At 72.2% G+C, this 54,772-nt stretch carries 54 protein-coding genes and 1 pseudogene (2 of these 55 only partly in view); 20 read left to right on the top strand and 35 right to left on the bottom strand.

Features of this window, described 5'->3' with window-relative positions:
* The 4 genes and pseudogenes from ACGFU6_RS05165 to ACGFU6_RS05180 form a co-directional block, all read left to right on the top strand.
* A protein-coding gene (locus ACGFU6_RS05165; protein WP_393608139.1) for an STAS domain-containing protein crosses the window boundary here: on the top strand, window positions 1–95 show its end. 325 nt of this gene lie to the left of the window's left edge; the window shows 95 of its 420 coding nt (coding positions 326–420); the start codon falls outside the window, past its left edge; it ends in the stop codon at window positions 93–95.
* 52 nt (window positions 96–147) lie between these two features.
* Window positions 148–624, top strand: a complete 477-nt coding sequence (locus ACGFU6_RS05170; protein ID WP_393608140.1) for a MarR family winged helix-turn-helix transcriptional regulator — start codon at window positions 148–150, stop codon at window positions 622–624.
* Between the two features lie 422 nt (window positions 625–1,046).
* Window positions 1,047–1,400: a PRC-barrel domain-containing protein gene (locus tag ACGFU6_RS05175; protein WP_393608141.1), complete on the top strand. Its 354-nt coding sequence runs from the start codon at window positions 1,047–1,049 to the stop codon at window positions 1,398–1,400.
* A gap of 287 nt (window positions 1,401–1,687) precedes the next feature.
* A pseudogene (locus ACGFU6_RS05180) lies at window positions 1,688–1,867 on the top strand (DUF5133 domain-containing protein); the annotation flags it as partial.
* Window positions 1,868–1,893: 26 nt separating this feature from the next.
* Here the strand turns inward: ACGFU6_RS05180 and ACGFU6_RS05185 are convergent.
* From ACGFU6_RS05185 to ACGFU6_RS05260, 16 genes are all read right to left on the bottom strand, one after another.
* Window positions 1,894–3,753 carry a hypothetical protein gene (locus ACGFU6_RS05185; RefSeq protein ID WP_393608142.1) on the bottom strand — a complete coding sequence of 620 codons (1,860 nt, stop codon included), beginning with the start codon at window positions 3,751–3,753 and terminating at the stop codon, window positions 1,894–1,896.
* The gene (locus ACGFU6_RS05190) at window positions 3,750–7,634 is read right to left on the bottom strand and encodes a DUF5682 family protein (RefSeq protein ID WP_393608143.1); all 3,885 of its coding nucleotides are present in this window, start codon (window positions 7,632–7,634) and stop codon (window positions 3,750–3,752) included. Before ACGFU6_RS05190 ends, ACGFU6_RS05185 begins: the two co-directional genes overlap by 4 nt.
* Before the next feature lie 3 nt (window positions 7,635–7,637).
* The gene (locus ACGFU6_RS05195; RefSeq protein ID WP_393608144.1) at window positions 7,638–8,885 is read right to left on the bottom strand and encodes an AAA family ATPase; all 1,248 of its coding nucleotides are present in this window, start codon (window positions 8,883–8,885) and stop codon (window positions 7,638–7,640) included.
* Complete coding sequence (locus ACGFU6_RS05200) at window positions 8,882–14,074, bottom strand: hypothetical protein (RefSeq protein ID WP_393608145.1); 5,193 nt, start codon at window positions 14,072–14,074, stop codon at window positions 8,882–8,884. The genes ACGFU6_RS05195 and ACGFU6_RS05200 overlap by 4 nt, the downstream gene beginning before the upstream one ends.
* Window positions 14,071–14,931, bottom strand: a complete 861-nt coding sequence (locus ACGFU6_RS05205; protein WP_393608146.1) for a DUF4132 domain-containing protein — start codon at window positions 14,929–14,931, stop codon at window positions 14,071–14,073. The genes ACGFU6_RS05200 and ACGFU6_RS05205 overlap by 4 nt, the downstream gene beginning before the upstream one ends.
* A gap of 196 nt (window positions 14,932–15,127) precedes the next feature.
* On the bottom strand, window positions 15,128–15,628 hold the full coding sequence (locus tag ACGFU6_RS05210) for a DUF6308 family protein (RefSeq protein ID WP_393608147.1): 501 nt from the start codon (window positions 15,626–15,628) through the stop codon (window positions 15,128–15,130).
* Window positions 15,629–15,635: 7 nt separating this feature from the next.
* Window positions 15,636–15,836 carry a hypothetical protein gene (locus ACGFU6_RS05215; protein ID WP_393608148.1) on the bottom strand — a complete coding sequence of 67 codons (201 nt, stop codon included), beginning with the start codon at window positions 15,834–15,836 and terminating at the stop codon, window positions 15,636–15,638.
* Window positions 15,837–16,318: 482 nt separating this feature from the next.
* Window positions 16,319–16,966: a bifunctional 4-hydroxy-2-oxoglutarate aldolase/2-dehydro-3-deoxy-phosphogluconate aldolase gene (locus ACGFU6_RS05220; protein WP_393608149.1), complete on the bottom strand. Its 648-nt coding sequence runs from the start codon at window positions 16,964–16,966 to the stop codon at window positions 16,319–16,321.
* Window positions 16,967–17,034: 68 nt separating this feature from the next.
* Entirely contained in the window at window positions 17,035–17,403 is a 369-nt protein-coding gene (locus ACGFU6_RS05225; RefSeq protein ID WP_393608384.1) for an HPr family phosphocarrier protein, read from the bottom strand.
* A 293-nt stretch (window positions 17,404–17,696) separates the two neighbouring features.
* Entirely contained in the window at window positions 17,697–18,797 is a 1,101-nt protein-coding gene (locus tag ACGFU6_RS05230; RefSeq protein ID WP_393608150.1) for a DgaE family pyridoxal phosphate-dependent ammonia lyase, read from the bottom strand.
* Window positions 18,798–18,863: 66 nt separating this feature from the next.
* Window positions 18,864–19,577 carry a DUF4310 family protein gene (locus ACGFU6_RS05235; protein ID WP_393608151.1) on the bottom strand — a complete coding sequence of 238 codons (714 nt, stop codon included), beginning with the start codon at window positions 19,575–19,577 and terminating at the stop codon, window positions 18,864–18,866.
* 13 nt (window positions 19,578–19,590) lie between these two features.
* Window positions 19,591–20,379 carry a DUF4311 domain-containing protein gene (locus tag ACGFU6_RS05240; protein WP_123531445.1) on the bottom strand — a complete coding sequence of 263 codons (789 nt, stop codon included), beginning with the start codon at window positions 20,377–20,379 and terminating at the stop codon, window positions 19,591–19,593.
* A gap of 192 nt (window positions 20,380–20,571) precedes the next feature.
* The gene (locus ACGFU6_RS05245; protein ID WP_393608152.1) at window positions 20,572–20,907 is read right to left on the bottom strand and encodes a DUF4312 family protein; all 336 of its coding nucleotides are present in this window, start codon (window positions 20,905–20,907) and stop codon (window positions 20,572–20,574) included.
* Window positions 20,907–21,287 (bottom strand): SFCGS family glycine-rich protein, encoded by a 381-nt coding sequence (locus ACGFU6_RS05250; RefSeq protein WP_393608153.1) that lies wholly within the window; start codon window positions 21,285–21,287, stop codon window positions 20,907–20,909. The genes ACGFU6_RS05245 and ACGFU6_RS05250 overlap by 1 nt, the downstream gene beginning before the upstream one ends.
* A gap of 72 nt (window positions 21,288–21,359) precedes the next feature.
* A complete protein-coding gene (locus ACGFU6_RS05255; RefSeq protein ID WP_393608154.1) occupies window positions 21,360–21,770 on the bottom strand; it encodes a hypothetical protein in 411 nt (136 codons plus the stop codon).
* Window positions 21,767–22,978 (bottom strand): amidohydrolase/deacetylase family metallohydrolase, encoded by a 1,212-nt coding sequence (locus tag ACGFU6_RS05260; protein WP_393608155.1) that lies wholly within the window; start codon window positions 22,976–22,978, stop codon window positions 21,767–21,769. Before ACGFU6_RS05260 ends, ACGFU6_RS05255 begins: the two co-directional genes overlap by 4 nt.
* Before the next feature lie 135 nt (window positions 22,979–23,113).
* On the opposite strand from ACGFU6_RS05260, the gene ACGFU6_RS05265 reads away from it, so the two are divergent.
* A complete protein-coding gene (locus tag ACGFU6_RS05265) occupies window positions 23,114–23,890 on the top strand; it encodes an IclR family transcriptional regulator (protein ID WP_393608156.1) in 777 nt (258 codons plus the stop codon).
* A 129-nt stretch (window positions 23,891–24,019) separates the two neighbouring features.
* Here ACGFU6_RS05265 and ACGFU6_RS05270 read toward each other — a convergent pair whose 3' ends face one another.
* Window positions 24,020–24,853 (bottom strand): PIG-L family deacetylase, encoded by an 834-nt coding sequence (locus ACGFU6_RS05270; RefSeq protein WP_393608157.1) that lies wholly within the window; start codon window positions 24,851–24,853, stop codon window positions 24,020–24,022.
* 389 nt (window positions 24,854–25,242) lie between these two features.
* Here ACGFU6_RS05270 and ACGFU6_RS05275 point away from each other — a divergent pair, with 389 nt between their 5' ends.
* A complete protein-coding gene (locus ACGFU6_RS05275; RefSeq protein ID WP_123531458.1) occupies window positions 25,243–25,512 on the top strand; it encodes a GlsB/YeaQ/YmgE family stress response membrane protein in 270 nt (89 codons plus the stop codon).
* 58 nt (window positions 25,513–25,570) lie between these two features.
* On the opposite strand, the gene ACGFU6_RS05280 is transcribed toward ACGFU6_RS05275, so the two are convergent.
* The gene (locus tag ACGFU6_RS05280) at window positions 25,571–25,828 is read right to left on the bottom strand and encodes a hypothetical protein (protein WP_393608158.1); all 258 of its coding nucleotides are present in this window, start codon (window positions 25,826–25,828) and stop codon (window positions 25,571–25,573) included.
* 62 nt (window positions 25,829–25,890) lie between these two features.
* Between ACGFU6_RS05280 and ACGFU6_RS05285 the strand changes: the two genes are divergently transcribed.
* Window positions 25,891–26,427 (top strand): DinB family protein, encoded by a 537-nt coding sequence (locus ACGFU6_RS05285; protein ID WP_393608159.1) that lies wholly within the window; start codon window positions 25,891–25,893, stop codon window positions 26,425–26,427.
* A gap of 42 nt (window positions 26,428–26,469) precedes the next feature.
* Here ACGFU6_RS05285 and ACGFU6_RS05290 read toward each other — a convergent pair whose 3' ends face one another.
* A complete protein-coding gene (locus tag ACGFU6_RS05290; RefSeq protein WP_393608160.1) occupies window positions 26,470–26,901 on the bottom strand; it encodes a MarR family winged helix-turn-helix transcriptional regulator in 432 nt (143 codons plus the stop codon).
* A 95-nt stretch (window positions 26,902–26,996) separates the two neighbouring features.
* On the opposite strand from ACGFU6_RS05290, the gene ACGFU6_RS05295 reads away from it, so the two are divergent.
* Window positions 26,997–27,794 carry an alpha/beta fold hydrolase gene (locus tag ACGFU6_RS05295; RefSeq protein WP_393608161.1) on the top strand — a complete coding sequence of 266 codons (798 nt, stop codon included), beginning with the start codon at window positions 26,997–26,999 and terminating at the stop codon, window positions 27,792–27,794.
* A gap of 48 nt (window positions 27,795–27,842) precedes the next feature.
* Here ACGFU6_RS05295 and ACGFU6_RS05300 read toward each other — a convergent pair whose 3' ends face one another.
* Window positions 27,843–29,057 carry a beta-ketoacyl-[acyl-carrier-protein] synthase family protein gene (locus ACGFU6_RS05300; protein WP_393608162.1) on the bottom strand — a complete coding sequence of 405 codons (1,215 nt, stop codon included), beginning with the start codon at window positions 29,055–29,057 and terminating at the stop codon, window positions 27,843–27,845.
* A gap of 510 nt (window positions 29,058–29,567) precedes the next feature.
* Here ACGFU6_RS05300 and ACGFU6_RS05305 point away from each other — a divergent pair.
* From ACGFU6_RS05305 to ACGFU6_RS05315, 3 genes are all read left to right on the top strand, one after another.
* The gene (locus tag ACGFU6_RS05305; RefSeq protein ID WP_393608163.1) at window positions 29,568–30,980 is read left to right on the top strand and encodes a family 2B encapsulin nanocompartment shell protein; all 1,413 of its coding nucleotides are present in this window, start codon (window positions 29,568–29,570) and stop codon (window positions 30,978–30,980) included.
* A 116-nt stretch (window positions 30,981–31,096) separates the two neighbouring features.
* Window positions 31,097–32,422 (top strand): family 2 encapsulin nanocompartment cargo protein terpene cyclase, encoded by a 1,326-nt coding sequence (locus ACGFU6_RS05310; protein ID WP_393608164.1) that lies wholly within the window; start codon window positions 31,097–31,099, stop codon window positions 32,420–32,422.
* Between the two features lie 16 nt (window positions 32,423–32,438).
* Window positions 32,439–33,356 (top strand): geranyl diphosphate 2-C-methyltransferase, encoded by a 918-nt coding sequence (locus ACGFU6_RS05315; protein ID WP_393608386.1) that lies wholly within the window; start codon window positions 32,439–32,441, stop codon window positions 33,354–33,356.
* Window positions 33,357–33,638: 282 nt separating this feature from the next.
* Here ACGFU6_RS05315 and ACGFU6_RS05320 read toward each other — a convergent pair whose 3' ends face one another.
* From ACGFU6_RS05320 to ACGFU6_RS05340, 5 genes are all read right to left on the bottom strand, one after another.
* The gene (locus ACGFU6_RS05320) at window positions 33,639–34,235 is read right to left on the bottom strand and encodes a hypothetical protein (RefSeq protein ID WP_393608165.1); all 597 of its coding nucleotides are present in this window, start codon (window positions 34,233–34,235) and stop codon (window positions 33,639–33,641) included.
* A gap of 14 nt (window positions 34,236–34,249) precedes the next feature.
* Complete coding sequence (locus tag ACGFU6_RS05325; RefSeq protein ID WP_123527511.1) at window positions 34,250–35,413, bottom strand: ROK family glucokinase; 1,164 nt, start codon at window positions 35,411–35,413, stop codon at window positions 34,250–34,252.
* A 124-nt stretch (window positions 35,414–35,537) separates the two neighbouring features.
* Window positions 35,538–36,401 (bottom strand): ATP-binding cassette domain-containing protein, encoded by an 864-nt coding sequence (locus ACGFU6_RS05330; RefSeq protein WP_393608166.1) that lies wholly within the window; start codon window positions 36,399–36,401, stop codon window positions 35,538–35,540.
* The gene (locus ACGFU6_RS05335) at window positions 36,398–37,450 is read right to left on the bottom strand and encodes an ABC transporter permease (protein WP_393608167.1); all 1,053 of its coding nucleotides are present in this window, start codon (window positions 37,448–37,450) and stop codon (window positions 36,398–36,400) included. Before ACGFU6_RS05335 ends, ACGFU6_RS05330 begins: the two co-directional genes overlap by 4 nt.
* Window positions 37,447–38,430 (bottom strand): sugar ABC transporter substrate-binding protein, encoded by a 984-nt coding sequence (locus tag ACGFU6_RS05340; protein WP_393608168.1) that lies wholly within the window; start codon window positions 38,428–38,430, stop codon window positions 37,447–37,449. Before ACGFU6_RS05340 ends, ACGFU6_RS05335 begins: the two co-directional genes overlap by 4 nt.
* 453 nt (window positions 38,431–38,883) lie before the next feature.
* Between ACGFU6_RS05340 and ACGFU6_RS05345 the strand changes: the two genes are divergently transcribed.
* Window positions 38,884–39,888, top strand: a complete 1,005-nt coding sequence (locus ACGFU6_RS05345; RefSeq protein ID WP_393608169.1) for a Gfo/Idh/MocA family oxidoreductase — start codon at window positions 38,884–38,886, stop codon at window positions 39,886–39,888.
* 25 nt (window positions 39,889–39,913) lie between these two features.
* Here ACGFU6_RS05345 and ACGFU6_RS05350 read toward each other — a convergent pair whose 3' ends face one another.
* From ACGFU6_RS05350 to ACGFU6_RS05370, 5 genes are all read right to left on the bottom strand, one after another.
* The gene (locus ACGFU6_RS05350; RefSeq protein WP_393608170.1) at window positions 39,914–41,110 is read right to left on the bottom strand and encodes a cytochrome P450; all 1,197 of its coding nucleotides are present in this window, start codon (window positions 41,108–41,110) and stop codon (window positions 39,914–39,916) included.
* A gap of 11 nt (window positions 41,111–41,121) precedes the next feature.
* Window positions 41,122–41,541, bottom strand: coding sequence for a PaaI family thioesterase (locus tag ACGFU6_RS05355; protein WP_393608171.1), 420 nt, complete (start codon window positions 41,539–41,541; stop codon window positions 41,122–41,124).
* Between the two features lie 62 nt (window positions 41,542–41,603).
* Window positions 41,604–42,782: a cytochrome P450 gene (locus ACGFU6_RS05360; RefSeq protein ID WP_393608172.1), complete on the bottom strand. Its 1,179-nt coding sequence runs from the start codon at window positions 42,780–42,782 to the stop codon at window positions 41,604–41,606.
* 85 nt (window positions 42,783–42,867) lie between these two features.
* Window positions 42,868–43,587, bottom strand: coding sequence for a response regulator (locus ACGFU6_RS05365; RefSeq protein WP_393608173.1), 720 nt, complete (start codon window positions 43,585–43,587; stop codon window positions 42,868–42,870).
* On the bottom strand, window positions 43,584–44,801 hold the full coding sequence (locus tag ACGFU6_RS05370) for a sensor histidine kinase (protein ID WP_393608174.1): 1,218 nt from the start codon (window positions 44,799–44,801) through the stop codon (window positions 43,584–43,586). The genes ACGFU6_RS05365 and ACGFU6_RS05370 overlap by 4 nt, the downstream gene beginning before the upstream one ends.
* A gap of 146 nt (window positions 44,802–44,947) precedes the next feature.
* Here ACGFU6_RS05370 and ACGFU6_RS05375 point away from each other — a divergent pair, with 146 nt between their 5' ends.
* Window positions 44,948–45,151, top strand: coding sequence for a hypothetical protein (locus ACGFU6_RS05375; RefSeq protein ID WP_123527502.1), 204 nt, complete (start codon window positions 44,948–44,950; stop codon window positions 45,149–45,151).
* Here ACGFU6_RS05375 and ACGFU6_RS05380 read toward each other — a convergent pair.
* A complete protein-coding gene (locus ACGFU6_RS05380) occupies window positions 45,141–46,064 on the bottom strand; it encodes a DMT family transporter (protein ID WP_393608175.1) in 924 nt (307 codons plus the stop codon). The genes ACGFU6_RS05375 and ACGFU6_RS05380 overlap by 11 nt on opposite strands.
* Before the next feature lie 151 nt (window positions 46,065–46,215).
* Between ACGFU6_RS05380 and ACGFU6_RS05385 the strand changes: the two genes are divergently transcribed.
* From ACGFU6_RS05385 to ACGFU6_RS05395, 3 genes are all read left to right on the top strand, one after another.
* Window positions 46,216–46,860, top strand: a complete 645-nt coding sequence (locus tag ACGFU6_RS05385; RefSeq protein WP_393608176.1) for a TetR/AcrR family transcriptional regulator — start codon at window positions 46,216–46,218, stop codon at window positions 46,858–46,860.
* Window positions 46,861–47,007: 147 nt separating this feature from the next.
* Complete coding sequence (locus ACGFU6_RS05390) at window positions 47,008–47,442, top strand: hypothetical protein (protein ID WP_393608177.1); 435 nt, start codon at window positions 47,008–47,010, stop codon at window positions 47,440–47,442.
* Between the two features lie 51 nt (window positions 47,443–47,493).
* A complete protein-coding gene (locus tag ACGFU6_RS05395) occupies window positions 47,494–48,111 on the top strand; it encodes a TIGR03086 family metal-binding protein (RefSeq protein ID WP_393608178.1) in 618 nt (205 codons plus the stop codon).
* Between the two features lie 71 nt (window positions 48,112–48,182).
* Here ACGFU6_RS05395 and ACGFU6_RS05400 read toward each other — a convergent pair whose 3' ends face one another.
* Window positions 48,183–48,806 (bottom strand): dihydrofolate reductase family protein, encoded by a 624-nt coding sequence (locus ACGFU6_RS05400; protein WP_393608179.1) that lies wholly within the window; start codon window positions 48,804–48,806, stop codon window positions 48,183–48,185.
* Window positions 48,807–49,028: 222 nt separating this feature from the next.
* Here ACGFU6_RS05400 and ACGFU6_RS05405 point away from each other — a divergent pair, with 222 nt between their 5' ends.
* From ACGFU6_RS05405 to ACGFU6_RS05415, 3 genes are all read left to right on the top strand, one after another.
* Window positions 49,029–49,793 (top strand): 3-oxoacyl-ACP reductase family protein, encoded by a 765-nt coding sequence (locus tag ACGFU6_RS05405; protein WP_393608180.1) that lies wholly within the window; start codon window positions 49,029–49,031, stop codon window positions 49,791–49,793.
* A gap of 70 nt (window positions 49,794–49,863) precedes the next feature.
* Entirely contained in the window at window positions 49,864–50,103 is a 240-nt protein-coding gene (locus tag ACGFU6_RS05410) for a hypothetical protein (protein WP_393608181.1), read from the top strand.
* Between the two features lie 73 nt (window positions 50,104–50,176).
* Entirely contained in the window at window positions 50,177–51,007 is an 831-nt protein-coding gene (locus ACGFU6_RS05415; protein ID WP_393608182.1) for an aldo/keto reductase, read from the top strand.
* A gap of 76 nt (window positions 51,008–51,083) precedes the next feature.
* On the opposite strand, the gene ACGFU6_RS05420 is transcribed toward ACGFU6_RS05415, so the two are convergent.
* Both ACGFU6_RS05420 and allB read right to left on the bottom strand, forming a co-directional pair.
* A complete protein-coding gene (locus ACGFU6_RS05420; RefSeq protein WP_393608183.1) occupies window positions 51,084–51,413 on the bottom strand; it encodes a putative quinol monooxygenase in 330 nt (109 codons plus the stop codon).
* 168 nt (window positions 51,414–51,581) lie between these two features.
* Entirely contained in the window at window positions 51,582–52,925 is a 1,344-nt protein-coding gene (gene allB / locus ACGFU6_RS05425) for an allantoinase AllB (RefSeq protein ID WP_393608184.1), read from the bottom strand.
* A gap of 325 nt (window positions 52,926–53,250) precedes the next feature.
* Here allB and ACGFU6_RS05430 point away from each other — a divergent pair, with 325 nt between their 5' ends.
* A complete protein-coding gene (locus ACGFU6_RS05430) occupies window positions 53,251–54,051 on the top strand; it encodes an IclR family transcriptional regulator (RefSeq protein WP_123527491.1) in 801 nt (266 codons plus the stop codon).
* A gap of 229 nt (window positions 54,052–54,280) precedes the next feature.
* On the opposite strand, the gene ACGFU6_RS05435 is transcribed toward ACGFU6_RS05430, so the two are convergent.
* Window positions 54,281–54,772 carry the 3' portion of an ABC transporter ATP-binding protein gene (locus ACGFU6_RS05435; RefSeq protein ID WP_393608185.1) on the bottom strand. The gene runs 201 nt beyond the window's last position, so the window shows 492 of its 693 coding nt (coding positions 202–693); its start codon lies beyond the right edge, outside the window; the stop codon is at window positions 54,281–54,283.

The raw sequence follows: 54,772 nt of genomic DNA on the forward strand, positions 1-54,772 counted from the left end.
CGCCCCCCGTCAGTGCCGCCGACGACTCCACCGGCGCCGATGAACAGCACCTCAGACGCGGACCGGGCGACACAGGGCCGGACCACAGCGCCTGATGCCCGCGCCCCGGGGCGTGGACAGGCCACCAGCTGAGCCGATGGGAATCACGTGCCGCAAGAACCTGCCGCGCAAGCACTCACCCGGGACGCCGCCCGCGCCGTCTCCCGTGTCCTCGAGCTCCTCGACATCCCGCTGGAACGCGTTCGCGCAACGGCTGATCCGGCCCCCGTCTCCACCTCACAACTTCAACTGCTCTGTCTTGTCGACCGCGACGACGGAATCCGCATGCGCGCCCTCGGTCAGCTCCTCGACACGGCGCCCTCCTCAGTCAGCCGCCTGTGCGACCGCCTGCAGACCATGGGACTCCTGGAACGACGCCCATGCCCGCACAGCCGCCGCGAAGTCGTCCTGCGCCTGACCGGAGCGGGAAAGTCCCACCTCGAAGCGGTCCGCACCCAACGCGAAACCGCGCTGCTCCACGTCATCGGCTCACTGCCGAGCACGGAACGCCGGGCACTGGCCAAAGGACTGACGGCCTTGCACACGGCTCTCTGCGCAGCCGCCGACACGAAGGCCAGGAGCTGAACCCCGGCTGCTCCTGCTCCTGCTCCTGCTCCTGCTCGGAACAGCGCGAACCGAGAATGGTGATTGCGCGCTAATACAGCCGCACACAGACAATATGGTTCCTATTGTTCTCGTTCACCGCCGGCAGACGGCGCACAGCAGATTCACCGGGTGGGCCCCGACGTGACTACGGCGTCGGGGCCCACCCGGTTTCACGCTCACGAGCAGGAAAGGGCCGGCAGTAGGTCATCGTCGTCTGAGGTGGGGCAGTGCGTACTGCCCCGCCGCGTTCTTCTCCCGCTCCTGAAAAAACCATGTGTGAGGGAAGGAGCACGGGGCACGCGATTTACAGGGAACGCCGTCACTGCAATTCGGGTGACGCCGTACCGACTCAACGGCCAACGCCTTTGAGTGAACCAGAGTCTCAATGAGGGAGTCGTTATATGAGTGACAACATCTGGGGCTACCAGCCGACCACCGGCCACACCGCGGGCACCGACCTGATCGGTTACAAGGTCGAGGCGACCGACGGAAGCATCGGCAAGGTCGACAAGCACTCGGACGACGTCAACTCCGCGTACCTCGTGGTCGACACCGGTGTCTGGATCTTCGGCAAGCACGTACTGCTGCCCGCCGGCACCGTACGCACCATCGACACGGGCGAGCGGAAGATCCTCGTCGACCTCACCAAGGACCAGATCAAGCACTCGCCCGAGTTCGACAAGGACAAGCATGTGGGAGACGCGGGATACCACGAGCAGGTCGGCGGCTACTACCAGAGCCACCGCCGCTCCTGAACGCACCGCACGACCTCATGAGGCGGGGCCGGCCAGACTCGTTCTGTGCCGGCCCCGCTTCCTGTTCCCGCAAGGGACGTATCTCCTCTCTCCTCCTCCGGGCGACTTCCGATACGGAAACGTGGGCGGAGCACCCGTGGGCGGAAACGGACTCGAACGCCGACTGATTGGTCTACGCCTTCTGGGGCACGAGGACGTTGGCAGCCCATACACCGAAAGGGACTTCTGTGTTGATCGCGCACCCCATGATCCTGCGGAGTCTCGTCGGCCGGTAGGAGACGCTCCGGCTTCTGAACTCTCAGCAGCGCACGCCGCCGACGGACCAGGAACTGCAGGACGTGTCCTACACGCTGTGCGTGACCACCGGCACCCGCGCCGTGGAGGAAGCGCTCGCGGCAGCGAAGCAACAGCTCGCCTCGCCGGCCGACGCGGAGGTCGCCTCCTCGGATGTGCGACTCACGGCCTGATGCCGACAGGCATCGCAGTGCACCAGCTATGACCTGGTGGCCGAAGCACCGGGCAACGGCGGCCACCGCCTCCCCGGATTCCAGGCCGCCGCGCACAGCGACTCGGCCACGGAGGCCGTGTAACGGGCCGCCGTGAGCCAGTGCAGGGCGAAGCCGTCGGTGTCGGCGGGGAGGAGGCGGCCGAAGTGGTCGCGGTCGCGTTGGGCCGCCGAGGCGCACAGCGCGGCCAGGAGTCCGGCGGCCGTGGGCAGGCCCGCGCGGCTGATGCGACGGGTCTCGGCGGTGACGTCTCCGAGCATGCCGAGGGCGGCGCGGCCCGCCGGGACTGCCTGTTCGACCCGGCGCTCCAGGAGGTAAAGGGGTGAGTGGGCGCCGGACTCTCCGGGCGGTGGCGGCGCGGGGTGTCCGGGGGCGGCCGGGCCCGGGAGGTCGGCGCGGCGCAGGCGGTCGAGGCCGAGGTCGATCGTGCCTTCGCCGGTGGGGTGCGCGCAGGCGAGGAGGGTGAGCCGGGGGTGCGGGGCGGGCACGAGGCGGCCGATGATCCTCAGCCGTGTCCCCGGCGCCGTGGCCAGCAGCATCAGGTTGTCGCGATGAGCAAGGGCGGGGTCGTCGTCGGCCACGGTGAGCCGGACGGGAATGTTGCCCTCACTCAGCGCGAGCAGGCAGGCGCCGCCCGGCTCCCGTACGGCGCCGAGGAGTTCGACGTCCAGGAAGATCAGGTCGCTGCCGCCGCCGTCCGGGTCCGCGTAGCGGGAGGTCGACCGAAGGGCGCGGGCGGCCTGTTCGGACGGCGGTGCCTCCCACAGGGCCGCGAGCGGCGGCTCCGTCCACGCCGCGCCCCGGGCGGTGACTGCTTTGACGCCCTTCCCGGCTCCCAGCCTGCCGTCCGGGGAGACCGTCGCCCCCGAGACCGCCAGGCCGGCCCGGCCCAGCTCGCGATGGGTGAGCGCACTGTCCCCCAGGCGCACGGCCCGGTCCGCCACGCCCAGGGCGCGCGCCGCGCCGCCGGGTGCCACGTCGCCGACGGTGCAGAGGCGGCCGTCGGATCCGGCGACCCAGGTGCGGACGCCGCCGTGCCCCGAGTCGGTGACCACCGGTTCGGTGAACAGTCCGTACAGGCGCAGCGAGCCGTCCGGGGTGTACGGGCGGCGCGCGCGGCCTCTGGCTGCGGCCAGCTCCGCCCCGGACGCGATTCCGAGCCGGTGTGCGGTGCCCAGGAGTTCGGCCAGGGCCGTGACGAGGTCGGCGGTGCGGTAGGACGGATCCCCGGCGCGGGCCGCCCGCAGCAGTGTGACGACGGACAGCGCGGCGCCCGCGGCGCGCGGCAGTTGCCGGAGCCGGGCGGTGTGGGCGGCCCGGAGGAGGGCGGCCTGGGTGACGGCGCCTGCCCCGTCGACGCCGGCCTCCAGCACGGCGGCGCCCGCCGCCCACAGGGCGTCGGCCGCGACACGCTGGGCCGGGCTCGCCACCTCGGGCGAAGAAGCCGATTCGGGGCCGGAGTTGGCGGTGGGGGCGGGAGTGGGGGCTGAGTCCGTTGTGCGGGCGGGGTCGTGGTCGGGGGCCGCGTGGGTGGCCCGGTCGTCCGGCTCCGGCGCGGGGACCGCCGTGGGGGCGGCACAGGCGGCGGCCGCGCGGTGGACGCACGCCGGGGCGAGGAGGCAACCGCATTCGATGGCCTCCGCCGACGCGACCGCACCGCCCGGTGCGTGGAGGCGCAACTCCGTCTCGTCGTCGACGGCGATCACCACCGTGTCCCCGTCGCGGCGCGTCGGGCGGGCGCCGAGCTTGGTGACCGCCGCGTCCAGCCGCTTGCGCAGCCGGGGTGAGAGGTTCTCCACCAGTGTGGCTGTGACCTCCGGTGCGACAGGCGGCAGTTGGGCGGTCATGCGGTCTTCTCCCCTATCCAGCGGGCCAGTTCGAGTGGGCTGAGGGCTGCCACGGGCATGCCGGCGGCCACGACCTGTCCGGCGACGCCCGTCGAATAGCGCGGCCGGCCGGCGTCGTCGAGGCTCGCGCACCCGAGGACGTGGCAGCCGGTGTTCACCAGGGCCCGTACCTCGGCCAGCAGTCCGCCGAGCGGCGCGCCTTCCTCGAAGTCGCTGATGACGACGACGAGGGTGCGGCTGGGTACCGCGATCAGGCTGCGGGCGTGCCGCAGTCCGGCGGCGATGTGCGTGCCCCCGCCCACGCTCACCTCCAGCAGGAGCGAGAGGGGATCGTGCACGTGACCGGTGAGGTCGACGACCTCCGTGGAGAAGGCGAGGAAATGGGTGCTCAGAGTAGGCACCCCGGCGAGCACGGAGGCCGTCAGCGCGGACCAGATCGTGGACGCCTCCATGGATCCGGAGACATCGGTGACCAGGATCAGGCGCCAGTCGGCCGACCGGCGGACGCGACTGCGGAACACCGGATGCTCCGGGATCACCTGGACCGTGCCGTCGGCCGTCCGGCGGGCGGTGGCCAGGTTGGCTCGCAGTGTGCGCGGCAGGTCCAGCCTCCCGCCGGGGCGGCGGGTCGGCCGGGCCGCCATCGTGCCGGTGAGCGCGGGCCGCAGCCGGGTGGTGAGCTGCCGGGTCAGCTCTTCGACCAAGCGGCTGACCAGAGGCCGGAGGGCCGCGAGGCGGGCTTCGGGGAGGCCGCCCGCGTACCGCAGGATCGTCCGGAGCAGTTCCACGGAGGCGGTGGCGGCAGCCGGGTCGAGCTCTGCGAGGACGTCCCGGCGGCCTGTCGCGGCTGCGGCGGCGAGTACCTCCTCGCGGATGCCGCCGCCGAACAGCGCGGCCAGTTCCTCGGACCACTCGCGGACGCCGGGGAACGACGGCTCCCGGCCACCACGCCTGCCGGGTCCGGGCAGACTGCCGCGGGATCCCTCGCCGTGCCCCGCACCGTAGAGCTCGTCCAGAGCGGTCGCCAGACGGGCGGAGCCGGCAGGCAGGTGTTCGGGACGCCGGCCGAGCACGAGCCTCCACCGGTCGGCGGGTGCGAGGGTCCGCGCGGGAGCCGGCTCGGTGGCGGGTTCGAGGATCCGCTCGGGAGCGGTCGCGGTGGCGGGGGTCCGCGCGGCAGGCTCTGTGGCGGGTGTGACGGTGGGGCCCGGTGTCGCGCGGTGTCCGGGCAGGGGTGCGAACCGGTCGTCGTGCGCCGGGGGCGGGACGGGCAGGCCCAAGCCGGTCAGGAGCTCGCGGGCCGCGAGGTCGGCGGCCGTTCGGCGGGCCAGCTCGGCCGGGTCGTCCCCGTTGAGGCTGTCGACCCGTTCGCCCAGCCGCTCCTCGATGGTGTCCAGCAGCCGGTCCCGGGCTGCCGGGCTCAGGGTGTCGAAGCCACCGCGCAGGGCCGGCAGCCGGGCCAGGAACGCGGTGTCGTCCAGCTCGACGACCCGGTGCAGCAAGGGGTCCAGGGTGCCGACGCCGACGGCCAGGAGCGGGCCCGCCACCGTCAGGACGCCGGTGAGGCGGGCGGTGAGCGCGGCCCGGGACGCGGTGTCGACGGCTCCGTCCACCCACGAGGCGACGCGCCCTCCGAAGGCCTCGGCCTCATCGTGGCCCGTGAGCACCCTGACCGCACCGGCGGCCGCGGCGATCAACGGGGTCCCCTCGGCGGTCAGCCGGGCGAGGGCGCCGGTGAGCCGGATGCCGCCCACCCGGTCGGCCCGCTGCGAGAGTTCGAGCAGCGCACGGGCGTCCTCGGGCTCCTCGGAACCGGTCAGACCGTCGACCTGACGGACCGCGGCCGAGGTGAGGAGTTCGGCCGCGTGTGCGGTGCGGGCGGCACGCGCGGAGGCAGCGGCAGAGGCAGTACCTGTAGTCGTAGCTGGGTCTGCGTCTGTGCCTGTACCTGCGTCTGTGGCGTCCGAGGCCGGGGCCGGGTGGTCGTCGGGCGCGGCCAGGCCCGAAAGGTGCCCGGCGTCGAGGCGGTCCAGCAGGTCGAGCCCGCCCAGGAGTTCGGGAAGGGTGCCGCTCGCGGGGAGTACGGCGGCCAGTTCCGTCAGCCGTTCGTCCACCAGGGAGGGGAGCCCGCACCCGGCGGCCTGCGTGAGGCCGCGGACGACCTGGGCGGGTGTCGGACCTCCCTCCGCACGCTCAGCCGCGTGCCGCTGCCGCAGCACTCCCTCGGCCGCCTGGACCGGGGTGACGCCGCGGGCCCCCGCCGCGGTGAGCATCGCGGCCGTCGCCGGGGTCCACCGCACCTGCCAGCGCGTCGTGAGCCCTTCCGTGCCCGCCGCACCGGTCACCCCCTGTTCCTGCGCGTAAGGGATGCCGCACACCGTCATTCTGCGCAGCAGCAGTTCGCGGCGCCGGTCCAGGGTGGAGCGGGCCGGGTCGAGCCGGAGATCGCGCGGTGTCCTCTCGTGCGCGTCCTGCGGGCCGGGGAGGGTGAGCGCCTCGGCCTCGGCCTCGACCGCGGGGCCCAGCCCGCCGCGCGGAGCGGCGGGCGCGGGCCGTCCGGTGCGGGCTCCGACGAGTACGCGTTCGAGGGCGCCGGCGACGGCGCGGCCCGTGCCGTAGGTCTCGCCCCGCCCCAGCACCGTCTGTACGGCTTCCAGGAGTTCACCTCGGCCGGGCGCGGGCAGGTCTCGCAGCCGGGCCAGGTCCCCGGCCACCCGGACGATCTCCCGGCCGTCCGCCGGGCCGTAGGGGTGGCCCTGTTCGCGCAGGGCGGCGCAGACGCGGACCGCGGTGCGGATCAGCGCCTCGTGCAGTGCGGCAGGGTCCCCGGCGGCGTCCAGGACCGTGTGCTGCCACTCCGGGTCCCGGATGCCGGCCGGGTAGCCGGACCGTGAGTCGAGCAGGGGGTACGTGTACGGGACCAGGGAGACCGTGCACGTCGCCGCCCCGGGGGCGGCGTTCGCCCGGCCGTCCGCACCCGGCTCGGGTGTGGCGGCGCAGGCGTCCCCAGCCGGGTCCTCGGCGGATCCGGCGGGGGTCAGGAGTGCCGGGGTGTGGAACGCTCCCACCACCACGGCCGGCCGCCGCCCGCTCGCCAGTGCCTCGGCGACATGTCCGCGCATCCACGCCTCACGCGCCAGGTCCGTGCCGTGCACCCCGTCCCGCGCCTCGGCCTCGTGGCGCAGCGCCCAGCCGGTGAGCAGGGCGGCACGGCGGAGCGCCTCGGGCGTCGACCCGGGCGCGAGGGCCTCCACCAGCCGGTCCCACAGGTCGTCACCGTCCCGGCCGGTGAGCCGGGACCGGAGCGCGTCCGACAGCCCGAGCCCCTCCCCCGGTACGGGCGTGGAGCCGGCGCCCGGGACGGGGGCAGCGGTGTCCGGACCGCCGCCGGCCCACGCCCGGTCGGCCAGTGGAAGATCGCAGGCCACCGCTGGGATCCCGTTTCTCGCCGCCCAGCGCAGAGCGGCCAGTTCGGGCGAGAAGTCAGCGAACGGGTAGAAAGCCGGACCCCGTTCGCCTGCCGAACCGGTTCCGGGGCCCTCGGCGAGTACGGCGGCCAGCGCCACCGGGGCCTCGGTCTCCTCGTGGGCGAGCCAGCCCAGCCAGGGCTGGAACTCGGCGGGCAGTTCGACGAGGAGGACATCGGGGGCCGCCGCGTCCAGCAGCGCCGGGAGGACGGCGGCCAGCGAGGGCGCGTGGTGGCGCACCCCGATCAGGAACGGCAACCCGGGTCCGGTCGCCGCGAGGGCCGCCACCGCGGCTTCCGGGGTGGCGGGCCCGGCCGCCGGGCCGGTGGACGGCTGCTGCGGGGTGGGCGGTTCCTGCGCGGTGGACGGTTCCTGCGCGGTGGACCGCGTCCCGTGGGTGATCGGCTCGCTCATCCGTCAGTTCTCCAGCACCGCGCGCAGGTCCCACAGGGCACGCCAGGTGGCCGCCCCCTGCTCCGCGCGCCTGCGCACCGGGCCGTCCCAGTACCCGAGCAGCCGTGCCGCGTCGGCGGGGTCGTCCTTGCGGACGACCCCGAGCAGATGGCCGGGCAGGAGGGACAGCACGTCCCGGTCGCCGGGGAAGTAGGCGGCGGCCAGGCCCAGGGAGCCCGCGACGGAGACCGCCTCCGCCGTGCTCATCACCGTGGAGGGGCGCTCGACCTCCCAGCCCTCCACGGAGCGGCCCTCGCGCAGGTCCCGGAAGGCGGTGACAAGGGCTTCGAGGACGGCGTCGTCCACCTGGTAGGCGGCGCCCACCCGTTCGACGGCCGCCCGGGACTGGCGCCGGACCAGCGCGGTCTCGGCGTCCACGTCCCCGATGGGGCCCACGGTCTCGAAGTTGAAGCGCCTCTTGAGCGCGGCGGACATCTCCGAGACCCCCTTGTCCCGCAGGTTGGCGGTGGCGATGAGGGTGAACCCGGGGGCCGCGTGTATCTGGGAGCCCTCGCCGCCCGCGAGTTCGGGGACCGCGATCCGTCGCTCGGAGAGCAGCGACACAAGGGCGTCCTGGACCTCCGGCAGGCAGCGGGTGACCTCCTCGACGCGGGCGACGGCACCCCGCGTCATGGCGGCGAGTACCGGGGAGGGCACCAAGGCCTGCTCGGTGGGGCCCTGGGCGAGCAGCAACGCGTAGTTCCAGCCGTACTTGAGCTGGTCCTCGGTGGTGCCCGCGGTGCCCTGCACGGTGAGCGCGCTGGTGCCGCACACGGCCGCCGAGAGCAACTCGGAGAGCATGGACTTGGCGGTGCCGGGTTCGCCCACGAGGAGGAGGCCGCGCTCCCCGGCAAGGGTGACCACGCATCGTTCGACCAGGGCGCGCTCGCCCACGAACTTCTGCTCGATCACCATGCGGAGTGGCACCCCAGCTCCGGGCCGGGCGCCCTTCGGCAGGCTCAGTGCCTCGCCCGCGCTGCCCGTCACGAAGGTGACGACCGCGCGCGGGGTGAGCAGCCAGCCGGGTGGGCGGGGCCCGGAGTCGTGGGCGGCCAGGAAGGCCAGCTCGGCTGCGTACCGGTCCTCGGGCAGCGTGACCTGACGGTGCTCCTGGCCGGGCGTCTGCACTCGGTCCGGGACGCCGCTTGTGACGGCGTTGTCCGGGGCGGTGTTGTCCGTGGTCGTGCCCGTGTTCGTGGTGTCGTTCGTCATCGGCGGCGGCCCTTCCGGGTTGCGCGGGTTTCCAGTTCCTCGAAGGCGGGGGCTTCGCCGTCGCGCACCCGCGCCCAGGCGGCAGCGAACAGCGCGGGCACGGGGATGTGCGGCAGGGTCCGGGCGGATCCGGTCACGGGGTAAAGGCTTTCCTTCCAGGTCTCCAGCGGCAGTCCGGGTGCGCCTCGTTCGAGCCAGCCGCAGGGGAGGAACAGGGTGCGGCCCGCGCGGGCGCGCTTCGCCTCCACGACGAGTCCGGTGGCGGCGAGTTCCGTCCGGGCCTTCTTGACCCGGGCCGGCTTCCACTCGGTCCAGCGGACGCAGTTGCGGTCGGTCGGGTCGGGCAGGGCGAGCAGCATGAGGTAGAGGGCGGCGGCGTCCGGGCTCAGGCCGAGGGCCTCGGCGGCCTCGGCCACCAGCTCCGGCACCGCACGCGTCGGATCCTGGGCCGGGCGGTGCGGGGACCCGTCGGGGCCACCCGCCGAGGCCAGCGCCGCGGTCTGCTCGCCCAGCAAGTCGCGCAGGGCGCGCAGATCACGGGTGCTGTGACCGCCGACGGTGCCCTCGACCAGGCCGAACGCCGGGTCGTCGGGGCCCGCCAGGCCGGCCGGGCGGATCAGCACCTTCTCGCTGTTGCCGTGGCCGGGAGCGAGGAGCAGCGCCGTGCCGGCCCGGACCAGGCCGTCGGCGTCGGCGCCGCCGGACTCGGGGAGGCCGTGGGCGGCGCGGATCACGGGGCCGATCGAGCCCCCCGACTCGGCCCAGTCCAGACCGAGGTCCAGCACCAGGTCCGCATCGGCGAGGCGGTCGCGCAGGGCCGCGAGCCCCACGGGCAGGTGTGCCCGCAGAGGGTGCCCGTGGGGCAGGGCGTAGCCGAGGGTGCGCAGGGCGGTGAGGGCCGAGGAGATCGCGCCGTGTCCGCTCACCCGGTGCGGGCCCGAGCGGCCGGTTCCGTCCTCGACGTCGGTGCCGTGGGCGAGCCAGGTCCGGGTGGGCGCGTTGAGGATCAGGTCGACGGCGCCCGGGGTGGTGCCCGACAGGTCCAGGTCCAGTTCCTCGGGGACGCGGACGAGGGAGGCCAGGCGCTCCTGCCAGACCTCGGCGGCGGTCCGGACGTCGGGGCCCGTGGACCACAGCTCGGCCGGGTCCGCGGGCAGCAACGCCCTTAGCAGGGCGTGCCGGTCGTCGCCGGGCAGGGCGTCCAGCCGGGCCTGGGCCGCTTCAAGGGCGCGGGTCTTCACCCCGAGCAGCGCGAGCGCGCCGGCGCCGGGCTCCTCGATGGCCGCGGACAGCAGGGCGACGGACTGGAGGCGGCCGATTCCGGTGGCCGCGTGGAACGCCTCGGCGGCCTCCGGACGCCAGGGCGCCGGGCCCTGCTCCCGGACCAGGGCGGTGAGCCGGGTGAGCCGGTCACCGGCGATGCCGTGCCGGTGTACGTGCTCGTGGTCCAGGGTGAAGCCGGGGACGGGGCCGAAGGCGCCGGTCGGGTCGTGGTCGAGGGCCAGCCAGCGTGCCGCGTCGCTCCGGGCGTACCGGCCGCGGTTGGCGATGACCACGACGGTGCGGGCGCCCTTGCGCAGCACCTGGCCGAGGCGGTGCACGGCCTCGGGGCGTCCCGGCCCGGTCGTCCCTCCTCGGAACGGCTCGACGAGCTCCACCTGCCGGACCGTGCCCACCGGGTGGGCCAACGGGCCTGCGGCCAGGGCGTCGAGGAACACGAGGAGCGCGGTGCGGTGTTCGGGTGAGGTGGTCTCCGATGCGGCCCGGTAGGCCAGTTCGGGCAGGTTGTCGAGGAGCGAGGTCCAGGTCAGGGAGCCGTCGGGCACCGTGTACTCGTCCCGCTGCCAGCCGTCCACGGGGGTGAACGGGACCTTGGACGATATCGGCGGGCCGAACGCCGGCTCGCCGCCGAGGACGTGGTTGACGGCGAGGATCTGCCGGATCACGGTCCACCGGCTCCCGGCCCCCCACCAGCCTCCGCGCATCCGCTCGGAGCGCCAGGCGGAGGCGGTCTGGAGGGTCGTGTCGTCGCCGTGCTCGGGCGCGTGGTCGAAGAACATGCCCTGGGTGCGTGCGGTGTTCCTCGGCGTGTCCGGCTGCGCGGGCTTGGGCGGTTCCAGGTACCGGGCGAGTGCGGACGCGCGGTCCACCGCGTTCCGGACGAGGGCGGTGACGCCCGCGCGGAGCCGGGCATCGGACACCTCGGGCAGCACCCGGGCGACGGCCTCCCGGCTCAGCTCCTGCGATGTGGGCCCGGTGTACTCCTTGGCGGCCCGGAACGCCTCCAGATGCCGGGCGACCGCGGCGGCGACGGCCTCGAACAGCTCCCGCGCCCGGGAGTCCGTCAGGTTCCGCAGGGTGGCGGAACCCCGCTCGTCCCTCGGGCGCAGGGCGTGCCAGTAGGCGACGGGAGGCACGTAGGGGGTGCCCGCCGCGTCGTTCCCGCCGCAGGAGTCGGTGGTGACGGACCACAGGCTGCCACCGGTGCCGTCCGGGTCCGCCGGGTGCGCTTCGACGGAGCGGTGGTTGAGCACCGCGACCGGCCGGGAGCCGCCGGGCAGGGTGAGGGCGCCGAGCGGCACCGGGGAGCGGCCGCCCGGCAGCGGGTGCGGCAGGGTGACCGTACGGCCGTCGGGGGTGCCCGCGGTGATCCGGTGCCCGTCGGCGGGGGCGGCCGTGCCGGGCTCGGTGACCGTGCGGCGGACCCAGCGGCCGAGGACCGTGCCGTCCGTACCGAACGGGGTGGTCTCCAGACCGGGCTGGAGGGGCAGCACCTGGCAGTGCCCGGCGAGCAGCCGGGTGCCGTCCCGCACTCCGGAGCGCAGGAAGGCGGGCAGGGAGGAGCGGCCGTGGGTGCCGCTGACCGGGTCGTATTCCAGCCACACCTGCTGCGTGCCCTGGTGGCCTTCCCGCCAGTGACCGGTGCCGTCGGAGATGACGGCGCGCTGAGGCGGTAGGGAGGTGTCGCCCGCGTGCAGAGCCTTGCCGCCGGTGGCGCGGCCGCCGCCGGGCAGCGGCAGGCACACGTCGTCCGAGGCTCCGGAGCCGCCCCAGCGTGGGATCTGCTCGCCGCCGAGGGTGAAGACCTCGGCGGGACGGTGCGACCAGTAGCCGTGCGGTTTGCCGTCCTCCCACCAGATGACCAGCAACTCGCCGTCGACGTAACGGAAGGCAAGTGTCCGCCAGTGGTCGACGTTGGCGGGCAGCCGCAGGGTGTGCCGCAGCAGGACGCCCTCCGGGCCGACGACGACGGCCCGTTCGAGGGTGTGCAGGATCAGCGCCGGCCAGGCACCGGTGACACCGACGTTCTGCGACCGGTGGTGTCGCTGACGTAGGACGGCGACGGCTTCGACGTCCAGTTCGGCGTACGTCTCGTCGAGCGCGGGCCAGCCCAGTTCGTCGAGGACGCCGGTGCGCAGGGTGGCGGCGAGCAGCGGCACGACGTCGTGGCCCTTGAGGAGCCGCACGGCTTCCGGGGCGACGTCCGCGACCACGGTGCGGAAGGCCGAGAGACTGTCGAGAGCGGTGTGCAGTCCGGGGAGCCCCCGCGCGGCCGTGTACTCCTCGGCGCAGGTGTTCAGCCACTCCCGCGCGATTCCGGAGAGCGCCGGGTGCGCCGCCAGCTTCGCCATGACGGTGTCGTCCAGCCGCTGGCCGTGTCCGTTGCCGAGGGCGCCGACGTTGCGGCGCAGGAGAGCGCGGAAGAACGGCTGTTCGACTACGGCGGTGAGATCCCGCGCGCCGGGCGCGGTGTCGGTGAGCCACTGCTCGAACGGGACGCCGGGGGGCTGTGCGTAACCCGTGACCTGGTCGTCCGGCTCGGTCACGAGGACGCCGGAGGCCAGGCAGAGGTCGAGAAGGTCCAGGTCGGCGGTGCGCCGCCAGCGGCCCTGGAACAGCTCGACCGAGCGCCCGTCGGCGCGCAGCCGGGCCGCCATCCGGGCGGCCAGGCCGAGGGTCTGCGGACTGCGGCCCGAGGTGGCCCGGTTGCGCCTGCGGTGTGCCTCCCAGCGGGCGAGCCAGTCCGCCGGAGAGACGGCGGTGGGGGCCGTGGAATCGGAGGGTGCGTTGCCGGACGTGCCGGGAAGAGCGGTCAGCAGGTCCTCGGCGCCGGACTCGGCCAGCAACGCGAGCCAGCCGCTGTCGCCTTCCGTGTCCTGGCCGCTCTCGCTGAAGGTCTCCGGGAAGAAGCCGAGGAGCCGGACCCGCACGGCCTCGTCCCGTCGGGCGAGGTCCACCAGGGCGGGGCGGTAGGTCGACCAGAACGAGGCGGGGGCGCGGACGACTCCCGGAGAGCCGATCAGATCGGCCACCAGGTCGAGTTCGGCGGCCTCGCGGTCCAGCCCGGCGACCTTGACCAGCGTGCGCACGTCCTGCGGCAGCGCCGCGTAGGGCGGCATGCCGGCCGCGCAGCGCTCGACCAGCAGACGGCGGAACTGCGCCCAGGCGTCCGCCGGTGCGAGCCGGGCCGCCAGGTCCCGCACGTACTGCCGCAGCGCCTTGACGGTCAGCGCCCCGGCGAAGGCGAACTCCAGGAAGACGGCCCGCTGCCGGTCCTCGTCCACGACCAGTCCGTGCACCCGCTCGGCCTCGCGGGCCTTGCCGAAGAAGGAGGCGGCGTACGTGGTGTTCTCGGCCTGGAGGAAGAGGCGGGCGACCTGCTCGTAGTAGGTGGGCAGGAAGTGGGGTACGGCCCGGCCGAGCCGGCTGCCCAGGGCGTCGAAGCCCTCCTTGGCCGCTCCGGCGCGGGTCCTGGCCTGCCGCCCCAGCCGTTCGATGTCCTTGACGAGGGCCAGGGCGTGGTGCCCGTTGGCCGGGTCGTTGACCAGCGCCCACGCCGGGAAGCCCAGCGTCTCGCGGCGCACCTGCCCCACGACCGGGGCCTCGGCGGTCCGGGCCAGCCCGAGGAACTCCAGGGCCAGGTCCTCGGCCTCGCCGAGAGTGCCGGGCACGAGCCGGACCACGGGCCGGTCGCCGAGGGCGGTGTGCGTGTAGGTGCGGGCGGTCAGCGCGTCGGCGTCGTCCCGGTCGGTGGCGCCGGCCCGAAGGATCGAGCCCGCGTCCAGCAGGGCCGCCGTACGGGCCTCGTCGGCGGGAGCGGCGGTGCTCCCGCTGCGGGCCTGGGCGGGGATGAACGCCGCGTCCGCCGCCGTCGTGTTCGCGTCCGTGCTCTTCGTCGTGGTGCTCATGCCGCCCGCTCCTCGTCCGCCACGTCCCGGCCGGCGTAGAGCGCCGCCGCCATGCGCATGCCCTCGGACCACGCGACGGGGCCGACCTCGGCGGCCGTCAGCGTGCGCCCCGCAGGGTCGGTCCAGCCCAGGGGGCCCGTCTCGGTGCCGTACTCGTCGTATCCGTCGTGCTCGCCGATCCAGATGCGTGCCTCGACGGTCGCCCCGTCCTCGACGACCGGGCAGACCGCGTATCCACCGCGCGACCGGTACCCGAGCTGGGTGACGCGGCCGTGCAGGAACCGCAGTTCCTTGAACGCGCCACCGGCGTAGGTGTCCACGGACGTGGTGTCCGGGGCGAGGCCCGGCGGGCGGCGCCACACCTCGCGGAACAGCTGGTCCACGCCCTGCCGCACGCCCAGTTCGACCGCGAACTCCCGCAGCTCGTCGAGGTCGTCGAGAAGGACGGGGTGGGGCACGCTGACGACGTCCGGGGTGATGCGGACCGTGTCACCGTCCAGGTCGACGAGCCCGAGACCGCGCTGGGGGTCGACATCGCGCAGGAACCCGGCGACCCCGCCGTCGGCACCGGTGACCACCACGTCCCGCAGGGCCGTCTGCCACGCCGGGTCGGGCCAGACCTGGGCGAGCACGGCGGTGGGGACCGGCAGTGAACGCACCATCCACTGCTCGACGTCGGCCAGGCACTGGTGTTCGTGCTGCTCCAGCCACTCGGTCAACTGCCGGAGCCCGACGACCGCCGGGTCGTCCTTCACCTTGGCCGGAACGGACTTCAGCCGGCGGCCCTTCCCATTGCGGCAGACCACCTTGCCCGCCTCCAGAGCGACTTCGTAGTCGCCTGCCGGAACCCACCCCATGCGCTGTTCTCCCCTTGTTCCGGACGGCCGCCGACCGGGCGGCACGCCGATGAGACACGTCAGCGGCAACGCACCGTGACGAGTGGGAGAGACTCTAGGCGCCGCCTGTGACAATCAGCCCGGCTGCCTCCGCTTCGCCGTCCGGGGACGCTCCCGGCCGACGGCCTGCCACACATTTCCGCCGTCCGCCCTGGGCTCAGCCCGTCGACATGCGCTCCCGCTCACCCTGATGCATCCAGGCGATGACGTCGAACACCCGCAGGATGCCGATGTCCTCGCCGATACCGGCCTCGTCGCGAAGACGGATCAACCGGTCGCGGAAGGTGCCGCTGTCCGCCCGCAGCTCGGCGGCCGGCGCGGCCCAGAACGAGTGGTCCGTCTTCGGGCGCTCGAACAACTGCTTGACGCGGCTGTCGTAGACGGGGACGAGGCGGGGGCGCTTGCGGGCCAGCAGTTTGCCCGCGACAACCGGGCCGCTCCCGGCGGGCTTGCCGGGGTACCGCTGCTTGTCGGCCAGGCGGGTCCACAACTCCCAGGCGGGCCCACCCTCCTCCATGAGCGCGTCGCTCTGCGGGTCCTCCAGGCGCGCGTCACACGGGATGAGCGACAGCAGGCGCCCCCAATGCTCCCCCGGGTCGGTCAGCAGGTCCACCGCCCCGTGCGGCTTCAGGGAGACGCCGAGGGTGGTGACGGCCACCAGGTCGTCAGCGCGCCGGCGGGTAGACCCTGAACTTCCAGGGCCCGCGGCCCCGGGCGGGCTGCGGTGCCAAGCCGCCCTCCTTCGGAGGCGGGGCGGTCTCGACGTACAACGGGGTTGCCACCAGCAGTAGGACGGTCTCACCACGCTCCTCCATGGCCACCGACTCGGCGGCCATATCGTGCAGCCAGTCCGATCCGGACCCCATCCGAGTCCTGGGCTTGGTCCTCCTCCCCTCTGACGTGCCGCGCGGAGCCGCACAGCAGCACCTCGACGCCCGAGCACGGGGATCCTTCGGTGAACCGGGGGCACAGCAGTGGGTTCTCGTGCGACGTGAAGGTGTACACGCCCTTGTCGTGCAGGCCCCAGTCCCGGACGCGGCGCCCTCGGTGGAACTGGCGCGAGAACTCCACCCATTCGTACTCTCCGACGGAACGGCACGAGTCCGGGACCGCCGTGTGCGCCCCGCATGTCCGTGCGAGGTGCGCGATGACCTCTTACACTCCGGGACCCCGCGCTCACCGGCACCGGCACCGTCCGGTCCGGGCTCGCCGAGCGCCGGACGGGTCCCGACGCCGAACGCCGTCGTCTCGACATCGATGGAGCGGCCGTTGAGAGGACTCTCCGAGTCGCCGCGGAAGTGCTGGAGGAATAGTCACCACGAGGACGACGACGGCGAAGGCCGGCCGGTCAAGCGCCCGACGGCTCGCCCCGCGTACCGGATTCGAGGGACTGCTTCAGCCGGGCGACATTGGCCCGGATGTCCCCGCCCCGGAAGAGGTCGCTTCCGATGCTGGCGGTGAACGCTCCCGCCGCGAGCCAGTCGCCGGCGTCGGCGACGGTCACTCCGCCGGTGGCCATGATCCTGGCGCCGGGCAGGACGGCGAGCAGCGAGGTGAGGTAGGCGATGCCGCCCACATGGGCCGGGAAGAGCTTGGCCACTCCGCGCTCGGCCGATGCGCGCAGCTCCGTCGGGGTGAGGCCGCCCTCGACGAAGAGCCGGTCGGCGGCGTCGGCGACCGGCCGGACCTCGGGTACCTGGAAGGGGCTGACCAGGAACCGGGCCCCGGCGTCCAGGGCCTGTTCGGCCGTGTCCGTCGATGTGACGGTGCCGAGGCCGACCGCCGCCTCGGGGTGGTCGCGGGACCAGTGGGCGAGCAGGGCCTGCCAGCCCGGGGTGGTGGCGGTGAACTCGAAGGTGGTGATGCCGGCCGCGACGAGTTCGCGGGCGAGGCAGTCCGCGGCGTCCGCGTCCGGTGCCCGGACGGTCGGCACGACACGTGCCTCGCGCAACCGGTCGACGACATCGAGTACCGCTGGGGTCAGGGTCTGTGGCATGGGTGGGGTCCGTCTCGGAATCAGAAGGAGTCGGGATCAGGAGGGGTCGGGATCAGGAGGGGTCGGGATCAGGAGGGGTCGGGCGCTGCGATGACGGCGAGGGCGTCGAGGGCCTCGGCACCGTCCGCCCCCCGGGCCTTCAGGACGATCTCGTCGCCACACCTGACGTTGAGGGTCATCAGGGACAGCATGCTGCGGGCCGAGACCTCGGGGCTCGCCGCGGTCGAGCCCTCGGAGACCGTGGGGCGGGCCACGGTGACCTCCGCTTCGTAGCGTGCGGCGGTCTGCGCGAAGAGGGCTGCGGGGCGGGCGTGGAGCCCGGCCTTCTCCGTCACGACGAGGCGGCGTTCAACGGTGTGGATGGTCTGCTCCTTGTGGTTGTGCGGACAGGTGGCCGGTACGGCGAGTGGCCGTGCGGCCGGGGTATCCGCGGGCAGCGGTGTGAGAGGGCGCGCCGCCGCACGAGTGGTGGGGCGTGGACGCCAGGACGCCGGTCGCGCGCGAGGCGTCGTACGGCGTCATGCGGGGGCGTGCGGGGTTGTGCCGCGCATGCGGCGGGGCGGTGGACCGTACGAACCGCAGGGCTGCCGGCCCGGTAGCGCGGGTCCGGTCCCGGACCCGGCGGGGCCCGCGCGCGTAAGGCTGTCCCGGCTTCACGGAACCGGGCTCGATCACGGTCCGCAGGGCGCCGGGCGGCACAGCGGCCGGCCGGGATGATACGTGCTCGTGGTCAGGCGGCGCCGAGCAACGCGGTGAGCCTGCGGGCCAGTTCGGCCTCCTCGTCCGCCGTGATGGGGCGCGGGTCGATGGAGAGGCGCCCGGTGTTGGCCTGGTGGTCGCGGAGGAAGACGGGCGGACTGCCCGCCGCGAGTTCCCGCGCGATGTCCTGTGCGTCGCGTCCGGCAGCGGCGGGGTCGACGGTCAGCACGGCCCGGTAGATGCTCCGTCCGGCCTCGTCGCGTTCCACGGCGGCCGTCAGGCCCGGCAGCGCGTCCAGCCGTGCGGCCAGCGCCGTCATGCGCTCCCGGCCGCCGTCCCCGGCCTCGTCGACGCCGTACCGGCGCAGGGCCTGCAGGAGACCGAGCACGGTCTCCTTGCCGACCTTCATGGGGCGGGCGATGCCCGTGTACTGGGCGCGGCACGCCTCGACGAGAGCGCGGCTGCCGCAGACGAAGCCGGAGGTGGGGCCGCCGATCGCCTTGCCGCCGCTGAAGACCACCAGGTCGGCCCCGGTCGCCGGCCAGTGGCGCAGGTCGTCCTCGGCCGCGGCGTCGACGATCACGGGGATGCCGTGCCGGCGCCCGATGGCGATCATGTCGGCGAGCCGGACGGTCCCCTTGTGCACGGTGTGGTGCGACTGGATGTAGAGCAGAGCGGCGGTCCGCCCGGTGACGGCGCCCTCCACGTGGGCGGCGCTCACCTTGTTGACGGAGCCGACCTCGACCACCCGTCCGCCGCCGAGTGCGACCATCTGCCGTACGGGGGCGCCGAAGTTGACGGAGTGCCCCTTGAGCAGGAGGACTTCGTCCGGCCTGTCGCCCGGGTCGGGCAGCCGCTCGATCCGGTCCGGATCCGCACCGGCGATGAGGGCGGCGACGGCTATGGCGATGCCGGAGGCCGCGCCGGTGGTGGGGCAGCCGTCCTCGGCTCCGGTGGCCTTGGCGATGACGTCACCGGCGACCTTCATGAGGTCGTCCATGACCACGTGGCTCCTGGCCGCTTCCGCCATGGCGGCGACCACCGTGTCGTCGAGCACGCTTCCACCGAGCGCGGTCATCTTTCCGCTGGCGTTGATGGCGGGCGAAAGCCCCAGTTCCTCGTACACACCCATGCGGGGCGGCTCCTCTGTTGTCGGTTCTGTACGGGTCCCGGGCGCGCGGACGCGTCCCGGGCGGGATCACTTGGTGACGATGGGGAAGAACAGGCCCGCGGCCATGGCGCCGAGGATGGCCCCGCCCGTCAGCGGCTTCTTCCACCAGTAGAAGAGAATCGCCCCGAGCGTCGAGCCGAGGCCGACGGGGACCGAGGCGGTGGCGGCGGCGAGGATGACGAGCGGCCCCAGGTAGCGTCCCGCCGAGTTCCCCGCGCCCATCATCACGTCGGCGCCGAAGGTCGAGCCCGCGTTGGGCGAGTTGACGGTGGCCCTGCGGATCACCAGCACCAGCCATCCGATGGCGAGTCCGATGACCGCTCCGGTGGGAAGCGCGAGCCAGAAGTGTTCGAGGGGCGCGGTGACCCCGGCGGCCAGCAGCATGGCGGGGATGCCGATGCCCACACCGGTCTGCAGCGAGCCGCCGATGTCGAGGATGCCCACCATCGGGGCCTCGATGATCCGGGCGAACAGGAAGCCGGCGCCGAACGCGGCGGCGGCGCCGTAACTGCCGTTCTCCATGCCGCCCTTGAGCAGCGCGACCACAGCGACCTCGTTGAAGACGCCGGTCTGGTAGGTGTAGTAGAGGTGCGTTCCGGCGAAGATGCCCGCGGCGAGTGAGGCGACGAAGACCGGGAAGGCCCATTCGGAGAGCCAGAAGCCGCCTTCCCAGGGGCGGGGCCGTCCGCCGTCCTTGCCCTCTCCGATCTCGTCGCTCACGCCGATGTCGGTGGTACTCACGTCACTGGCTCCTTCACTGACCGGCCGTGCCGGTGCTCTCGTGCAACTGGTGCAGCCAGCCGGGCACGCCGATCTTCATCTGCTCGAGCAGTTCCATGTCGACGCCGCGCAGGAAGGAGCTGGCTACGAAGAGGGCGATGACCGCCGCGGTGAGGCTCTTGGTGATGCGGTTCCAGCCCATGTCGTCGATGCCCTTGCCGACGACGATGCCCAGCACGATGCCGGGGACGGCGTTGCCCATCACGATGTGGGCGAGGCCGCCGAGGACGGTGCCCCAGCCGCCGGTGCGCCGGCCGGCGTCCACCGCGGCCATCCAGAAGATGATCGGCATGACCGGGTTGAGCAGCCACTCCGAGGCCGGGCCGAGCACTTGGGAGGCGACGCTCTGGAGCGAGTGCGGGATGGAGGCGGCGGTGGTGTTGAGGAGGGAGATCAGCACGACACCGACGGCGGCGCCGGTGAAGGCCATGCGCCGGGGATTGTGCAGGGTCTCGGCGAGGTTCCGGTTCTTGATCATGGCGATCGACGCCGCCCAGTGCGGCACGATCCGGTGGTCGACGTCTCCGGAGAGCGCACCGGCACCTACGGTGCTCGCCCAGGCGTTGAAGAAGAAGCCGAAGCCGAAGGAGAAGTGCGCGATCGGGTCGTTCTCACAGGCGTTGAGCTCGCCCAGGGTACGGAAGGCGCCCATTCCCTGGGCCTTCGGGGCGTGGAACATGCGGGCGACGCCCGCGCCCGCGCCGAAGCCTACAAGCGCCCCGATGACGGCGGACTCCAGCAGGATGGTGAGTGTTTCGTTCATGGAAGGGTTTCCACTTCAGAGCCGACGGGGGGGCCTCTAGGGGGTTTCCCGGTCCGGCGGGCTGCGCTGCGGGCGGGCCGCCGGACTGGCTGTGCGGTGTGGACTCGGAGCACGTCGCCGTGTCCCGGGCGGGGCACGTTCCCGTGTCCCCGGTGGGGCACGTCGCCGTGCCCCGGGTGCCGCTTCGGCGGATCACCTCATCTGGAGCAGATGCTGCGTGGTGCTCAGCTTCTCTTCGCGTACGGCGAAGTCCACCGCGTCCAGGTCGAGGGAGGTGATGCGCACCCGTACGTTCATGCTGATCTCGTAGTGCACACGCTTCCGGGGGAAGAGGACTCCGAGGAAGCGCTCGGTCCTGTGGTGTTCCTCGGCCGACAGGACCTCCAGCGCCAGGGGTTCCACCCGGAAGGTGACCCCGCCGTCCTTGCCGGCCGCAGCCGACTGGACCTGGCGCATGACGGCGCCGAAGGCGCGTTCCTTGGTGGGACCCGTGCCGGTCAGGCGCAGGGTCTGCTCGCAATGGTTCATCAGGCTTGCCCTGCCTGCGCGTCCAGCTCCTTCTGCAGAGCCTGGGCGATCTTGAAGCCGAGTTCCTCGGTGTCGAGGAAGCCGAAGCCGAGGACGCGCTTGCCCTGCTGGATGGCGGTGACGCCCGCCTCCGGGCTGCGCATGCCGAACTCGATCTCGTGGCCGTACTTCGCCTTGGCCGTCACGGCGCCGGCACCGCCGCTGCCGCAGAAGCTCAGCCCGAGGGCCGCGCCCTCGGCGGCCATCACGTCACCGACCTTCATGTCGGCGCCGGGGCCCGGTATCAGCACCGGTTCGAGGTCGGCCTTCCGGACTCCCTCCGCGACCGCCTGGCCCTTGCCGAGCCGATTGCCGATGACGATTTTCACAGTGTCCGACATGGTGTTTGTTCCTGTCTGGTGGGCGGGGTCGTGGTGGATTTCGTGCGGGAGGTGCGAGGGGGGCGTGCGGGGTCAGGCGCTGTTTCCGCGGTCGGGTGCGCTCTCGTGCAGCGCTGCCTCGAAGTGGAGGGTGAGCAGCAGCACCTCGGGGTCGGTCACGTCGTGGTCGCGGCCCGCGCAGTAGGCGTGGAGCAGTGCGCGCACCGAGGCGAACCGCGCGGTGCCGACCTCGTCGTAGAGGTGCCGGTCGAGTTCGGGCGGGTACTCGTGCTCGCGTACGCGCCGTACGAAGGCGACGCTGTGGGCGGCGAGTGCCAGCCGGCGGACGTCGTTCATGGGGATGGCGCGGTCGGCGGCGTAGACGTCCGCAGCGGTCAGCAGTTCCTCGGCGTCGGCCAGGTCCTCTTCCGTGAGATGGGTGTCGTCCGCCAGCCGGTCGAGTATCTGCCGGGGGTGGGTGGTGCTCGGCGGGGTGCCGGTCATGCGTCGGCCTTTCGGATGCGGTGCGTGACGCCTGCCCGCACAGCGGCCACGGCGGTGAGCCTGTGACCGGTGGTACGCGTGCGGCCTTCGGCGTCTACGAGGGGGGTGGGGTCCTCCACCCGGTCCAGGAGAGCGATGTCGGCGACGCGGCCCGCGACCAGGCTGCCGATTTCTCCGGCGAGGCCGATGGACTCGGCGGCTTCCGAAGTCACGGCGCGGACGGTCTCGTTGAGCGTCAGTCCGGCGGCGAGGAGTTTGGTCATGGTCGTGGTGAGGCCGTGGACCGGACCGGAGAGGCTCTTCCTGTGTATGTCGGTGCTGATGGTGTGCGGGCGGATGCCGTGTTCCAGCGCGCGTTCCATGGTGTCGAAGGCGAAGCTGGCGCTACCGTGTCCGACATCGAGGCGGACTCCGCGCTCCACGGCGTCGCGGGCCTGCGGGAGGGGCCCTGAGCCCGCCTCGGGAAAGAGCCCTCCGGCCTTGCCGTGGAAGGCATGGGTGACGACGTCACCGGGGCCGAGGAGGTCCAGTACGTCACCGAACTCGGGGGGAGCGTTGCCGACGTGCACCATTACCGGAAAGGGCCGGCCGGTCTCCGCGGCGACCTGCGCGGTGACGCGCTTCGCGGCGCGCAGTGGCTCCAGGCCGTTCTCCCCCACTACCGAGCGGCTCATCCGGATCTTGACGCCTCGGATGACGTCCCGTCCCGCGAGGATCGTCCCTATGGTGTCCGCCGACCGGATGTCGTCGTGCCCGGCCAGTTCGGTGGAGCCCCGGGTCAGGCCGTGCCGCGAGATGTTGAGCCAGCTCAGGACGCGCGTGGCGCTGGGCGACACGACGGTCCGCCGGAAATCGTCGAAGTTGTCGGATCCCGAACTGCCTGCGTCGACCACGGTGGTGACACCCGACCGGACCCCGGCCAGGTCGGCCGCGATGCCCAGTCCCGTGGCTCCGTCGTAGACATGGGTGTGCAGGTCGATGAGGCCCGGCGTGACCAGCAGGCCGTGCGCGTCCAGGTATTCGGCGTACTTGCCGTGCGCACCCCCCGGTTCCACCACGGCCGCGATTCGTCCGTCACGGACGGCGATGTCGCCGGGGGCGGAGGTGCCCTTCTCCGGGTGGACCAGCAGGCCGCCGCCGATGAGCAGATCGTAGGGCCGGGCCTCGGCCTCGCGGCCCGTTGCCGATTCGCCATGGGAAGCAGACATGAACAACCGCCTTGGGTGGGGGTGGTCCGGGGCTCGGGTCGCGACCGGGAGACCTTGACCAGCGTTCCGTAGGGTAGATTGCCGTTCCGTGGAGCGGACCAGGGTCACGTTAGCTGAGAGGTAACCGGGAAAACAATGGATTCCGACAGGGCAGTTGCCGGAACGGACGATGCGGGGGTTCCGGCCAACTCGGTGGCGAAGGCGCTCCGGGTGCTGGACGCGCTGGCGCAGCCGGACGCGCCGCACCGGCTCGGCGAGATCGCGGAACGCTCCGGCGTGGCGAAGGCGAGCGCCCACCGCATCCTCGGCACGCTGATCGCGGAGGGGTACGCGGCGCCGGACGGCGAGGGACGCTACGGCATCGGCGACCGGCTGCAGGCGATGGCGGCGCGCGTGCTCTCGGAGGACACGGTCGGGATCGGCGCGGTGCTGCGCGCGCTCCAGCAGCGACTCGGCCAGACGGTGCACCTGGCCGTCCTGAGCGGCGACCACGCCACCTATACGCACAAGGTGGACCCCGACCGCGCCTACCGCATCGCCACGGAGGTCGGCATGCGGCTGCCGCTTCACGCGACAGCCGCAGGCAAGGCGCTGCTCGCCCACCTCCCCGCCGCCGAGGCCTCGGCGCTGCTCGACGACTCGCCGCTGACGCCCCGGACCGCTCAGACGATCACGGATCCCGGTGAGCTGGAACGGCAGTTGAAGGCCGCACGGGCCGACGGCTTCGCCATCGACTACGAGGAGCACGAACAGTCGATCTGCTCCCTTGCCGCCCCGGTACTGGACAGCGGCGGCTACCCGGTGGGCGCGGTCTCCGTGTCGGCGCTCACCTTCCTCGTCACCCGCGAACAGCTGCCCTCCTTCGCCGACGCGGTCCGTCAGGCGGCGGCGGACGTGGCGAGACGCCTCTGAGCGGGCGGTTCACAGGGGCGGTTCGGGGAGAGGCGGTTCACGGAGCCCGCTCGCTCGGGGATGTGCGGCCGATGAGGTTTCCCGGTCATCGGCCGGGCGGGCGGGCCACCGAGCGGACGGGCGGGCGGATCAGCGCAGTCCGGCGAAGAGGTCGTTCTCGGGTACGGCCGCGCCAGTGGTGTCCTTGACCCGTACGAAGGTCTCCAGGCCCATGAACTCGCCGAACCGCTCCTTGCCCATCTTGAGGAAGAAGATGTTCTCGCCCTGGCTGGCGTGCGCGGCCAGCGCGTCGAACTTCTGACCGCTGAACGCGGTGGCGTCCACCCACGTGGTGATCTCGTCGTCGGGGAGGCCGATCTCGGCCATCGCGGCGGCCTCGGCAGGGTCGGGCTCGGGCATGTCCTCGTGGAACTCGCGCATGGTCTCGCCGAACCGCTGCATCATCGAGCGCGGCATCGTCGTCCAGTACACCTTCGGGGTCAGCGAGGTCATCTCCAGCGCCGCCATCGTGATGCGGTGGGCCTGGATGTGGTCGGGGTGGCCGTAGAAGCCGTTCTCGTCGTAGGTGACGACCACATCGGGCCGGTAGTGCCGCATGAGCTCCGCGAGCCGGGCGGCACCCTCCTCGACGGGGGTCTGCCAGAAGGCCCCGGGGGCCTCGTTGCTGGGCCAGCCCATCATCCCGGAGTCGGCGTAGTCCAGCATCTCCAGATCGCTGATCTTCAGGACCTCGCAGCTCGCCTCGAGCTCCTGACGGCGCATGGCGGCGACGGTCGCGGGATCGTGTCCGGGATCGTTCGGCTTGGCGCCCCCCGGTCCGTCACCGCAACCGCCGTCGGTACACGTCACAAGAACCGTGCGGATGCCCTCCGCCGCGTATCGCGCGAGGATGCCGCCCGTTCCGGTGGCCTCGTCATCGGGGTGGGCGTGCACTGCCATGAGCGTCAACGGCCGGTCAGTCATGAAAAGGTCCTCCTGCAGAAATGCTTCTCGGTACGGGTGCGCGGCGGGCGTACACCTCACGGAGCGGACGACACCTCGGTCGCCATGGTTCCCCGTCCGTGCGGCGCCGGCCCCCGGTCGGTGCAACCGTGCCGGCCGGACCGTCTGTTCCCGACGCCGCCGATCGGCCTTCGACGCGTCCCCCGCGGACCGGCCGGCACGACGCGCGGCGCGCAGGAGGACGAGGACGGCGGCGGCTGTCCTCCCGCTGTCACCGCCGGCCACGCCCCGCTCGGACACCGGAGCCCGTCCGGCGGCGTCGAACATCTGCGTGGTCAAGGTTTGAATGTGCCGACGCGGTAAAGACGGTCCTTGACAGAAACTTTATACGGCTAGGCAGGAGAGGCATTATGGGCATCATTGCTTGGATCATCATCGGGTTGCTCGCGGGCCTCATCGCAAAGGCGCTGATGCCGGGCAAGGACCCGGGCGGCCTCATCATCACGATGCTCATCGGCATCGCGGGCGGTCTGCTCGGCGGCTGGCTCGGCAAGGTCATCTTCGGCGTCGATTCGATCGACGGCTTCTTCGACCTCTCCACCTGGATCGCCGCCATCGTCGGCTCGCTCATCCTCCTCGTGCTGTACCGCGTCTTCACGGGCAACCGCCGCCACGCCTGACCCGTACGCAGCTCACCACGGAACGGCTCCGCCCTCCCCGGGCGGAGCCGTTCCGCGCTCATGGCGGCGGAGCCGGCCACTTCGCGGCGAGCGCACCGTCGGCGTTCCAGCCGTACCGCCGCACGTACGCGACGGTGGCCCCGTCTCCCGGCGGGGAGGGACACCGCATCATGAGCGGGCCGGACAGGGCGCCCCGGTACCTGCCGTACAGAACGAGTGCCTCCTGGTCCCGGCCCGCCACGTGCAAGGCCCGCGCCCCGCGCTCCAGAGCCTCGATGTCTTCCCGCTCGCGAGGTGCCGACCGGGCGCTGCCCACCCCTCCGGCTGAGAGCGCGTACGACTCGGCCGAGTTTGATGAACCGTAGGGAGTACCTCAGCGTGAGCGACATCGTGGTCCAGAAGATCGTCCGGCCCGAGCGCGCGATATCGGGCCCGTGGCTGGAGGTGATCGCCTCGAATCTCGACTACCACCGGGCGGCCTTCCTGTGGAAGTGCGAGGGCCTCTCGGACACACAGCTTCGGCAACGCCCCGTACGGTCTTCCGCGTTGACCCTGCTGGGACTCATGCGTCATCTACAGGGAGTCGAACGAGTCTGGTTCCAGCGGACGTTGGCCGCGAGGACGCCTGACTTCCTCCCCTGCCGGACCTACGTCACCACTGACGGTGGCGAGTGGTACGACGAGTCGGACGCCACGCCGGCCAGGGACGTCTACGAGGAGTACCTCAAGGCCTGCGAGGAGTCGCGGCAGGTGTTCGCGGAGGCGACCGTCGACCTCGCGCGTATCGTGCCGAACCCGGAGTTCGGTGACACCGATGTGCGGTTCGTCCTTGAGCACGTGATCGAGGAGTACGCGCGCCATGTCGGCCACGCGGATCTTCTGCGTGAGGCCATCGACGGCGCCACCGGCGAGTAGAGGAGCGCCGCGCCTCACGAAGCAGGCCTGCGGGGACTCGTGCTACTGCGGCCCCTGGGCGGCCGGGTCGGAACCCAGGGCCGCGTCGAGGAGGGAGCCGAGCTCGTCGAGCTGTTCGGGAGTGAGGGCGCGGAACGAGTTCGCGGCGGTGACTTCCGCCGCGGCCTGGCCCTCGGCCCGCAGGCGTGCGCCCTCGCCGGTGAGCCGATGCCGCACCGCGCGCCCCGGGCCCGGCACCCGCTCGATCAGGCCGCGTTCGGCCATCCGGACGGCGAGCGACCCGAACGACTGGTCCGTCTGGAAGGTCAGCACCGCCAGGTCGTGCAGCGACGCGTCGGGCCGGCTGTGGAGGTGGCGCAGGGTGTCCCACTGGACCAGCGAGAGGCCGAGCGGGGCCAGTGCCTTGCTCATCGCGCGGTGTTGGCGGTGCTGCAGGCGCTTGACGGCCAGGCCGACCTCGGACGGTTGACGCATGCCGGAAGCCTACCGCGATCACAGATTGCTCAGATACAGAAGCTGATCTAAGGTTACTTATATAAGGAACCTTAGATCAGAGGAGATGGAACACGATGAACACCCCGGTTGCCGCCGACACCCTGCGACCCGCCCACACCTCCACCCATACCGTCACGACGCCCGCCGGGACGTCCGGAATATCCGTCCGGGACCGCGACGGCACCCGCCCGTTCCTGCTTCTGCACGGAGGCGGCGGCGTCGCCACCATGACCGGGTTCGCCGATCTCCTCGCAGCGCGCGCCCACGCCCGGGTACTGCTGCCGACCCACCCCGGGTTCGGCGGCACCTCCAGGGCCGACGGCCTCACCGGGGTCACCGAACTGGCCCGCGCGTACGTCGCGTTGCTGGAGGAACTCGACCTCACCGACGTCACCGTCGTCGGCAACTCCTTCGGCGGCTGGCTCGCCGCCGAGGTCGCCCTGCAGGGCAGCCCGCGCGTCAGCGGCATCGTCGTCATCGACGGAATCGGCATCGAGGTGGACGGCCACCCGATGACCGACGTACGCGGCATGACGCAGCGCCAACTCCGCAGCCACTCCTTCCACGACCCGGGCAGGGCACCCGTCCCGCCCGCCGGGCAGGCCGGGCCGAGCCCTGACGTCCGGGCCCTCATCGGGTACGCGGGCCCGACCATGTCGGACGAGACCCTCGCCGCCCGGCTGCGCGGCCTCGACCTGCCGGTCCACGTCATCTGGGGCGAGAGCGACGGCATCGTCGGCCCCGACTACGGCCGCGCCTTCGCCGACGCCATCCCCGGCGCCGTGTTCACACTGCTCCCCCACACCGGCCACCTCCCGCAGGTGGAGACCCCCGAAGAACTCCTCGACGCCATCCTCGGTATCGGCAGCTGACCGCACCTCGAACAGAGACACCCGCCCCAGAACACCCCTGGCCACTCGTCACTTGGTGAAGACGAGACTGACGTTGTGTCCGCCGAACCCGAACGAGTTGGCCAGCGCGGCGGACCACTGCCCGGTGCGCGGCTCGCCGCGGACCACGTCCAGTTCGACGCGCGGGTCGAGTTCGTCGAGGTTGCGCGTGGCCGGCAGCGTGCCGTCCCTGAGCGCGAACAGGGCGGCCATGGCGCCCACCGCTCCGGACGCGCCGATCATGTGACCGGTCATCGACTTCGTCGCCGTCACAGCGGCGTGGCCGCCGATGGCCCGGCTGATCGCCTGGGCCTCCGCCAGGTCGCCGGACTCCGTCGAGGTGGCGTGGGCGTGCACGACTCCGATGTCCGCAGGGGCCAGGCCGGCGTCGCGCAGCGCCAGGTCGATGGCGAAGGCCTGGCCATCCGCGTCGGACGCTGTGATGTGGTCCGCGCTCGAACCCACGGCGCTGCCGGCCAGCGTGCCGTAGGCACGTGCTCCACGGCCCCGGGCGAACTCGGCGCGTTCGAGCACCATCATCCCCGCACCCTCGCCCATGACGAACCCGGACCGCTGGACGTCGAAGGGGCGGGACACGGCCTCCGGGTCCGACGACTGCGTCGACAGGGCCTTCATCTGCGCGAATGCCGCGATGACGAAGGGGTGCAGGCATGCCTCCACCCCTCCCGCGACGACCACGTCCACCCGCCCGCCGGCGATCAGGTCCTGCCCCAGCGCGAGGGCTTCCGCCCCGGACGCACAGGCGCTGACCGGAGTCCTGGCGCCGCCCCTCGCGCCCAGGTCCATGCTCACCCAGGCCGCCGGCCCGTTGGGCATCAGCATGGGGACCGCGAACGGCGACAGCCGGCGCATCCCGGCGCGTTCGAAGATGTCGTCCTGCCCCAACGTGCTGAGGATGCCGCCGGTTCCCGTCCCGATGACGACGGCGAACCGTTCCGGCTCGACCTGCGGAGCACCGGCGTCCTGCCAGGCCTCACGCGCGGTCAGGACAGCGACCTGCTCACCGCGGTCCAGCTTCCTGGCCTCGGTCCTCGGAAGCAGGGAGGCAGGGTCCACCGTCAGCCCGGCCGCAAGGTGCACGGGCAGGTCCGCGGCCCACTCCTCCCCCAGGAGACGGACCCCCGACTTGCCGTCCAGCAGCCCCGACCACGACGACGACGCGTCCGCTCCCAGTGGCGTCATCGCGCCGACGCCTGTCACCAGCACACGACTGTCACGGGTCACACGAGCCTCCTTAAATTGTCCGAATACCACAGAGGTCCTGACTTGCCCTCATGGGGATCATGCCAGCGTTCAGAAGGAAAATCAGGGGAGGAGGCGACCGATTCGAAAGTGAGAAATTGTGCTACTCCAACAACTGGGGAGGTGGCTCGTGGCGTTGCCAGGCAGTACGACCCACGCGGCAGCCGGGCACCCAGGGGCGGTCCCGGTCCAGGGCCGCCCCGATCCCGCCCCGATCCCGTTCCGGGGCCAGCCCGTTGCCGGTCCCGGCACACCCTGGGTTCTCTCCGCGCCAAATCGTGGCTGAATCCCGCCGGGACCAGGGCAAACATCACGTGGCCGCGATCATCGTATCGAGTTAATGTCGGCGGATTTCCTTGGTCCGGATGGCAGAGCGGCCATTACTGTTCCCCTGGATCTGGACGGATTCACCTTCGTATCCGCTGTTTTCGTCCGGTTGTTCGGTGTGTTCGCATATGCCCTCGCCCGCCCTGACCAAGGAGAGCCTGCCCGATGACTGTTGACTCGAATGCGGAAACGCGGCTGGAACTGCCCAAGCAGTCCAGTCTGGGTACGGCGGCCGCCCGCAACCTCGCCACCACGACCAAGTCCGCCCCGCAGATGCAGGAGATCACCTCCCGCTGGCTGCTGCGGATGCTTCCGTGGGTGGAGACCAAGGGCGGCGCCTACCGGGTGAACCGCCGGCTCGCCTACACCGTCGGGGACGGCAAGGTGGAGTTCGTCCAGGACGGCGCCGACGTCCGGGTGATCCCGCAGGAGCTGGGCGAACTGGCCCTGCTGCGCGGCTTCGACGACCTCGACGTGCTCACCGCCATCGCCGGCCGCTGCATCCAGCGCGACTTCCGGGCGGGCGAGACCCTGGTCGAGCGGGGAGCGGCGGCCGACCGGATCCACCTCATCGCGCACGGCCGCATCGGCCAGAGGTCCGTGGGCAATTACGGCGACGAGGTCGCCCTGGACGTACTCGCGGACGGCGACCGGTTCGGGGACGACGCGCTGCTGGACGAGGACGCCCGGTGGGAGCAGACCGCTGTCGCCGAGACCTCGGGCACGCTGCTCACCCTGTCCCGCGCCGACTTCGCGGCCGTGGTCGCCAACGCGCCTGCCCTCCGGGCCCACGTCGAACAGTTCACCTCGCGCTCCCAGCAACGGCAGAACCACCGCGGCGAGGCCGAGATCGCGATGTCGGCCGGCCACACCGGAGAGCACGCGCTGCCCGGCGCCTTCGCCGACTACGAGCTGAATCCGCGCGAGTACGAACTCTCCGTCGCCCAGACCATCCTGCGGATCCACACGAGGGTCGCGGACCTCTACAACGGGCCGATGAACCAGACGGAGGAACAGCTCAGGCTCACCATCGAGGCGCTGCGCGAGCGGCAGGAGCACGAGCTGATCAACAACCGGGAGTTCGGGCTCCTGCACAACGCCGACTTCAAGCAGCGCATCCAGCCGCACTCCGGCCCGCCGACCCCGGACGACCTGGACGAACTGCTCTGCCGCCGCCGGGGTTCCAAGTTCTTCCTCGCGCACCCCAAGACGATCGCGGCGATCGGACGGGAGTTCAACTCACGCGGCCTCTACCCGGACCACGTGGACCTCGGCGGCCAGCAGGTCCCGGCCTGGCGCGGGGTTCCGATCCTCCCCTGCAACAAGATCCCCGTCACGCCGGAGCGGACCAGCTCGATCCTCGTCATGCGTACCGGCGAGGAGAACCAGGGCGTCGTCGGTCTGCACCAGACGGGCCTGCCGGACGAGTACGAGCCGGGGCTCTCGGTCCGCTTCATGGGTCTCGACGAGAAGGCGATCACGTCCTACCTCGTCACGACCTACTATTCCGCGGCCATCCTCGTGCCGGACGCGGTCGGCGTGCTGGAGAACGTGCAGATCGCCCGCTGGCCCAAGTAGCCGGCCCGGCCCGTACCGCGTGGTGCGACGCCCGGACTCGACGGACTGACCGCGCCCGCCCGGTGCCCCGCGCCCGGAGCACTCCGGACAACCGCCCACCCCTCAAGGAGTCATGGATGCCCGCACCCGAGCTGCCACCTCCGCAGTCGAGCCTGCCGGAGGCGGCTTCCCGCTTCGGGGCCCACCTGCTCGCCGAAGCCTCGGCCCGCGCCCGCAACATCAGAGCCACCACCGGTGGCCCGCCCAGCCTGCCGGTGCCTTCCGGGGCGGCCGCGCCCACCCCGGAAGCACCGCCGGTCACCGCCCCGCGACCGCCGGCCACGATCTTGGCGCCGTCGGCGGGACGGGTCCTGGGAGGGCCCACCGGTCTGGGCACCGCGAGCCTGCGCACGCTCCTGCGGCGCGCCGAGCCGCAGGCGCCCGCAGTAGCCGCCTCGGATGCCGGTGGGGAGGGCGGTGGACAGGGCAAGGTGATCCCGGGCCTCTACCACCACCCGGTCCCCGAGCCCGACCCGGTGCTGGTCGAGGAGGTCAGCCGCCGGATCAAGGCCTGGGCCCTGGACGAGGTCGCCCTTTATCCGGAGGACTGGGAGGAGCAGTTCGACGGCTTCTCCGTGGGCCGCTACATGGTCGGCTGCCATCCGGACGCACCCAGCATCGACCATCTGATGCTCGCCACCCGGCTGATGGTGGCCGAGAACGCCGTGGACGACTGCTACTGCGAGGACCACGGCGGATCGCCCGACGGTCTGGGCGAGCGCCTGCTGCTGGCGCACACCGCCCTCGACGCCCTGCACACCACCGCGGAGTACCGGCCGCAATGGGCGAAGTCGCTCCAGGCGGACGCGCCCCGGCGCGCCTACCGCTCCGCCATGGAGTACTTCGTCCGGGCTGCCGGCCCCTCCCAGGCGGACCGGCTCCGGCACGACATGGCGCGGCTGCACATGGGCTATCTGGCAGAGGCCGCCTGGGCGCAGATGGACCACGTCCCACAGGTGTGGGAGTACCTGGCGATGCGCCAGTTCAACAATTTCCGCCCCTGCCCCACCATCACCGACACGGTCGGCGGTTACGAACTCCCGGCGGACCTGCACGCCCTGCCTGCCATGCAGGAGGTCATCGCGCTGGCGGGAAACGCGACGACGATCGTGAACGACCTGTACTCGTACACCAAGGAACTCAACGCGCCGGGCAAGCACCTGAACCTGCCCGTCGTGATCTCCGAACGTGAGGGGGTCTCCGACCGCGAGGCCTATCTGAAGTCGGTCGAGATCCACAACGAGCTCATGCACGACTTCGAAAGCGCGGCCGCTTCCCTGGCCGCGGAAACCCCCGTCCCGAGTGTGCAGCGCTTCCTGCGCGGTGTGGCCGCTTGGGTCGACGGCAACCACCACTGGCACCAGTCGAACACCTATCGCTACAGCCTGCCCGACTTCTGGTAAGAGAATGGACTCATCCGTGACCAACGCCGAACTCACCGCCACCGCCGCGCCCACCGCCGGTTCCGCCCCCGCGTCCGCCTCCGCCCCGGTGCGCATCCCCAGCCCCGCGACCCCGTACCAGGGCGACATCGCGCGCTACTGGGACGGCGAGGCCAGGCCGGTGAACCTGCGCCTGGGCGATGTCGACGGGCTCTACCACCACCACTACGGCATCGGTGCGGTGGACACCTCGGCGCTCGGTGACGCCGGGGACGGCGCGAGCGAGAAGAAGCTGATCTCCGAACTCCACCGACTGGAGTCGGCCCAGGCCGAGTTCCTCCTGGGCCACCTCGGCGACATCGGGCGCGAGGACACCCTGCTGGACGCCGGCTGCGGCCGCGGCGGCTCGATGGTGATGGCCCACCAGCGCTTCGGGTGCAAGGTCGAGGGCGTCACGCTCTCCGCCAAGCAGGCCGACTTCGCCAACGGCCGGGCCGGCGAGCTCGGCCTCCAGGACCATGTCCGGGCGCGCGTCTGCAACATGCTCGCCACCCCGTTCGAGACCGGGTCGGCGGCGGCCTCCTGGAACAATGAGTCGAGCATGTACGTCGACCTCCACGACCTGTTCGCGGAACACTCCCGCGTCCTGGAGGTCGGCGGCCGCTACGTGACCATCACCGGCTGCTGGAACCCTCGGTACGGCCAGCCGTCGAAGTGGGTCTCGCAGATCAACGCACACTTCGAGTGCAACATCCACTCGCGCCGGGAGTACCTCCGCGCCATGGCCGACAACCGGCTGGTGCCCCAGACCATCATCGACCTCACCCCCGACACCCTGCCCTACTGGGAGCTGCGGGCCACCTCCTCGCTGGTGACGGGGATCGAGGACGCGTTCATCAACTCGTACAGGGACGGTTCGTTCCAGTACCTCCTGATCGCGGCAGACCGCGTCTGACCCTGCGGCACCACCCGCACAGCCATCAGCAGAACCCCCGTCGGCACCCGCCGGCGGGGGTTCTCGCGTTCCGTGCGCCGCACCGGGAATCCATCAGGCATCGAATCGCCCTAAAGGGCACAAAAGCCTCTGATGTGCTTGAGTTTCTATTCAAACTTCAACTTCACAATCCACGTCCACATCCACGTCCACATCCACGTCCACTTCCACCTACAACCGGACCGGTCTCACGTGCGGGCCATGTGCGACGGGGTCGACTACTGACCGTGCTCGCCGGGTGGGTCAGGGCGTGGCCGCGGACACCACGTACACGACCGGGGCCATCGGGTCGGTCATGTCGACGGTGATGTCCTGGCTGGGACGCGGGTCCTCGTTGGTGTGCCTGGTTCCCGACCAGGCGACGCCGTCGCCGAAGTACCAGCCCGCGACCTTCGTGTCACGGGCACCGACGGTGATCCTGCCCTCGGTCAGGGCCGCGCGGCCGGTGCCGACGTTGGTCAGGAACCGGTCGAGACCGTTGGACGACGTGCGGAACTGCACGTACATCCGACTGGCCTTCCAGTTGTTGGTCTCGTAGTACTCGACGTCCTGCGCGTCCCACGGGATCGGCACCTCGAAGATCCGGCGCAGCATCCGGGACGGCCAGCCCTCGCGGAGCCCCTGCGCCGCGGCCTCGGCGGCCTTGTCCTCGCCGGAGCGGCGGCTCTGGCTCGCGGAGATCAGCAGGTATCCGGCCGGGACTCCGATGAGCAGCACGATGATGGTCGCCGTGATCAGGCGCCGGCGGATCGTTCTGCGCCGGTCCTCGGGCAGCCGCCCGTCGCCCTGCTCGGGCGGCGGGGACTGACGCGGCACGACGGGGTGCTCGGCTGCGGTCATGGCTCTGGGGGTCCCTAGGAAGTGCGGGTGTTGCGGGTGTTTCGGATGGTGCTCGCTGCCTGGTCGTAGATCTGCGCGTACCGCTCGTACCGCTCGACGCGGCGGCGGTTGGTACGGCGGAACCTGCGGGCCACCAGTCTGGCGAGGTCGGCGGCGCCGACCATACCCGCCTCGGGCCCGAGCTGCGCTTTCGCGATCCGCGCCTCGGGCCGGTAGCCGCGGCCGGTGAGGTGGCGTTTGAAGGCGTCCCTGGCCGGTCCGATCAGCAGGTCGTCGGCGGCGCTGACACCGCCTCCGATGACGAAGCAGGAGGGGTCGAGCGCGGCGGCCAGATTGGCGATGCCGACGCCGAGCCACTGGCCGATGTCCTGGAGGAGTTCGATGCACATCGCATCGCCCTCGCGGGCCAGTTCGGTGATGAGCGGTCCGGTGATGTCGGGGATGTTGCCCTTGACCCGCTCGATGATTCCGTGGGCCACCGGGGAGTCCGCCGCGGCCAGTTCCCTGGCCTCGCGGACGAGTGCGTTCCCGGAGCTGTACTGCTCCCAGCAGCCTCGGTTGCCGCAGGGGCAGCGGTGGCCGCCGGGCACCACCTGCATGTGGCCGAACTCACCCGCTACGCCGTATTTGCCGCGCTTGACCTGACCGTCCTCCAGGATCGCGCCGCCGATGCCGGTGCCGAGCGTGATCATGACGAGGTGGTCCTCGCCCCGGCCCGCGCCGAAGCGCCATTCGGCCCAGGCGGCGGTGTTGGCGTCGTTGTCGACCATGACCGGGACGACCAGCCGGGAGGCGATGGCGTCGCGGAGGGGCTCGTCGCGCCAGGCGAGGTGCGGGGCGAACAGCACCTTGGACCGGTCCGCGTCGACCCAGCCGGCCGCGCCGATGCCCACCGCGTGCACGTCGTGGCGGTCGGAGAGGTCGAGGACCAGCTCGACGATGGTGTCCTCGACGACCTTGGGGCTCTTGGACTTGTCGGGCGTCTCGGTGCGCAGGGTCTCCAGGATGTTGCCGTCGGCGTCGACGACGCCGGCCATCACCTTCGTCCCCCCGATGTCGATGCCGACGGTGGGGACCCGCGGCGCGGTGAGGTGCGAGCGCCGCTCCCGGGTGCCGACGGTCCGCAGGACGGTGGCGCGGGCGGAGCCGCGGTGCGTGAAGTCGCGGTACGTGCTCATCGTCCCTGGGGGGTCGGGGTGGCCGGGGTCGGGGTGATCCCGGCGGCGGGCGGCGCCCGTCGGCCCCGATTCTGCCACTGCCGGGGCGGCGGGGCTGCCGGACGGGGTCGGCGGCCCCGCCGGACTACGGGATGTCGTGCTTCGCGGCGGGGCCGCCCCGCAGGTCCGGGCCGGGGGTCCGCTCCAGCTCGTGGCTGAGCTCCTCCAGCTCGCTGCCGCCCGCCATCTGGCGGGTGAGCTCGTCCAGCGTGATGCCGCCCTTGGTGTGGCTGCCGGCCATGGCGCCACGCTTGAGCAGCACGAAGCGGTCACCGACCAGATACGCGTGGTGCGGGTTGTGCGTGATGAGGACCACGCCCAGCCCGGCGTCCCTGGCGGCGGCGACGTACTTGAGGACGACGCCTGACTGCTTGACGCCCAGCGCCGCGGTCGGCTCGTCCAGGACGAGCACCTTGGCGCCGAAGTGGACCGCCCGCGCGATGGCCACGCACTGGCGCTCGCCGCCGGACAGGGTACCGATGGGCTGGTCGACGTCGCGCAGGTCGATGCCCATCCGCAGCAGCGCGGAACGGGTCGTCTCGCGCATCAGGCGGACGTCGAGGCGCTTGAAGGGGCCCGCGCCGGTGGTCGGCTCGGAGCCCAGGAAGAAGTTCCGCCAGACCGGCATCAGCGGGACGACCGCGAGGTCCTGGTAGACCGTGGCGATGCCCCGGTCCAGGGCGTCGCGCGGGTTGGCGAGCGTGGTCTCCTCGCCGTCCACGAGGAAGCTTCCGGCGTCGTGCCGGTGCAGCCCCGCGATGATCTTGATGAGGGTGGACTTGCCGGCGCCGTTGTCACCGAGGACGCAGGAGATCTCGCCCGCGTGCACCTCCAGCGAGACGTCCTCCAGCGCCTTGATGTTGCCGTAGTACTTACTGACGTGGTCGAGCTCGACCAGCGCCCGCGGCTCGGTGTCCTGCGGCGCGTCCGGTGCCGTGGGGGCCGTCATTTCGTCGCCTCCGCGCGCTTGCGTACCCATGCGTTGAGCAGGGTGGCCAGGAGCAGCATCGCTCCGAGGAAGAATTTGAACCAGTCCGGGTTCCACTCCGCGTACACGATGCCCTTGCTGGTCATGCCGAAGATGAAGGCGCCGACCGCCGAGCCGATCGCGGAGCCGTAGCCGCCGGTGATCAGGCAGCCGCCGATGACGGCCGCGATGATGTAGATCAGCTCGTTGCCGACGCCCTCGCCGGACTGCACCACGTCATAGCTGAACAGCAGGTGCTGTCCGGAGACCCAGGCGGCGAAGGCCACCCCGAGGTAGAGCCCGATCTTGGTCCGGATGACCGGGACGCCGACCGCGCGGGCCGCGTCGGCGCCGCCGCCGACGGCGTAGATCCAGTTGCCGAAGCGGGTGCGGAGCAGGATCCAGGTGGCGACGGCGACGAGCACGGCCCACCACAGGATGGTCACCTTCAGCTCGACACCGCCGACGGTCCAGTAGGAGGCGAAGAGCTTGCGGGCGGAGGGGAAGCCCTCCATGTTGCCGATGGTCTTCGTCGAGACGGTGCCGCTGATCAGCTTGGTGAAGCCGAGGTTCAGGCCGGTCAGCATCAGGAACGTGCCGAGCGTGATGATGAAGCTCGGCAGTTTCGTGCGCGTCAGCATGAAGCCGTTGAACGCGCCGATGGCGAGCGTGACCAGCAGCGACACGAAGACGCCGACCCACACGTTGGCCGTCATCTGGTAGCTGAACATCGACGAGATCAGTGCGGAGCTGGTGACCATCACCCCCGCCGAGAGGTCGAACTCGCCGCCGATCATCAGCAGCGCCACCGGCGCGGCCATGATCCCGATGGTGGAGGCCGCGTACAGCACCGTGCCGAAGCTGGTGGCGCGCAGGAAGCTGTCGGCGACGATCGCGAAGAAGAGGAAGACGGCCAGCGCGCCGACGACCGAGCCCAGCTCGGGGCGGCCGAGCAGCTTGCGCAGCGGTGAGGCGCGCAGCAGCCGCTCGTCCGTCCCGGCGGGCGACGACGATCCGGAGGCCGCGGTCATCGGGTTCCCCGGTCCGCGTACTCGGCGAGCTGGGCCGCGTCGGCGGAGGTGATCACCTGCGGGCCGGTCAGGACCGGGCGGCCGCCGCCGAGCACGTTGCGGTTGTAGCGGTAGAGCCAGAGCAGGTCGACGGCCTCGTACCCCTGGAGGTAGGGCTGCTGGTCGACGGCGAAGCCGAGGGTCTTGGCCTTCAGCTCGGCCGCGACCTTGGCGTTCAGGTCGAAGGTGTCGATCTCGGCCTTGCTGCCGGCGGTCTGCTTCGCCTTGACGGCGGCGTCCGCGAACGGCGCGCCGAGGGTGACGACCGCGTCGATGTCCTTGTCGGCCTGGAGCTTCGCCTCGATGGAGGCCTGGACGTCCGGCATGTTGGTGCCCTCGACGTACAGGTTCTGGATCTCGCCGTCGAAGGCCTTCTTCGCTCCGGCGCAGCGCTGCTCGTGGCCGACGTTGCCCTGCTCGTGCAGGATGCACAGGGCCTTCTTGCGGCCGCGCTTGTTGAGCTCGTCGCCGACGGCCTCACCGGCGATGGACTCGTCCTGGCCGATGTGGGTGAGCGCGCCGAACTGCTTGGACTCCGCGACGCCCGAGTTCACGGTGATCACCGGGATGCCGGCCTTGGTGGCCTTGGCGACGACGTCCTTCATGGCGTCGGGCTTGGCGAGCGTGACGATCAGGCCGTCGACCTTCTTGTCGATGGCGGCCTGGACCAGCTGGGCCTGCTGCTGTGCCTCGTCGTTGTGCGAGTACAGGAAGTTGATGTTGTCCTTGCCCGCCGCCATCTTGGCGCCCTTCTGGACGATGTCCCAGAAGGTGTCGCCGTCGCCCGAGTGGGTGACCATGGCGAAGGTCCAGCGGGGCGTGTTCACCGCGGACCGGCCCTCGGCGGCGGCCTGCGCCGCCCGGTCCTCCGCCCGCTTGCCGCCGGTGCTGCTGCATCCCATGAGGGAAGCCCCGAGCACCGCCGCAAGCACGGCGCCCATCGCACGTACCCCTGTCCGAACCCTTGCCACGACTCCGTGCCCTTCTCGTGCTGCTCGTTGTGCTGCTGGTGGAGCCGGGGCCCGTGCGGTCCCGGTCCGGCTGGGCAAGTATCCCCGAGCCGCCGCCGCCGTCACCCGGCAGGGCGCGGCGCGTGTGTCGGGACGGGGCGCGTACGGCGCCGGGGGCGGCCGGGTGCCGTCCCCGGCGCCGTACGAGAAGCCGGGAAGCCTCCGACACCGTACGGAAGTCGTGGGGCGCTGTCACCGTACGGGGAGGCGGAAATCGAAGGAGTGAGGCGGGGCCCGGCGGGGCGGGCGTGAATTTCCCGGCCGGGGCGGGCCGGGGCGGGCCGGGGCGGGGCGGCGGGAGGCGGCGGCCGCCGCTCCGACACCCTCATTGCTTTGTCAGGACATATAGTTGACAGCGTTGCCGGTGACCGGCACGTTGGGTCCATGCGCATCGGACTCATCGGCACCGGCCGGATCGGCTCCTTCCACGCGGGCGTGCTGTCCCGCCACCCCGCGGTGGACGCCCTGGTGGTGACGGACACCGACCCGGCCCGCGCGGCGGAGGTCGCGCGCCGGGCCGGAGCGGTCACCGCCGGCTCCGCCGCGGAGGTGTTCGGCGCGGGCGTCGACGCCGTGGTGATCGCCTCGGCCACCGCGGCGCACGCCGAGCTGATCGGCCGGGCCGCACACGCCGGGCTGCCCGCGTTCTGCGAGAAGCCCGTCGCCCTCGACCTGGCGGGCACGCTGGCCGCGCTGCGCGAGACGCGGGAGGCGGGGAGCGTGCTCCAGCTGGGGTTCATGCGCCGGTTCGACGCGGGTTACACGGCGGCGCGCACGGCCGTGCGCGGCGGGGCGCTGGGCCGGCTGCACACCGTGCGCACGGTGACCTCCGACCCTGCGCCGCCGCCCGCGGCCTATCTGCCGCTCTCCGGCGGGCTGTACCGGGACTGCCTGATCCACGACTTCGACATGGTGCGCTGGGTGACGGGCCGTGAGGTGACGCGGGTGTACGCCACCGGCTCGGACGCGGGGCCCGCGATGTTCCGTGAGGCCGGCGACGTGGACACCGCGGCTGCGCTGCTGACCCTCGACGACGGCACGCTGGTCACAGCGACGGCGACCCGCTGCAACGGGGCCGGGTACGACGTGCGGATGGAACTCGCCGGGGAGCTGGACCAGCTCGCGGTCGGCCTGGACGACCGCACCCCGATCACCTCCGCCGAACCGCAGGGCCCCACGGCCCCGGCCAAGCCCTGGCCGGGGTTCCTGGACCGCTTCGCCCCGGCGTACGAGGCCGAACTCGACGCGTTCGTGCGCCTGGTGCGCGGCGAGGCCGCCAATCCGTGCGACGGTCTGGAGGCCCTGCACGCGTTGCGGGTCGCGGAGGCGTGCGAGCTCTCGCGCCGGGAGCGCCGGCCGGTGGAGCTGGCGGAGATCCCCGGGGCCTGAAACCCCGGCAAGGGCTTCGGGGGCCTCACCACCGGACCGGCAGGCCCTCCGGTCCCCGGATGAGCATCCCGGTCCGCCAGGTCAGCGTGTCCGGATCCGCGTCCAGGGCCAGCCCGGGGCAGCGTTCCAGCAGCGATCCGACCGCCACCGCCGCCTCGATACGGGCCAGCGGCGCGCCCAGGCAGTAGTGGATCCCGTGACCGAAGGCGACATGCCCCCGGGCGTCCCTGGTGATGTCGAACCGGTCCCCGTCCGGGTAGCGGTCCGGGTCGCGGTTGGCATCGGCCATCGCGATCAGGACCAGCTCGCCGCCGCCCGGGACGACCGTGCCGCCGATGTCGATCGGTCCGGTCGTGAAGCGGTACGTGGGGGTCTCGATCGGGCCCGCGTAACGCAGCATCTCCTCCACGGCGTTGTCGATCAGACCGGGATCCGCCCGCAGCGCCGCGAGCTGCTCCGGGTGGGTGAGCAGGGCGAGCACCCCGTTGGAGATGAGGCTCACCGTGGTCTCATGGCCGGCCACGAGCAACAGCCACGCCATGCCCAGCAGTTCATCGGCCGACAGCCGGTCGCCGTCCTCGTCGGCCGTGTGGATCAGCGCGCTCATCAGGTCATCGCCGGGCTGTTCGCGCTTGTCGTCGAGGAGCCCGGCCAGATAGCGGGACGTGTCGGAGGTCGCCGCGCTCCGCGCCGCCGCGTCGATGGAGGACACCGCGGTGTTGGACCACGCCCGGAAGGCCTGACGGTCCAGGAAGGGGACGCCGAGCAGTTCACAGATGACGGACATCGGGAGCGGGAACGCCAGCGACTCGACGAGGTCGGTACGGCGGCCGGGCAGGACCAGCATCGTGTCGAGCAGTTCGTCGGTCAACCGCCGCACACTCGGCAGGAGTTGCCGCATGCGGCGGGGCGTGAACTCCCGGGTGACCAGCTTGCGCAGCCGGGTGTGCACGGGTGCGTCCGTGCTGAGCATGGACGTCCCGGAGGAGACCTTGCTCACGCCGAGGGAGGGCGAGGCCAGGGCCCACTGTTTGGAGAGCCGCTGGTCCGCGAGCGCGGCCCGGCCCTCCTCGTACCCGACGACGAGCCAGGCGGGCGCGCCCTCCGGGATGCGGACCCGGTGGACGGGGCCCCGGGCCCGCAGGGCCGCGTACACGCTGTACGGGTCGCGGGTGAAACGGTCCCCCATGGCCCCGAGGTCGACTGTCTCTCGCGTGGTCAAGCCGGACTCCTTCAGGACGACGAGGCGTTCAGGACGGTGCCCTGGGCGACCGCGCACAGCGTTTCGGCGCCGCCCGCGTCAACGGTGAACAGATCGCAGCGGGCCACCGCCTGCCGGCGGCCGGTGTGGACGACGAGGGCGCGGGCGACGAGTGCTACGCCGGTGGCGGGCCGCAGGTACTGGATCGAGAACCCGCCGGTCAGCACGGCCGGGCCGAGTGCCGTTCCGGCGGCGAAGGTGAGCGCGTTGTCGGCGGCGTACGCGAGCACCCCGCCGTGCATGAATCCGTTCTGCTGCCGGAGTTCCTCGCGGCCGTCGATCTCCAGCGTCGCCCCGCCGTCGCCGAACGCGGTGATCCGCGCTCCGAGGAGTGCGCTGAACGGCTGGCTGTCGAGCACCTTGCGGGCCGTCTCCAGGTCGAGTCCGGTCATGACGTTCCTTTCTTTCCCGGCAGCACGTCCGCCCTAACGGACATCTCGTCGATGCGTGCGGCTCACCAGCGCACCGGGAGCGTTCGCGTCCCCCGGATCAGCATGCCGGGCAGCCACTCCGGCTCCCCGGCGTCCGGATCGAGTACGAGTCCTGGGCACCGTTCCAGCAGCGCGCGGACCGCGATGCGGCCCTCCATCCGGGCCAGCGGCGCGCCCAGGCAGAAGTGCACCCCGTGTCCGAAGGCCAGGTGTCCCTGGGCCTCGCGGCGGATGTCGAACCGGTCCGGTTCCGGGTAGCGGCCGGGGTCGCGGTCGGCGCCCGCCAGGGCGACCAGCACCGGATCACCGGCCGCGACGGCGGTCGAGCCGATCGTCGCGGCCTCCCGGGCGAACCGGAAGGTGGCGGTCTCCACCGGTCCGTCGTAGCGGAGCATCTCCTCGACCGCCCCGTCGATCAGCCCGAAGTCGGCTCGCAGAGCTGCTAGTTGTTCCGGGTTTTCGAGCAGGGCCCGTACCCCGTTGGCAATCAGGTTGACCGTCGTCTCGTGGCCTGCGACGAGCAACAGGAAGGCCATGCCGACCAGTTCGTCGGGCGACAGCGCGTCCTCGTCCTCGTATCGTGCGGCGATCAGCGCACTCAGCAGGTCATCGCCCGGTGAGCGGCGCTTGTTCTCGATCAGCTCGGCGAGATAGCCGCCCATGGCGCGGACCGCGTCGCCGTTTTCCTGCGCACCGGCAGGGGAGACCACGCCGTTGGACAGCAGGCGGAAGGCGTCCCGGTCCAGGTCGGGCACTCCGATGAGTTCACAGATGACGGTGATGGGCAGCGGGAAGGCGAAGGCGTCGACGAGATCCGCCTGCCCGGCGGGCACCATCGCGTCGAGCAGTGCGTCGGTGATCTGCCGGACGCGGGGCCGCAGCGCCTCGATCCGGCGGGGGGTGAACTCCCGCGCGACCAGCTTGCGCAGCCGTGTGTGGTCGGGTGCGTCCATCTCCAGCATGTTGGCGTTGATCGGGTCGCCCGCACCCGTCTGCCCGGGCAGCGTCCGCCAGTCCTTGCCGAACCGCTGGTCGGCCAGGACGGAACGCCCCTCGTCGTACCCGACGACCAGCCACACCCGGTCGAACTCGTCGGTCCGGACGCAGTGCACCGGACCCGCGACGCGCATCTTCTCGTAGTACGGGTACGGATTCGCGGTGAAGTCCGCGCCCCCGCGCAGATCCGCATCGACTTCGGACATCGGCCCACCCTCCCGGTCTGATCGGTCCGGCCGCGAGGACCGGCCGGTTCAGCGTATGCCGCCGGGCCCGCACCGGACGGAGAGATCAGGACAGGCCGGGCCCGTCACCGTCGTCCAACAGACCCGCATCGTGGACCATCAGGGCGATCTGGACACGGTTGTTGAAGTCGAACTTGGCCAGAATCCGAGACACCTGGGTCTTCACGGTGGCCACGCTCAGGTAGAGCGCCGCGGCGATCTCCGCGTTGGAACGGCCGTGCCCGACGGCGATGGCCACCTCGCGTTCGCGTTCGGCGAGCAGTTCGAGCCGCCGGCGGGCCCCCTGCGCGCGGCCGGCCCTCTCCTCCCGGCCGGGGCCGGCGGCCCGGGCCATGAGCTGCCGGGTGACCGCGGGCGACAGGACCGGGTCACCGGCCGCGACCCGGCGCACGGAGTCGACGATCTGTCCGGGCGGAGTGTCCTTGAGTACGAAGCCGGCCGCTCCGGCACGGATCGCGCGCAGCACCTGTTCGTCGGCGTGGAACGTGGTCAGGACGATGATCTCGGGTGCGTCGGGGCGGCCGCGCAGCACCTCGGTGGCGGTCAGCCCGTCCATGACCGGCATCCGGATGTCCATCAGGACGACGTCCGGCCGCAGCCGTTCGACGAGTCCGGGTGCCTCGCTGCCGTCGGCCCCCTCCCCCACGATGTCGATGTCGTCGGCGCCGCCGAGCATCAGGGTGAGCCCGGCCCGTACGAGCGGGTCGTCGTCGACGATGAGGAGTCGCACGGGCCGGCCGGCGGAGGCGGGAGTCGGGTTGGTCATGACGGCCACGGTAGCCAAGCCCGGACCCCGAACCCACCGCCCGGTTCCGGTCCGTGGTCGAGGCGGCCGCCGGCGAGGGTGGCCCGTTCGGTCAGGCCGATGAGGCCCTGCCCGGACCCGGGCACCTGCTCGAAGGGCTCGTTGGGGGCAGGGTTGCGCACCTCGACGGTGATGCCCTGCCCCGGGCCGCCGCTGACCCTGACGGTGACCAAGGTGCCGGGTGCGTGCTTGCGGGCGTTGGTCAGGCCCTCCTGGGCGATGCGGTAGACGGTGCGGCCGGTGGCGGCGGGCGCCGCGGCCGGGTCGGCCAGGTGGTTGTCGAGGGCGACCTTCATGCCGGCCAGGCGGGATTCGGCGACCAGCGCGTCGAGCGTGGCGAGGGTGGGCTGCGGCCGGTCGCCCTCGCTGTCCCGGGGGCTGCGCAGCACGCCGATGATCTCGCGGAGGTCCTGGAGCGCCTCGTGCGCGCTGTCCCGGATGACCCCGGCGGCACGGGCCACCTCGGCCGGGGGCGCGTCGGGACGGAATTCCAGGGCTCCGGCATGGACGCTGAGCAGGGTCAGCCGGTGGGCGAGGACGTCGTGCATCTCGCGGGCGATGTCCTCGCGGGCCAGCCGCTGGGCCTGTTCGGCGCGCAGTGCGGCCTCGGTCTCGGCGCGCCGGGCGCGTTCGCGCAGGGTGACGACCAGCTGGCGCCTGGACCGTACGACCATGCCCCAGCTGAGCACCAGCAGGACCAACAGCACGCCGATGATCGTGGACGCCATGAACGAGGTGCCCGGGTCCGGACGCACATAGGGCTGGATCGGGGCGACGGCCAGGGCCCCGGCGCCGACGAAGGCGACGGGGCGGAACGGCCGGTGCACGGCCACGCTGAACAGGGCCACCAGCAGCGCTCCGGCCGCGACGGGCTCCACGGTGGACAGCACCGTCAGCGCCACCGCGAGGCCGACCGGCCACCGCCGCCGGAGCCACAGCGAGCAGCAGGCCGCGGCGCCGATCAGCGAGTCCGCGAAGACGACGCCCTCGGGTGTGGTGGGATCCGCCTCGATCGTGGCGACGGTCGCCAGTCCGATGCCCGCCGCGCAGACGAACGCCGTGATGTCGACGATCCAGTCGCGCACGGTACGGCGGGAGCGGCCGTCCCGGTCTCCGGGCAGCTCGGGGTCGGCCATCGCCGAGGGCAGCAGCCAGGGGTACTCCGTACGCGTCATGTCGGCAAAGCTACGCAGTGGAAAGACGGCTTCCGGCGGTTCGGGGCCGGGAGGCGACCAAAGTCGCGGAAGGGAAGACTTTCGGCCGAGCGGCCCGGACCACTGGCCGATGCGTCGAGGGCGCCCGGCCCGTCAGGCTCGCTCCCATGAAGAAACTCTGCGAGACGGTCGGCTTCCTGCTCTTCGCCCAGGGTGCCGCCGGGCTGCTCCACGAGTGGTTCGGCTGGTTCCACTTCTTCGGCCTGGTGCAGCGGCTGCCGTTCGTCGGTGACTACTCGTTGTTCGTCAGCATCGTGCTGGCGGTGACGGGGACAGCCGTCATGATCGCGTCGGACTCGGTCAAGGAGTAGCCGGGGCCGTGCCGCGCCGCCCCCAGGCCGTACCCGCGAGCACCAGGACCGCGCCCACCGCTCCGAGGACGCCGAGGCGTTCGCCGCCGATCGCGATGCCGACGGCCGCGGCCCAGAGCGGTTCCGTACCGAGCAGCAGGCTGACCCGGGACGGCGAGGTGCGGCGTACGGACCACATCTGCACGAAGAACGCGAAGAGCGTGCAGAAGACCGACAGGAAGAGCAGCCCGCCCCACTCGCGGACGCCGAATCCGGCGGCCACCGACCACGGCGAATCGCCGGTGCCGGGGACGGCGGCCAGCAGCGCGAAGACGGCGACCGCGCTGCCGAGCTGGATGGTGGTCAGCGACAGCGAGTCCGCCGACCGGACGGACTTGATGCGTGCCATGAGCAGCACGTGGAGGGTACGGGCCAGGGCGGCGACGAGCATCAGCAGATCGCCCGCCGACGGGCTGGTGAATCCGCCGCCCTGGCTCAGCAGCACCACACCGGCCACGGAGAGCGCGGCGGCGGCGAGGAAGGTGCCGGGTGGCCGGACGCGGGTCACCGCGGCCTCGGCGAGCGGGGTGAAGACCATGGTGAGGCTGATGATGAGTCCGGCGTTGGTCGCCGAGGTGTGCACGATGCCGTACGTCTCCACCAGGAAGATCCCGCTGAGCACCAGGCCCAGCAGCCCCGCGCCCCGCCACTGCGCGGCGGTCAGCGCCGAGAGCCTGCGCCGGCCGACGGCCACCAGGACGGGGAGCACCACGGCGAATCTGAGGACGAGGACGGCGATGACGGTGTGCGCCGTGGTGATGCCCTTGGCGGCCAGGTAGCTGGAGCCCCAGACCACCGCGACCAGCAGGACGGGCAGATCGGTGAGCCACGCCCGGCGCGGCGGGGCGAGGGCGGGTACGGCGATCGAGGACACCCGGATTCTCCTGGTTCTGCACAGGCAGGATGCGGAGACCTCACTGGCTCGCACGCGGAGCGATCACCGTACCGGCCGCCCTCCTACAATGGCGAGCCCCGGGGCGGTCGGATACCGGCCGCCCCGCAGCCACCGAGCACGGAGTCGCCAGATGGCGGGAGCACGCCAGGACGGAAGGGTCGAACGGGGCAACCGCACCCGGCAGCTGGTCCTCGCGCACGCGGCCGCGGTCGCCTCGGTGGAGGGCCTCGAAGGCCTCTCGCTCGGCCGGCTCGCCACCGAGCTCCGGCTGAGCAAGAGCGGCGTGTTCGCCCTCTTCGGCTCCAAGGAGGAGCTCCAGCTGGCCACCGTGCGAGCCGCCGCCGCGGTGTACGACGAGCACGTCGTGCAGCCGGTGCGGGCCGTTCCGGCCGGGCTGGGACGGGTCCGGGAGCTGTACGAGCGCTGGATCGCGTACTCGGAGCAGCGGGTGTTCCCGGGGGGCTGCTTCTTCTACGCGGCCATCGCGGAGTTCGACGCGCGCGAGGGCCCGGTGCACGACGCGGTCGTGGCCGCGCAGGCCGGCTGGGTTGCCTTCGTGGAGCGCCGGATCGAGGAGGCGCGGGTGCTGGGCGAGATCCGGGAGGACTGCGACGTCCCCCAGCTCGCCTTCGAGATCATCGCGTTCCTGGAGCTGGCCAACGGCGACTCGGTGCTCCGGGGCAGCCCCGAGGGCTATGCGCGGGCGGCGCGCGCGATCCTGGGGCGGCTGCGGGCGGTGGCGACGGAGGCGTCGTCGCTGCCCGGCACCGGGTAGCGCGGGCACGCACCATCGCACCAAGAAACCGTCCGGGGCGGTCCGGCCAAAACTAATAGCACGATCGTTCGTTCAACTGTATGGTCACAGTCATCCGCCGCGGAGCTCCGCGGCGGTCCGGCCGAACCACGCAGGGAAGGACCGCCCGTGCCGCACACCCTCTGGAGCACGCACTGGCAGGGCGGCCCCGCCGCCCCGACCGTGGAACCAGGGACCGAAGTGGTCGTCGGCGTCACCGAGTTCGTCACGCACCGCCCCTGGAGCACGCTGTCCGTCGGGACCGCGGGCATGCGGCTGCGCCGCACCTGGCCGGCGACCCCGGGCGCGGTCGGCATGTGGCTGTGGGTGGACGTGGGCCCCCGGATGAACCGTTCCGGTTCCATCACCGTCTGGACCGCCCACGAACACCTGATGGGCTTCGTCGCCCGCCCCGACCACCGGCGCATCGTCCGCGCCCACCGCGACCGCGGCACCCTGCGTTCCGCGACCTGGACGGCCCCGTACACCTCCCCCGCCGCCCTCCGTGAATCCGCCTGGCCGCTGGTCACCGGATCGGCGCCGTGGCCGACGCCGTCGGCCTGACTCCCCGCCACCCCGAACCCGCCCGAACACCCGATGGAAGGAACCCCGACCGTGGACATCGTGCAGCTCGACCGGGCCGCCGTACTGGAATCCGTACGCATCGTGCGGAGCGCGGGCCCCGGCGACTGGGACCGGCCCTCCCCCTGCTCCGACTGGACGCTGCGCCGCCTCGTCGAGCACATGGGCGCCCAGCACCTCGGGTTCGCCGCCGCCGCGCGAGGCCGGGGGGCCGGCACGGACACCTGGCGGACCCGCTCGTACGGGGACGATCCGGCCGCCCGGTATCGCGAGGCGGCCGACGCGGTGCTGGAGGCGTTCGCCGAACCTGGCGTGCTGGAGCGGCGGTTCGCGCTTCCGGAGATCGACGCCGCCGCGACGTTCGCCGCGCCGGCCGCGATCGGGTTCCACTTCATCGACTACGTCGTGCACTCCTGGGACGCGGCGGCCTCGCTCGGGATGCGGACCGTCTTGCCCGCGGACGTCGTCGAGGCCGCGCTGCCCATCGCCCTGCGCGTGCCCGGCGGCGAGTCGCGCGAACGGCCGGGTGCGGCCTTCCGGCCCGCGCTGCCCGCGGGCGATCAGGTGGAGGCCGGCGGGGCGGGCACCTTCGCGCTCGTGCTGTCGGCGCTCGGCCGTTCGCCGGACTGGGCCCCGCCGCACGGCGGCTGACCACCCGGGCCGTTGGCGTGGCGGCCGTTCACCTACGCCCTCGACGCGGCGGCCGTTCACTTGACACCCGTTCAGGTGCCGTCGGGGATGGGCCCGAACTCGGCCCGGCCGGTGGGCCGGTAGGTGTTGATCGCGATGCCGTTGGGGGTCATGCGGGAGCCGGTCAGCTCGAAGGCCGTCGGCAGCCCGCCATCCGTGAACAGCCGCTTGCCGGCGCCCAGCACGACGGGATGGACCAGCAGGTTGTACTCGTCGATCAGGCCGTGCGCCATCAGGGACCGGGCGAGCACGCCACTGCCGTAGATCTGCACCTCGCCCCCTTGCGTACGCTCCTTGACCCGGGCGACCTCCGCGGCGACATCGGTGGAGATCACGGTGGTGTTCTCCCAGCCGGCCTCCTCCAGGGTGGTCGAGACGACGTACTTGGGATACCGGTTGAGCCGGGAGGCGACCGGGTTGCCGGGGTCGGTGATGCCCGGCCAGTACCCGGCGAAGATGTCGTAGGTCCGCCTGCCCAGCAGGAAGGCCGCCGAGCGGTCGAACATCTCCCCGACGAACTGCGACGAGTCCCGGTCGATGACCGGGGCCTGCCAGCCGCCGTACTCGAATCCGTCGCTCGGGTCCTCCTCGGGTGCGCCTGGGGCCTGCATGACGCCGTCGAGCGTCAGGAAGGTGATGAGGGTCAGCTTCGCCATGGTCCTGCTCCTTCTGGAACTCGGGAATGACCGCAACTCGGCAATGGCCGGGTTCCGCTTCCATCTGTTCCGACCCCCGTGCGGGCCGCAACTCATCGGCCGGCCGGAACATCGAAGCGGAGTGGGCGTCCGTTTCCCGCCGGTCTCCGGGCCGCAGAAGAACTTTCCTTGTCCTTGTCAGCCAACCGGCGACACCACCACCGGCAACGGACAGGAACCCTGATGAACAGCACCAGCGACACCACCCTCGGCACCGGCTCGAACCGCGTCGCGCTCGTCACCGGCGGCAGCCGGGGCATCGGGGCCGCGACCGCTCTGCGGCTCGCCCAGGACGGCGCCGATGTTGCGCTGACCTACGCCAGGAACGAGGCGGCCGCCCAGGAGACCGTCCGGAAGATCGAGGCGTGCGGCCGCCGCGCGGTCGCCCTGCGGGCGGACTCGGCCGACCCGGAGGCCGTTCCGGCGGCGGTGCGCCGGACGGTGGAGACGTTCGGCCGGCTCGACATCCTGGTCAACAACGCGGGCATCGGTGTCCTCGGCCCCATCGACACCCTCACCACCGCCGATGTCGACCAGGTGCTCGCCGTCAACGTGCGGGCCGTCTTCCTGGCCTGCCGGGCGGCGGCCGCAACGATGGAGCGAGGCGGCCGCATCATCACCCTCGGTACGGCGCTGAGCCGGTTCGCGGGCGGACCGGGCGGCACGCTCTACGCGATGAGCAAGTCGGCGCTGTCGGGACTCACCAAGCCGCTCGCCCGTGAGCTCGGCCCGCGCGGGATCACCGTCAACCTGGTCCAGCCCGGACCGGTGGACACCGATCTGAACCCGGCCGACGGCCCGTTCGCCGCCGGACAGCGGGCCGCGACGGCGCTGGACCGGTTCGGCACGGCCGACGAGGTGGCCTCGCTCATCGCCTACCTGGCGGGTGACGAGGCCGCCTACATCACCGGGACCGAGGTCGTGGTGGACGGTGGTCACGCCGCCTGACTTCCGTGGCAGGGTGGGCGGACGATTCCTGTCCGTCCACCCATTCGCCATCCACCCGGAGGAGGCACGCATGTTCGGGTCACGCGGGTCACGCGAGGAGTACGAACGTCCGCTGCACGAGGAGTTCGGCTTCGACATCGCCCGGCGCGGCTACGACCGCGACCAGGTCGACGCCTACATCACCGGGCTCCGCGGCGGCACCCCGCCGACCGGCGTGGCGGCCTTCGAGCTCGTCCGCCGCGGCTACGGGCGGAGCCGGGTGGACGAGGTCATCGCCCAGCTGCACCGCGAGGCCGGCCGGGAGGGGTGAGCCGGACAGTCGCGGGTGGCCGGCGCCGACCTAACCTGGCCGGGCACCCAGCTGTCCGGCGAGAGGAAAGACCATGCCCGGGACCCCGGCGCACCACCTGAACGACGGCCGAACCGTCCCCGCGGTCGGGCTCGGCACCTGGCCACTGGACGACGCCGCGGCCGAGCAGGCCGTGGCCGGGGCCCTGGGCCTCGGCTACCGGCTCGTCGACACCGCGCTGAACTACGGCAACGAGACCGGCACCGGACGCGGCATCGCCCGCAGTGACGTGCCCCGGGAGGACATCTTCGTCACCACCAAGGTGCCGGGCCGCCACCAGGGGTACGAGAAGACGCTGGCCTCGTTCGAGGAGTCCCGGCACAACCTCGGCCTCTCCTACGTGGACCTCTATCTGATCCACTGGCCGCTGCCCCGTGTCGATCTGTACGTGGACACCTGGAAGGCGATGATCCGGCTCCGCGAGGAGGGGCTGGTGCGGTCCATCGGAGTGTCCAACTTCACCGCGGAACACCTGGACCGGCTGGAACAGGAGACGGGTGTGGTCCCCGCCGTCAACCAGATCGAGATGCATCCGCGGCTGCCGCAGGAGGAGCTGCGGGCCGTGCACGCCGCCAAGGGCATCCTCACGGAGAGCTGGAGCCCACTGGGGCGGGGCCGCGATCTGCTGGCCGACCCCGATCTCGTCGCCGTCGCGCGGGCGCACGGTGTGACGCCGGGGCAGGCGCTGCTGCGCTGGCACCTCCAGCTCGGTGCCGTCCCGATCCCGAAGTCCGCCGACCCGGGGCGCCAGCGCGAGAACCTGGACCTCTTCGGCTTCGAGCTGACGGCGCATGAGCTGGAGCGCATCACGGCCGGACCGCGACAGCGGTTCGGCGGGGACCCCTCGACGCACGAGGAGTTCTGAGCGGCCGGGCCTGGCGGGCGAGCCAGGCGGGCGGGCGGTCCGGCCTCGGCGGGCGGTCCGGCCTCCCGGCCCCGGTTCAGCTCGTGCGGGGCTGGAGCTCCGCCATCCGGGACCAGCCCTCGCCCGGCACCTCGACGTTGATGATCTCGGGCGTCTCGGCAACCAGCTCCGCCATCCGGTCCATGGCCGCGGCGAAGTGCTCGGACCGCACGTGGGCCGCGCCGGCCTCGGCGGACGCGAACGCCTCCAGCAGCACGAACTGGTCCGGGTTCTCCACGCTGTACGACCAGTCGAAGAACACGTTGCCCGGCTCGTTGCGGGTGGCGAGGGTGAAGTCCTCGACGGCGGGGAGCCACTGGTCGCGCTCGGCGCTGCGGACGGTGAACCTGACGGCGATGAAGATCATGACGGCTCCTGCTGGGGACTGGCTGGGGGGCGCGGCAACCCGGCAGGGTCACGCGTCACCACCGTATCGCCCGAATACGGACAGTCTCCGGCGGCGGTCCCCGGGCCGGCGCCCCCGTGCCGGACCCGGTTCGCGCCGCCGGTCAGGTGCGCCCCGTCGCGGCCGTGTTCAGCGGTCCCTCTCGAGGAGGCGGCCGGTGGGCTCGGTCAGGACGCCGTCCGACGCGATCCGTACGCCGCGCAGCCAGGTTGACCTGACGACACCGTGCAGGGTCCGGCCGGCGTACGCGGTGACCTGGTTGCGGTGGAACAGCCCGGCCGGGTCGACGGTGAAGGTGGCGTCGGGGGCGAGGACGGCGAAGTCGGCGTCCCGGCCGGCCTCGATCGCGCCCTTGTCGCGCAGCCCGGCCAGTTCGGCGGGGGCCGCCGACATCCAGCGGGCCACGTCGTCGAGCGAGTGGCCGCGCCTGCGGGCCTCGGTCCAGATGGCGGGCAGGCCGAGCTGGAGGGAGGAGATCCCGCCCCACGCGGAGGCGAAGTCCGGCGTCTTGAGGTCGGTGGTGCAGGGCGAGTGGTCGGACACGATGCAGTCGATGGTGCCGTCCGCGAGCCCCTCCCACAGCGCGTCCTGGTTGGCCGCCTCACGGATGGGCGGGCAGCACTTGAACTCGGTGGCGCCGTCCGGGACCTCCTCGGCGGTGAGGGTGAGGAAGTGCGGGCAGGACTCGACCGTGACGCGTACGCCCTCGCGCTTGGCCGCGGCGATCAGCGGCAGCGCGTCGCTGGAGGACAAGTGCAGCACGTGGACGCGGGCGTTGAGCCGCTTGGCGTGTGCGATCAGCCCCTCGATCGCGGTGTTCTCGGCGTCGCGCGGCCGGGAGGCGAGGAAGTCCGCGTAGGCGGGGCCGCTCCGCTGGGGCGCGGCCGCCAGGTGGTGCGGGTCCTCGGCGTGCACGATCAGGAGCCCGCCGAAGCCGGCGATCTCCGCCATCGACCGGGCCAGCTGCTCCTGATCCAGCTCGGGGAACTCCTCGACGCCGGAGGGCGACAGGAAGCACTTGAAGCCGAAGACGCCGGCCTCGTACAGGGGCCGCAGGTCCTTCACGTTGGACGGGATCGCACCGCCCCAGAAGCCGGTGTCGATGTGCGCCTTGGGGGCCGCGACGCGCTGCTTGACGCGCAGGTGGTCGACGGTGGTGGTCGGCGGGAGGGAGTTGAGCGGCATGTCGAGCAGCGTGGTGATCCCGCCGGCCGCGGCGGCACGGGTGGCCGTGTAGAAGCCCTCCCACTCGGTGCGGCCGGGGTCGTTCACATGGACATGGGTGTCCACCAGGCCGGGCAGCAGGACGTCGTCGCCGAAGTCCTCCAGCCGGGTGCCCTCGGGCACCTGCGCGTCGTACGCCAGGACGGCGTCGATCTTCCCGCCGGTGACGGCGACCGTCGCGGGCCGTGTCCCCCCGGGGGTGACGACGCGCGTCGAGCGCAGTACCAGCTTCACGTCCGTACAGGACACACGTGCTCCCCACTTCAAAAAATTCAACGAACTGTTGAAGGAGTCTTCACTCGCGAAAGCGGCCCGTCAAGACCCCATTTTCCGCGTCGGCCGCTCAGCGGACCACTCGGGATGTCGACTGGAGATTTCCACAAAGTAAAAGACTAATTTCGGAGAGCGGAACGTAGAATAAGCCGGACGCGGTGTCGCGGAACCGCCCGGCTGCCGGTGGACACCCGGACAAACGGGCCCTGACCGGCCAGGACGCCGCCCCGGAACAGTGGGCCGATCGGGAAGTGCCCGATAGGCTGCTGCCTTGCTCTTCCGCTTCGAAAGGACCGTTGACGTGCCGCCGTCCCACGCCAGCACATCCGACTCCAAGCCCGCCGGACCCAGCGGGGGTGTGCAGTCCCTTGAGCGCGCCTTCGATCTGCTGGAGCGGATGGCCGATGCGGGGGGCGAGGTCGGGCTGAGTGAGCTCTCCGCGAGCAGCGGTCTGCCGCTGCCCACCATTCACCGGCTGATGCGCACACTCGTGGTCTGCGGATACGTGCGCCAGCAGCCCAACCGGCGCTACGCGCTCGGCCCGCGCCTGATCCGGCTCGGGGAGTCCGCCGCACGGCTGCTCGGCACCTGGGCCCGCCCGTATCTCGCGCGGCTGGTCGAGGAGACCGGCGAAACCGCGAACATGGCGCTGCTCGACGGCGACGAGATCGTGTACGTGGCGCAGGTGCCGTCCAAGCACTCGATGCGCATGTTCACCGAGGTGGGCCGCCGGGTGCTGCCGCACTCCACCGGCGTCGGCAAGGCGCTGCTCGCGCACACCCCGCCGGACGAGGTGCGGGCGCTGCTCGCGCGCACCGGGATGCCGGCCGCGACCGAGAAGACGATCACCACCCCGGAAGGCTTCCTGGACGCGCTGGAGCAGGTGCGCCGGGCGGGCTACGCGGTGGACGACAACGAGCAGGAGATAGGGGTCCGCTGCCTCGCGGTGTCGGTGCCCAACTCGCCGACCTCGGCCGCCCTCTCGATCTCCGGCCCGGCGGGCCGGGTGACCGAGGCGGCCACCGAGCGGATCGTGCCGATCCTCCAGCAGGCGGCCAAGGAACTCTCCGAGGCGCTGGCCAGCAGCGGGACGTCCGGCTGAGACGGCTCGCACGAACGACGCGGGGGGGGGGGGGGGGGGGGGGGGGGGGGGGGGGGGGGCGCGCGGGGCGGGGGGGGGGGGGGGGGGGGCGCGGGGGGCGGGGGGGGGGGGCTGGGGGGCGGGGGCGGGCGGGGGCGGCGGGCCCGCCCGCCGCCCACCCCCCCCGCGCCCGCGCCCCCCCCCCCCCCCCCCCCCCCCCCCCCCCCCCCCCGCCGCGTCGTTGGTGTCCTCAGAGCGGGGCCGGGGCCGTGGCCGGGGTGGTCAGCCGGCCGTCCCGCATGGTGACCGTCGTGTCCATCCGGTCCAGGTGCGTCCGGTCGTGGGTGACCATGACAGTCGCGGTGGACCGCTGCCGGGTCAGCGTGACGAGGAGATCGAGCACGGCCGCACCCCGTTCGTGGTCAAGTGCGCTGGTCGGTTCGTCGACGAGCAGGACCGCCGGGTCGTTCATCAGCGCCCGCGCGATGTTGATCCGCTGGCGCTGGCCGCCGGAGAGCTGGTGCGGCCTGCGGCCGGCCTCGTCGGCCAGACCGACCGCGTCGAGCAGTTCCAGCGCCCGGGTCCGGGCGGTCCGGGGCGCACCGCCCGAGAGATGGGCGATGACCTGGAGCTGTTCGGCCGCGGTCAGCGACGGCAGCAGGTTCGGCTGCTGGAAGACGATGCCGATCCGCTCGCGGCGCAGCGCCGCCTTGTCCGCGCGGCCGAGCCCCGCGGTGTCCGT

It is taken from the genome of Streptomyces sp. NPDC048462, assembly GCF_043200175.1.
In the GTDB taxonomy this organism is placed as follows: Bacteria; Actinomycetota; Actinomycetes; order Streptomycetales; family Streptomycetaceae; genus Streptomyces.

What these genes read in the sequence shown, in the direction of transcription:
- ACGFU6_RS05175 (WP_393608141.1), top strand. Translation starts at nt 1,047, where the DNA reads ATGAGTGACAACATCTGGGGCTACCAGCCGACCACCGGCCACACCGCG.
- ACGFU6_RS05185 (WP_393608142.1), bottom strand. Translation starts at nt 3,753, where the DNA reads ATGACCGCCCAACTGCCGCCTGTCGCACCGGAGGTCACAGCCACACTG.
- ACGFU6_RS05190 (WP_393608143.1), bottom strand. Translation starts at nt 7,634, where the DNA reads ATGAGCGAGCCGATCACCCACGGGACGCGGTCCACCGCGCAGGAACCG.
- ACGFU6_RS05195 (WP_393608144.1), bottom strand. Translation starts at nt 8,885, where the DNA reads ATGACGAACGACACCACGAACACGGGCACGACCACGGACAACACCGCC.
- ACGFU6_RS05200 (WP_393608145.1), bottom strand. Translation starts at nt 14,074, where the DNA reads ATGAGCACCACGACGAAGAGCACGGACGCGAACACGACGGCGGCGGAC.
- ACGFU6_RS05205 (WP_393608146.1), bottom strand. Translation starts at nt 14,931, where the DNA reads ATGGGGTGGGTTCCGGCAGGCGACTACGAAGTCGCTCTGGAGGCGGGC.
- ACGFU6_RS05215 (WP_393608148.1), bottom strand. Translation starts at nt 15,836, where the DNA reads ATGGGGTCCGGATCGGACTGGCTGCACGATATGGCCGCCGAGTCGGTG.
- ACGFU6_RS05220 (WP_393608149.1), bottom strand. Translation starts at nt 16,966, where the DNA reads ATGCCACAGACCCTGACCCCAGCGGTACTCGATGTCGTCGACCGGTTG.
- ACGFU6_RS05230 (WP_393608150.1), bottom strand. Translation starts at nt 18,797, where the DNA reads ATGGGTGTGTACGAGGAACTGGGGCTTTCGCCCGCCATCAACGCCAGC.
- ACGFU6_RS05240 (WP_123531445.1), bottom strand. Translation starts at nt 20,379, where the DNA reads ATGAACGAAACACTCACCATCCTGCTGGAGTCCGCCGTCATCGGGGCG.
- ACGFU6_RS05245 (WP_393608152.1), bottom strand. Translation starts at nt 20,907, where the DNA reads ATGAACCATTGCGAGCAGACCCTGCGCCTGACCGGCACGGGTCCCACC.
- ACGFU6_RS05250 (WP_393608153.1), bottom strand. Translation starts at nt 21,287, where the DNA reads ATGTCGGACACTGTGAAAATCGTCATCGGCAATCGGCTCGGCAAGGGC.
- ACGFU6_RS05255 (WP_393608154.1), bottom strand. Translation starts at nt 21,770, where the DNA reads ATGACCGGCACCCCGCCGAGCACCACCCACCCCCGGCAGATACTCGAC.
- ACGFU6_RS05260 (WP_393608155.1), bottom strand. Translation starts at nt 22,978, where the DNA reads ATGTCTGCTTCCCATGGCGAATCGGCAACGGGCCGCGAGGCCGAGGCC.
- ACGFU6_RS05265 (WP_393608156.1), top strand. Translation starts at nt 23,114, where the DNA reads ATGGATTCCGACAGGGCAGTTGCCGGAACGGACGATGCGGGGGTTCCG.
- ACGFU6_RS05270 (WP_393608157.1), bottom strand. Translation starts at nt 24,853, where the DNA reads ATGACTGACCGGCCGTTGACGCTCATGGCAGTGCACGCCCACCCCGAT.
- ACGFU6_RS05275 (WP_123531458.1), top strand. Translation starts at nt 25,243, where the DNA reads ATGGGCATCATTGCTTGGATCATCATCGGGTTGCTCGCGGGCCTCATC.
- ACGFU6_RS05290 (WP_393608160.1), bottom strand. Translation starts at nt 26,901, where the DNA reads ATGCGTCAACCGTCCGAGGTCGGCCTGGCCGTCAAGCGCCTGCAGCAC.
- ACGFU6_RS05295 (WP_393608161.1), top strand. Translation starts at nt 26,997, where the DNA reads ATGAACACCCCGGTTGCCGCCGACACCCTGCGACCCGCCCACACCTCC.
- ACGFU6_RS05305 (WP_393608163.1), top strand. Translation starts at nt 29,568, where the DNA reads ATGACTGTTGACTCGAATGCGGAAACGCGGCTGGAACTGCCCAAGCAG.
- ACGFU6_RS05310 (WP_393608164.1), top strand. Translation starts at nt 31,097, where the DNA reads ATGCCCGCACCCGAGCTGCCACCTCCGCAGTCGAGCCTGCCGGAGGCG.
- ACGFU6_RS05320 (WP_393608165.1), bottom strand. Translation starts at nt 34,235, where the DNA reads ATGACCGCAGCCGAGCACCCCGTCGTGCCGCGTCAGTCCCCGCCGCCC.
- ACGFU6_RS05325 (WP_123527511.1), bottom strand. Translation starts at nt 35,413, where the DNA reads ATGAGCACGTACCGCGACTTCACGCACCGCGGCTCCGCCCGCGCCACC.
- ACGFU6_RS05330 (WP_393608166.1), bottom strand. Translation starts at nt 36,401, where the DNA reads ATGACGGCCCCCACGGCACCGGACGCGCCGCAGGACACCGAGCCGCGG.
- ACGFU6_RS05335 (WP_393608167.1), bottom strand. Translation starts at nt 37,450, where the DNA reads ATGACCGCGGCCTCCGGATCGTCGTCGCCCGCCGGGACGGACGAGCGG.
- ACGFU6_RS05340 (WP_393608168.1), bottom strand. Translation starts at nt 38,430, where the DNA reads ATGGGCGCCGTGCTTGCGGCGGTGCTCGGGGCTTCCCTCATGGGATGC.
- ACGFU6_RS05345 (WP_393608169.1), top strand. Translation starts at nt 38,884, where the DNA reads ATGCGCATCGGACTCATCGGCACCGGCCGGATCGGCTCCTTCCACGCG.
- ACGFU6_RS05355 (WP_393608171.1), bottom strand. Translation starts at nt 41,541, where the DNA reads ATGACCGGACTCGACCTGGAGACGGCCCGCAAGGTGCTCGACAGCCAG.
- ACGFU6_RS05360 (WP_393608172.1), bottom strand. Translation starts at nt 42,782, where the DNA reads ATGTCCGAAGTCGATGCGGATCTGCGCGGGGGCGCGGACTTCACCGCG.
- ACGFU6_RS05365 (WP_393608173.1), bottom strand. Translation starts at nt 43,587, where the DNA reads ATGACCAACCCGACTCCCGCCTCCGCCGGCCGGCCCGTGCGACTCCTC.
- ACGFU6_RS05370 (WP_393608174.1), bottom strand. Translation starts at nt 44,801, where the DNA reads ATGACGCGTACGGAGTACCCCTGGCTGCTGCCCTCGGCGATGGCCGAC.
- ACGFU6_RS05375 (WP_123527502.1), top strand. Translation starts at nt 44,948, where the DNA reads ATGAAGAAACTCTGCGAGACGGTCGGCTTCCTGCTCTTCGCCCAGGGT.
- ACGFU6_RS05385 (WP_393608176.1), top strand. Translation starts at nt 46,216, where the DNA reads ATGGCGGGAGCACGCCAGGACGGAAGGGTCGAACGGGGCAACCGCACC.
- ACGFU6_RS05400 (WP_393608179.1), bottom strand. Translation starts at nt 48,806, where the DNA reads ATGGCGAAGCTGACCCTCATCACCTTCCTGACGCTCGACGGCGTCATG.
- ACGFU6_RS05405 (WP_393608180.1), top strand. Translation starts at nt 49,029, where the DNA reads ATGAACAGCACCAGCGACACCACCCTCGGCACCGGCTCGAACCGCGTC.
- ACGFU6_RS05410 (WP_393608181.1), top strand. Translation starts at nt 49,864, where the DNA reads ATGTTCGGGTCACGCGGGTCACGCGAGGAGTACGAACGTCCGCTGCAC.
- ACGFU6_RS05415 (WP_393608182.1), top strand. Translation starts at nt 50,177, where the DNA reads ATGCCCGGGACCCCGGCGCACCACCTGAACGACGGCCGAACCGTCCCC.
- ACGFU6_RS05420 (WP_393608183.1), bottom strand. Translation starts at nt 51,413, where the DNA reads ATGATCTTCATCGCCGTCAGGTTCACCGTCCGCAGCGCCGAGCGCGAC.